59 protein-coding genes (1 of these 59 running past the window's edge) are annotated in these 57671 nt (G+C 41.1%); 40 read left to right on the top strand and 19 right to left on the bottom strand.

Features of this window, described 5'->3' with window-relative positions:
- Window positions 1–930: the 3' portion of a DUF2779 domain-containing protein gene (locus RIG61_01090; protein ID MEQ9617754.1), read on the top strand. 552 nt of this gene lie to the left of the window's left edge; 930 of the gene's 1482 nt are visible here — the last part of the coding sequence; its start codon lies off the left edge, out of view; its stop codon occupies window positions 928–930.
- 1 nt (window position 931) lies between these two features.
- Window positions 932–1816 carry a TM0106 family RecB-like putative nuclease gene (locus RIG61_01085; protein MEQ9617753.1) on the top strand — a complete coding sequence of 295 codons (885 nt, stop codon included), beginning with the start codon at window positions 932–934 and terminating at the stop codon, window positions 1814–1816.
- A 309-nt stretch (window positions 1817–2125) separates the two neighbouring features.
- Here the strand turns inward: RIG61_01085 and RIG61_01080 are convergent, their stop codons facing one another.
- The gene (locus RIG61_01080; GenBank protein ID MEQ9617752.1) at window positions 2126–2287 is read right to left on the bottom strand and encodes a DUF3892 domain-containing protein; all 162 of its coding nucleotides are present in this window, start codon (window positions 2285–2287) and stop codon (window positions 2126–2128) included.
- Between the two features lie 342 nt (window positions 2288–2629).
- Here RIG61_01080 and RIG61_01075 point away from each other — a divergent pair, with 342 nt between their 5' ends.
- From RIG61_01075 to RIG61_01040, 8 genes are all read left to right on the top strand, one after another.
- The gene (locus RIG61_01075; GenBank protein ID MEQ9617751.1) at window positions 2630–3241 is read left to right on the top strand and encodes a hypothetical protein; all 612 of its coding nucleotides are present in this window, start codon (window positions 2630–2632) and stop codon (window positions 3239–3241) included.
- A gap of 16 nt (window positions 3242–3257) precedes the next feature.
- Window positions 3258–3707, top strand: coding sequence for a hypothetical protein (locus RIG61_01070; GenBank protein MEQ9617750.1), 450 nt, complete (start codon window positions 3258–3260; stop codon window positions 3705–3707).
- A complete protein-coding gene (locus RIG61_01065; GenBank protein MEQ9617749.1) occupies window positions 3694–4518 on the top strand; it encodes an ImmA/IrrE family metallo-endopeptidase in 825 nt (274 codons plus the stop codon). Before RIG61_01070 ends, RIG61_01065 begins: the two co-directional genes overlap by 14 nt.
- Before the next feature lie 9 nt (window positions 4519–4527).
- Window positions 4528–4971 (top strand): hypothetical protein, encoded by a 444-nt coding sequence (locus tag RIG61_01060; GenBank protein ID MEQ9617748.1) that lies wholly within the window; start codon window positions 4528–4530, stop codon window positions 4969–4971.
- A gap of 42 nt (window positions 4972–5013) precedes the next feature.
- Window positions 5014–5166 (top strand): hypothetical protein, encoded by a 153-nt coding sequence (locus RIG61_01055; protein MEQ9617747.1) that lies wholly within the window; start codon window positions 5014–5016, stop codon window positions 5164–5166.
- Between the two features lie 136 nt (window positions 5167–5302).
- A complete protein-coding gene (locus RIG61_01050; protein ID MEQ9617746.1) occupies window positions 5303–5974 on the top strand; it encodes an SOS response-associated peptidase in 672 nt (223 codons plus the stop codon).
- Between the two features lie 13 nt (window positions 5975–5987).
- Complete coding sequence (umuD, locus tag RIG61_01045) at window positions 5988–6425, top strand: translesion error-prone DNA polymerase V autoproteolytic subunit (GenBank protein MEQ9617745.1); 438 nt, start codon at window positions 5988–5990, stop codon at window positions 6423–6425.
- Window positions 6426–6432: 7 nt separating this feature from the next.
- Entirely contained in the window at window positions 6433–7713 is a 1281-nt protein-coding gene (locus RIG61_01040; protein ID MEQ9617744.1) for a Y-family DNA polymerase, read from the top strand.
- A 150-nt stretch (window positions 7714–7863) separates the two neighbouring features.
- On the opposite strand, the gene RIG61_01035 is transcribed toward RIG61_01040, so the two are convergent.
- Both RIG61_01035 and RIG61_01030 read right to left on the bottom strand, forming a co-directional pair.
- A complete protein-coding gene (locus tag RIG61_01035; protein MEQ9617743.1) occupies window positions 7864–8055 on the bottom strand; it encodes a hypothetical protein in 192 nt (63 codons plus the stop codon).
- 3 nt (window positions 8056–8058) lie between these two features.
- The gene (locus RIG61_01030) at window positions 8059–8232 is read right to left on the bottom strand and encodes a hypothetical protein (GenBank protein MEQ9617742.1); all 174 of its coding nucleotides are present in this window, start codon (window positions 8230–8232) and stop codon (window positions 8059–8061) included.
- 187 nt (window positions 8233–8419) lie between these two features.
- Between RIG61_01030 and RIG61_01025 the strand changes: the two genes are divergently transcribed.
- The 3 genes from RIG61_01025 to RIG61_01015 all read left to right on the top strand — a co-directional run bounded on the left by RIG61_01025 (window position 8420) and on the right by RIG61_01015 (window position 12713).
- Window positions 8420–11404: a type ISP restriction/modification enzyme gene (locus tag RIG61_01025; protein MEQ9617741.1), complete on the top strand. Its 2985-nt coding sequence runs from the start codon at window positions 8420–8422 to the stop codon at window positions 11402–11404.
- A 42-nt stretch (window positions 11405–11446) separates the two neighbouring features.
- Window positions 11447–11716 (top strand): DUF1883 domain-containing protein, encoded by a 270-nt coding sequence (locus RIG61_01020; GenBank protein MEQ9617740.1) that lies wholly within the window; start codon window positions 11447–11449, stop codon window positions 11714–11716.
- 109 nt (window positions 11717–11825) lie between these two features.
- The gene (locus RIG61_01015; GenBank protein MEQ9617739.1) at window positions 11826–12713 is read left to right on the top strand and encodes an endonuclease/exonuclease/phosphatase family protein; all 888 of its coding nucleotides are present in this window, start codon (window positions 11826–11828) and stop codon (window positions 12711–12713) included.
- 26 nt (window positions 12714–12739) lie between these two features.
- On the opposite strand, the gene RIG61_01010 is transcribed toward RIG61_01015, so the two are convergent.
- Window positions 12740–13924, bottom strand: a complete 1185-nt coding sequence (locus tag RIG61_01010; GenBank protein MEQ9617738.1) for a type IV secretion system DNA-binding domain-containing protein — start codon at window positions 13922–13924, stop codon at window positions 12740–12742.
- Between the two features lie 116 nt (window positions 13925–14040).
- Between RIG61_01010 and RIG61_01005 the strand changes: the two genes are divergently transcribed.
- From RIG61_01005 to RIG61_00980, 6 genes are all read left to right on the top strand, one after another.
- Complete coding sequence (locus RIG61_01005) at window positions 14041–14205, top strand: hypothetical protein (GenBank protein MEQ9617737.1); 165 nt, start codon at window positions 14041–14043, stop codon at window positions 14203–14205.
- A 53-nt stretch (window positions 14206–14258) separates the two neighbouring features.
- Window positions 14259–15377: a hypothetical protein gene (locus tag RIG61_01000; protein MEQ9617736.1), complete on the top strand. Its 1119-nt coding sequence runs from the start codon at window positions 14259–14261 to the stop codon at window positions 15375–15377.
- 188 nt (window positions 15378–15565) lie between these two features.
- The gene (locus RIG61_00995; GenBank protein ID MEQ9617735.1) at window positions 15566–15964 is read left to right on the top strand and encodes a hypothetical protein; all 399 of its coding nucleotides are present in this window, start codon (window positions 15566–15568) and stop codon (window positions 15962–15964) included.
- A gap of 18 nt (window positions 15965–15982) precedes the next feature.
- Complete coding sequence (locus RIG61_00990) at window positions 15983–16423, top strand: hypothetical protein (protein MEQ9617734.1); 441 nt, start codon at window positions 15983–15985, stop codon at window positions 16421–16423.
- A gap of 710 nt (window positions 16424–17133) precedes the next feature.
- On the top strand, window positions 17134–18246 hold the full coding sequence (locus tag RIG61_00985) for a DNA repair exonuclease (GenBank protein MEQ9617733.1): 1113 nt from the start codon (window positions 17134–17136) through the stop codon (window positions 18244–18246).
- Window positions 18236–20677 carry an AAA family ATPase gene (locus RIG61_00980; protein MEQ9617732.1) on the top strand — a complete coding sequence of 814 codons (2442 nt, stop codon included), beginning with the start codon at window positions 18236–18238 and terminating at the stop codon, window positions 20675–20677. The genes RIG61_00985 and RIG61_00980 overlap by 11 nt, the downstream gene beginning before the upstream one ends.
- 154 nt (window positions 20678–20831) lie before the next feature.
- On the opposite strand, the gene RIG61_00975 is transcribed toward RIG61_00980, so the two are convergent.
- Complete coding sequence (locus RIG61_00975; protein MEQ9617731.1) at window positions 20832–22697, bottom strand: J domain-containing protein; 1866 nt, start codon at window positions 22695–22697, stop codon at window positions 20832–20834.
- 1009 nt (window positions 22698–23706) lie between these two features.
- On the opposite strand from RIG61_00975, the gene RIG61_00970 reads away from it, so the two are divergent.
- The 3 genes from RIG61_00970 to RIG61_00960 all read left to right on the top strand — a co-directional run bounded on the left by RIG61_00970 (window position 23707) and on the right by RIG61_00960 (window position 27769).
- Window positions 23707–24843: an HD domain-containing protein gene (locus tag RIG61_00970; GenBank protein MEQ9617730.1), complete on the top strand. Its 1137-nt coding sequence runs from the start codon at window positions 23707–23709 to the stop codon at window positions 24841–24843.
- A 548-nt stretch (window positions 24844–25391) separates the two neighbouring features.
- On the top strand, window positions 25392–27203 hold the full coding sequence (locus tag RIG61_00965) for an AAA family ATPase (protein ID MEQ9617729.1): 1812 nt from the start codon (window positions 25392–25394) through the stop codon (window positions 27201–27203).
- 320 nt (window positions 27204–27523) lie between these two features.
- On the top strand, window positions 27524–27769 hold the full coding sequence (locus RIG61_00960) for a hypothetical protein (protein MEQ9617728.1): 246 nt from the start codon (window positions 27524–27526) through the stop codon (window positions 27767–27769).
- A 280-nt stretch (window positions 27770–28049) separates the two neighbouring features.
- Here the strand turns inward: RIG61_00960 and RIG61_00955 are convergent, their stop codons facing one another.
- Window positions 28050–29846 carry a recombinase family protein gene (locus RIG61_00955; protein ID MEQ9617727.1) on the bottom strand — a complete coding sequence of 599 codons (1797 nt, stop codon included), beginning with the start codon at window positions 29844–29846 and terminating at the stop codon, window positions 28050–28052.
- A 662-nt stretch (window positions 29847–30508) separates the two neighbouring features.
- On the opposite strand from RIG61_00955, the gene RIG61_00950 reads away from it, so the two are divergent.
- Genes RIG61_00950 through RIG61_00935 form a run of 4 tightly spaced genes read left to right on the top strand, consistent with a single transcriptional unit; the run spans window position 30509 to window position 33985 of the window.
- The gene (locus tag RIG61_00950) at window positions 30509–30802 is read left to right on the top strand and encodes a helix-turn-helix transcriptional regulator (GenBank protein ID MEQ9617726.1); all 294 of its coding nucleotides are present in this window, start codon (window positions 30509–30511) and stop codon (window positions 30800–30802) included.
- Window positions 30803–30804: 2 nt separating this feature from the next.
- The gene (locus RIG61_00945; protein MEQ9617725.1) at window positions 30805–31356 is read left to right on the top strand and encodes a hypothetical protein; all 552 of its coding nucleotides are present in this window, start codon (window positions 30805–30807) and stop codon (window positions 31354–31356) included.
- Window positions 31353–31664, top strand: coding sequence for a CHC2 zinc finger domain-containing protein (locus RIG61_00940; protein MEQ9617724.1), 312 nt, complete (start codon window positions 31353–31355; stop codon window positions 31662–31664). Before RIG61_00945 ends, RIG61_00940 begins: the two co-directional genes overlap by 4 nt.
- Entirely contained in the window at window positions 31661–33985 is a 2325-nt protein-coding gene (locus RIG61_00935) for a hypothetical protein (protein ID MEQ9617723.1), read from the top strand. The genes RIG61_00940 and RIG61_00935 overlap by 4 nt, the downstream gene beginning before the upstream one ends.
- 371 nt (window positions 33986–34356) lie before the next feature.
- Here the strand turns inward: RIG61_00935 and RIG61_00930 are convergent, their stop codons facing one another.
- Window positions 34357–34722, bottom strand: coding sequence for a helix-turn-helix domain-containing protein (locus RIG61_00930; GenBank protein ID MEQ9617722.1), 366 nt, complete (start codon window positions 34720–34722; stop codon window positions 34357–34359).
- Between the two features lie 102 nt (window positions 34723–34824).
- On the opposite strand from RIG61_00930, the gene RIG61_00925 reads away from it, so the two are divergent.
- Both RIG61_00925 and RIG61_00920 read left to right on the top strand, forming a co-directional pair.
- Window positions 34825–35043 carry a helix-turn-helix transcriptional regulator gene (locus tag RIG61_00925; GenBank protein MEQ9617721.1) on the top strand — a complete coding sequence of 73 codons (219 nt, stop codon included), beginning with the start codon at window positions 34825–34827 and terminating at the stop codon, window positions 35041–35043.
- A gap of 76 nt (window positions 35044–35119) precedes the next feature.
- Complete coding sequence (locus tag RIG61_00920; GenBank protein MEQ9617720.1) at window positions 35120–36358, top strand: tetratricopeptide repeat protein; 1239 nt, start codon at window positions 35120–35122, stop codon at window positions 36356–36358.
- Between the two features lie 531 nt (window positions 36359–36889).
- Here the strand turns inward: RIG61_00920 and RIG61_00915 are convergent.
- Window positions 36890–37090, bottom strand: coding sequence for a hypothetical protein (locus RIG61_00915; GenBank protein ID MEQ9617719.1), 201 nt, complete (start codon window positions 37088–37090; stop codon window positions 36890–36892).
- Window positions 37091–37305: 215 nt separating this feature from the next.
- Between RIG61_00915 and RIG61_00910 the strand changes: the two genes are divergently transcribed.
- The 5 genes from RIG61_00910 to RIG61_00890 all read left to right on the top strand — a co-directional run bounded on the left by RIG61_00910 (window position 37306) and on the right by RIG61_00890 (window position 44156).
- A complete protein-coding gene (locus tag RIG61_00910) occupies window positions 37306–39843 on the top strand; it encodes a type IV secretion system DNA-binding domain-containing protein (protein ID MEQ9617718.1) in 2538 nt (845 codons plus the stop codon).
- 4 nt (window positions 39844–39847) lie between these two features.
- The gene (locus RIG61_00905; GenBank protein MEQ9617717.1) at window positions 39848–40711 is read left to right on the top strand and encodes a replication-relaxation family protein; all 864 of its coding nucleotides are present in this window, start codon (window positions 39848–39850) and stop codon (window positions 40709–40711) included.
- Between the two features lie 264 nt (window positions 40712–40975).
- Entirely contained in the window at window positions 40976–42043 is a 1068-nt protein-coding gene (locus tag RIG61_00900; protein MEQ9617716.1) for a hypothetical protein, read from the top strand.
- Window positions 42044–42540: 497 nt separating this feature from the next.
- Complete coding sequence (locus tag RIG61_00895; GenBank protein ID MEQ9617715.1) at window positions 42541–42750, top strand: helix-turn-helix domain-containing protein; 210 nt, start codon at window positions 42541–42543, stop codon at window positions 42748–42750.
- A gap of 344 nt (window positions 42751–43094) precedes the next feature.
- Window positions 43095–44156 carry an IS481 family transposase gene (locus RIG61_00890; GenBank protein MEQ9617714.1) on the top strand — a complete coding sequence of 354 codons (1062 nt, stop codon included), beginning with the start codon at window positions 43095–43097 and terminating at the stop codon, window positions 44154–44156.
- A 354-nt stretch (window positions 44157–44510) separates the two neighbouring features.
- On the opposite strand, the gene RIG61_00885 is transcribed toward RIG61_00890, so the two are convergent.
- Window positions 44511–44813 (bottom strand): DUF1330 domain-containing protein, encoded by a 303-nt coding sequence (locus RIG61_00885; protein ID MEQ9617713.1) that lies wholly within the window; start codon window positions 44811–44813, stop codon window positions 44511–44513.
- 258 nt (window positions 44814–45071) lie between these two features.
- On the opposite strand from RIG61_00885, the gene RIG61_00880 reads away from it, so the two are divergent.
- The 7 genes from RIG61_00880 (at window position 45072) to RIG61_00850 (ending at window position 50083) form a co-directional block, all read left to right on the top strand.
- Window positions 45072–45626, top strand: a complete 555-nt coding sequence (locus tag RIG61_00880; protein MEQ9617712.1) for a TetR/AcrR family transcriptional regulator — start codon at window positions 45072–45074, stop codon at window positions 45624–45626.
- 71 nt (window positions 45627–45697) lie between these two features.
- Window positions 45698–46732 carry a zinc-binding dehydrogenase gene (locus tag RIG61_00875; protein MEQ9617711.1) on the top strand — a complete coding sequence of 345 codons (1035 nt, stop codon included), beginning with the start codon at window positions 45698–45700 and terminating at the stop codon, window positions 46730–46732.
- A gap of 275 nt (window positions 46733–47007) precedes the next feature.
- Complete coding sequence (locus RIG61_00870) at window positions 47008–47343, top strand: rhodanese-like domain-containing protein (protein MEQ9617710.1); 336 nt, start codon at window positions 47008–47010, stop codon at window positions 47341–47343.
- A 77-nt stretch (window positions 47344–47420) separates the two neighbouring features.
- Window positions 47421–48359, top strand: coding sequence for an alpha/beta hydrolase (locus RIG61_00865; protein ID MEQ9617709.1), 939 nt, complete (start codon window positions 47421–47423; stop codon window positions 48357–48359).
- A 17-nt stretch (window positions 48360–48376) separates the two neighbouring features.
- Window positions 48377–48688, top strand: a complete 312-nt coding sequence (locus RIG61_00860) for a hypothetical protein (GenBank protein MEQ9617708.1) — start codon at window positions 48377–48379, stop codon at window positions 48686–48688.
- 85 nt (window positions 48689–48773) lie between these two features.
- Entirely contained in the window at window positions 48774–49541 is a 768-nt protein-coding gene (locus tag RIG61_00855; GenBank protein MEQ9617707.1) for an SDR family oxidoreductase, read from the top strand.
- Window positions 49542–49651: 110 nt separating this feature from the next.
- Window positions 49652–50083: a nuclear transport factor 2 family protein gene (locus RIG61_00850; protein ID MEQ9617706.1), complete on the top strand. Its 432-nt coding sequence runs from the start codon at window positions 49652–49654 to the stop codon at window positions 50081–50083.
- Between the two features lie 36 nt (window positions 50084–50119).
- Here the strand turns inward: RIG61_00850 and RIG61_00845 are convergent, their stop codons facing one another.
- From RIG61_00845 to RIG61_00800, 10 genes are all read right to left on the bottom strand, one after another.
- The gene (locus RIG61_00845) at window positions 50120–50473 is read right to left on the bottom strand and encodes a pentapeptide repeat-containing protein (GenBank protein ID MEQ9617705.1); all 354 of its coding nucleotides are present in this window, start codon (window positions 50471–50473) and stop codon (window positions 50120–50122) included.
- 144 nt (window positions 50474–50617) lie between these two features.
- Window positions 50618–51346 carry an MBL fold metallo-hydrolase gene (locus tag RIG61_00840; protein ID MEQ9617704.1) on the bottom strand — a complete coding sequence of 243 codons (729 nt, stop codon included), beginning with the start codon at window positions 51344–51346 and terminating at the stop codon, window positions 50618–50620.
- Window positions 51347–51658: 312 nt separating this feature from the next.
- The gene (locus tag RIG61_00835) at window positions 51659–52063 is read right to left on the bottom strand and encodes a nuclear transport factor 2 family protein (GenBank protein ID MEQ9617703.1); all 405 of its coding nucleotides are present in this window, start codon (window positions 52061–52063) and stop codon (window positions 51659–51661) included.
- 69 nt (window positions 52064–52132) lie between these two features.
- Window positions 52133–52699, bottom strand: a complete 567-nt coding sequence (locus RIG61_00830; GenBank protein MEQ9617702.1) for a cytochrome P460 family protein — start codon at window positions 52697–52699, stop codon at window positions 52133–52135.
- A 19-nt stretch (window positions 52700–52718) separates the two neighbouring features.
- A complete protein-coding gene (locus RIG61_00825) occupies window positions 52719–53318 on the bottom strand; it encodes a cytochrome P460 family protein (protein MEQ9617701.1) in 600 nt (199 codons plus the stop codon).
- Window positions 53319–53467: 149 nt separating this feature from the next.
- Window positions 53468–53866 (bottom strand): hypothetical protein, encoded by a 399-nt coding sequence (locus RIG61_00820; protein MEQ9617700.1) that lies wholly within the window; start codon window positions 53864–53866, stop codon window positions 53468–53470.
- Window positions 53867–53908: 42 nt separating this feature from the next.
- A complete protein-coding gene (locus RIG61_00815) occupies window positions 53909–54634 on the bottom strand; it encodes a sigma-70 family RNA polymerase sigma factor (protein ID MEQ9617699.1) in 726 nt (241 codons plus the stop codon).
- Complete coding sequence (locus tag RIG61_00810; GenBank protein ID MEQ9617698.1) at window positions 54631–54921, bottom strand: STAS domain-containing protein; 291 nt, start codon at window positions 54919–54921, stop codon at window positions 54631–54633. Before RIG61_00810 ends, RIG61_00815 begins: the two co-directional genes overlap by 4 nt.
- A gap of 210 nt (window positions 54922–55131) precedes the next feature.
- Window positions 55132–57036: a sigma 54-interacting transcriptional regulator gene (locus RIG61_00805; GenBank protein MEQ9617697.1), complete on the bottom strand. Its 1905-nt coding sequence runs from the start codon at window positions 57034–57036 to the stop codon at window positions 55132–55134.
- A 277-nt stretch (window positions 57037–57313) separates the two neighbouring features.
- Window positions 57314–57671 (bottom strand): YHS domain-containing (seleno)protein (locus RIG61_00800; protein ID MEQ9617696.1); only part of this gene is annotated, 358 nt, incomplete at its 5' end.

The raw sequence follows: 57671 nt of genomic DNA, 5'->3' as shown, positions 1-57671 counted from the left end.
GATATAACCAAATTAGAAACCGATGAGGCTTTGGAGCTTCTAGAGTACAATGACATTGACCTGAGTTCATGTCCCTGCATTTATATGACGAGGGGGAATCATTGTTCTTCTTTCAGCGTTTTTAACCCGAATGTTCCGGATTATTCTGTACATGACGTTTCAAGAATTCGTTCTAACAAAATTCAATCCCTGATCGACTCTGGTGTAGTAGCTATCACCGACATTCCGGATAGTTTTCAGCTCACTGATAAGCAAAGATTGCAAGTGAATTTGGAAACATCACAAAAACCCCTCATTGATAGAGAAAGTGTATATCAAGCCTTAAGCCAGTTAGAATACCCGCTCTACTTTTTAGATTATGAAACATTTATGGTGGCTATTCCAATTCTAGATGGGTACAGACCTCATCAGCACATGCCGTTCCAGGTTTCTATTCATAAAATAGATATTGACGGGAAGCTATTACACTTTGAGTATTTAGCGGATAACATTGAGTATGCAACTATCAGACTCATTGAGTTTTTAAAAGAAATTATTTTGCCTGAAGGAACTGTAATTTCATGGCATGCATCATTTGAAAATGCCATCAATAAGGGACTGGCAGAGTTGCATCCTGAACATAGTGATTTTCTGCTCGACCTAAATAACAGAACTTTTGACTTGGAACAACTCTTTAAAAATGATTATTTACATCCTGAATTTAAGGGAAGAACATCTATAAAGAATGTATTACCTGTCCTATTGCCACGGTTCTCTTATGAAGATCTTGTTATTCAGGATGGGACAGCTGCAATGGAGGGTTGGCGAAAAATGATTTTCGACGATATCCCAGACAGCGAAAAAGAAATTATAAAGAAGGCGCTTTTAGAATATTGTAAAATGGACACATTAGCAATGGTTGAAATTTACAACCACCTGAAGTCTATTTAGTATGTTCAAACTACCGGCCTATAGCAGTGCATGTAAACTTTGCCATTGGCATACCGAATGCACCAGACGGCTCATCAAAGAGGGTGACCTCACTCTGATACCAGAGCTGGGGCGAGCGATGCGCGACGTCATGATGGATCGTATCAGAACGATTCACGATCTTGCCAGAAACCATCCTGATAGTTTTGTTTTCGGCAAAAAGACCATATTTCCCGGCATCGGTCCTGACACGCTCAGAAAGTTTTATGAACGGGCCAGAGTACAGACATCTGATGGAGCTGGCCCCTTGCTGTTAGCTCCCACTGAGCTGCCTGACTATGAGCTGGAGCTGTTTTTTGATATCGAAGTCGATCCCATGCGGGATATATGTTATCTGCACGGTTTCGTCGAGCGGCGCGGTTTCGACAGCGCGACGGAAAAATTTATCTATTTCTTTGCGGATCAACCGACACCACAGTATGAAAAAAGCGCTTTTGCGGATGCACTGGATTATATGCGGACAATACGTCCCTGCGCAATTTATTATTATTCCAAAAATGAACGCACGATTTACCGCACGCTCCAGGAAAAATATCCCGATATTTGCAGCGCCGAGGAAATAGAGGAACTGTTCGACCCTGCGCACGCAATCAATCTTTACAACGACGTTGTAATAAAAGTAATGGAATGGCCCACCAGGGATTACTCTATAAAAACTCTTGCAAAATATCTCGGTTTCAATTGGAGTGATACGCACCCGTCAGGCGCGGCCTCGATTGAATGGTTCAACCGGTGGGTTAAAATCGCCGATCTCGACGTGCGCCAGCGCATCCTTGATTACAACGAGGATGATTGTATCGCAACCCGCGTATTGCTGGATGGTATCAGACAATTAGTTCAACCGTGAAGCATACTTATATTTGACATGTTTGTTTATAAAACTGTTCAGCCCCATCCCAGCCATAGCCAAGTCTTTCATTTGTTCAATGTTGCCACTCCCCGCACTTTGATAGGTATATAAATAAATTGACCCGTCATGAAACTGGACCTTTATAAAATCGGTTCCGATTTCATAGGCTGCGACTCCGGAATCCCCTCCCAAGTTCTTATAATGTGTCATATATAGCTCCTTTTCGGGTTATTCATTCCCCGAAATTAATTGATTTATTTTTCTTCTACGCTTCGGTGAATAAATCAAAAACAGACTACGAATCGCTCATAGCGGACATTGATCTAATGAAAGCAAATTGTTATTCCATTCTCCGTCAGCATATGTACGAAGATACGGTGCTCTTCCAGCCGGACGCACGATTCCCACATCGGAGCGCTTCTTTGTTTTGGGATCGATCACATAAAACGTATTTGTTCTCGCCTCGATGCTGGCTATTACTTGCTCTCGGGTCCATATCCACCCGGCGAGCCGGATTGCCCAAATGAGTTATGTGTTTGTGTGGGCTCTGTGGGCTTGGTTTGGTGATGCAAGTGACTGTAACATCTGCCATTTTTTCTCCTCGGACCAGGTGCATCTTCGGATACCGGCCCTTCATTCTTTAGTTTTTGGGACATTTTCAAATCGCCCCATAGTATATAAATGCTTATTTTTGGCGTACCATTGACACGGTGTTGGAAAAAAATTTTTAGACCGGTCTGTCAATGACCGTCCCGAAACGAGCATTTTAGTTAGTGGGCCTGCAGATGGTAAAATTTTGAGGACATTCGAATGACGGCAAAACCTCCACGCCGCGTACCGGTAGAAGCGGCGGCAACACCTGGGGAAATAGCGGAGGCGATTGAGGCGCTCACTAAAGTTGACTGGGCTAGATTGAAGCGTTCTGCGAAAGACTTTATATCCAAGCTGGGGCCGAAGGCAGATTACAGAACAGTTGAGGACCTCATGCAGACAGCTCTAAGAGACCTATTGGCTGATACCCGGCGATGGAACAAAAGTAACGTCGATTTTGTAAAGTTTCTGACTGAAGCCATGAGAAGCATATCGAGTAACTGGGCAAGGTCGTATAAAAAAGATGAGACCCTAATATTGGAATCCGATCTCCGGCGAGAAAACGAGGAGGGCGACGTTTTTAACCCGTTGGAGAAAGTACAGGGACACACTCCGAATCCTGACAAACAGCTCAGTGACAGGCAAATTTTGGAGCAGATCGGGGATTTATTCAGAGATGATCAAAGGGCTCAGATGGTATTGGAAGCTTGGCAAGAGGGATATGACCCAACCGGTGTGCGTGATCTTTGGGAGCTATCTCAGAACGAGTACAATACCATTGTACGCAGAATTCGCCGGCGATTAATTGCTGCTGGTATCACTCCCGATTGAAATAAAGGGGGACCTAATGCCTGATAAAAAAACCGACGAAGAAAAATTTTATATCATAATCGACTCGCTCGGTACATCCGTCCTTGATGAGAGCGATGACGAAATCATGGATGAACTTCGCAGGAGCGGGGTTGATATGGACGCAGAAGCCGTACGCCTGAAAACCATGATGCTGGATACAGTCAAAGTATTCCGTCAGCGCTCCTTGAAGGCCGCCCGCACGGCTTATGATCGTGAAATCGAGCAGATGGAGAAAGAGCCATACCCGATCCCAGAGACAGCAGAGGAACGGCGAGAACTGTTCTTATTACTTACACAGCAGAAGCAATACGCGCAATATGTAACAGCCCAGTACCGGAACCTGGAAGAACTTACCGACAACGACATCAAAACCTATCTGGAGGATCTTGCCGAGCTGGGCATACTGCAAGAGCTTGATCGTGACGAACCCGATGGAAAAAAATAATCATTTTTTGACTCCCGACCAGATTTTGGACGAGCTTGGCATTACAACCCCGGATGAAATCGATATTGAGGCAATCGCTTTCCACTGCGGTGCAATTATCCGGTACCGTCCCCTGACCGGTTGTGCCGCCCGCATTGTCGGGAATGGGGACAACGCCATCATTACGGTAGATTCAGGTTCCTCTAACCGCGAAAGACAACGTTTTTCCGCCGCTCACGAGCTCGGACACTGGATGTATGACAGGGGAAAAATCTCCTATAGCTGCCAGGAAGCACAATTCGTAGAAAAGTGGTTCAAGCACGACCCTGAATCGCGGGCAAACAGCTACGCCAGCAATCTCCTGCTCTCTGTCTCGCTTTTTAAGCCAATGGTGTCCACATTCAGGGCAATTGATTTCAACACAGTCAAAAGTTTGGCTAGAGCATTCACCACGAGCTTGACTTCCACAGCGATCCGCCTTGTTGAACACGGACCGCTTCCGGCAATGCTTGTCTGTTACAGCGATGCGGGACGGCAGTGGTTTGTACGCGGTTCATACGTTCCCGATCAACTCTGGCCACCTGAGAAGCTCGAACCGGGCGCGTACGCTTATGATTTGCTTAAAGGTGGAGCGGAGCGTGAGTTTAAGGGGCAAGTTTCAGCAGAAGCATGGTTCGATCACCCGATAGCCGAGCGTTATAACATTCAGGAGCATTCTCTGCGAACAAGCTATGGCGTCGTATTATCTCTTCTTTGGTGGAAGAACGAGCAGATGCTAATTGATATCGACGATTACGAGGAAAGAAAAGCTTACCGCAAGTGGGATGAATAAGCCAAACATATGTGTAATAAAACTATAAATATGCGGAAGGGAGAACCAGCGGAAGGGATAGAGTTTTACAAGCTGCTATATGCAGATGATGAATTCTGCAAAGAGCTTGGCAGGGCTGTACTGGCAACGGGCAGGCTCGAAACGGAACTGATAAAATACATGGACAACAAAAATGTGGGAGAAAAGACAAAAAAGGCTACCCTTGGTATACTGATTGAATACGCCAGGAAACATGAGTTGTTAACGAAAATGGTACCGGTACTGGAAATATTGAGAGATCAGAGAAACTATCTGGCTCACAATATCTATGCACTATTTTCAGGTTTCATCGAGGAAACCATTTTACCGGGGTCTGGCTTGCTCAATTCAGATGTCGATCTCTTTACCGACCGTGTTTGTCAGCTAACAGAGGATCTTAATTGGCTTGCAGATGTTGTTGTAAAAGAGCAATGAATATATGGAGCTTTCAGATACATTAATATAGGAGGAAGTATCATGGCGAAGAAGCAAAGCCACACGGGTTACCGGAGTTCAACAACGGGTAAGTTCGTTAAAAAGAGTTATGCTGAAAAGCATCCGGCAACGACGCAGAAGGAATCAATCCCCAATCCCGGACGCGGTGACACTGGACGCGGCAAAAAGAAGTAGCAAGAACATTTTATGTAATACAGATTTCTTGACCTCGACATATATTATTGGCCGAGATAGTAGTTCCCTGCCCTAATTTATAGCAAAATTCATACCTAGTTGACCTCCCGATCCTGACATATCCTATGAAATATCTATGTGCGGACGGTTTGTCAGATCGACGGACAAGGACGATCTTCAAAGCAGGTTCGGCTTTACCGATCCGCAAGGGGTCCTTCTGGAGCCGCGCTATAACATCGCCCCCTCGCAGATGCACCCGGTCGTCATCGTCGAGGATGACCAGCGTGTGCTGAAACTGACGAGATGGAGCCTGGTGCCGTTCTGGGCGAAGAACACTAACATCGGATACAAAATGATTAACGCCAAAGCAGAAGGAATTGAAAATAAGAACAGCTTTAAAAATCCGCTCAGAAAACGGCGCTGTCTCGTATTGGCAGACGGATTCTATGAATGGAAAAAGACCGATAAAAAATCGAAGATACCCTATTTCATCAGGCTCTCTTCAGGGGAGCCGTTTGCTTTCGCCGGATTGTGGGACATATGGACCAAGGGAGAAGAGCCGCTTACTACATTCACCATCATTACCACAGACAACAATGAACTTCTAAAACCGATCCACAATCAGATGCCGGTCATACTACACCAGAAAGATGAAGGCACATGGCTCGATCCTGAACTCAAAGACCCCGAGAAATTAAAGCCACTCTTAAAACCCTATCCATCAAAAGAAATGGAAATGTATGAGGTCTCAACAATAGTCAATTCACCCAAAAACGATATACCGGAATGTGTAAAATGTGTGACATAAAAAGGAGATAACCATGATATTAAGAGAGCTTGGAATACTTGATACAGCGCACAGCCCGAGACTTCCGCTGGCAACATTACGTATTCCCTGCGGAACTGGTTTCCCATCACCTGCGGATGACTATCTGGAAGAGAAACTAGATTTGAACAAGTATCTCATCAAACACCCCGCGGCCACATACTATGCCCGAGCTGAAGGAGATAGCATGGTAGGCGCAGGTATTTTCCCGAACGATATATTAGTAATAGACAAGGCGATTGAAGAGGTGAAAGATAGGATTATCATCGCATGGCTCAACGGAGAGTTTACGGTTAAGAGATACCATGTGGATAACCGGCTTGGAAAGGTTTACCTCGTGCCGGAGAACCCGAAGTTCTTCCCACATGAGATAACGCCGGAGATGGACTTTATGATCTGGGGAGTGGTTACCTACAGCATACATAAGCTCTGATATTCCCATGACCATATTCGCCCTAGTAGATTGCAATAACTTCTATGTTTCCTGTGAAAGAGTCTTTAATCCCGGACTCAACGGCAGGCCAGTAATTGTCCTTTCTAACAATGATGGGTGTGCAGTGGCGTTATCTGAAGAAGCCAAGCAATTCGTTTCTATGGGAGCTCCTATATTCAAATTCATGGGCATTGTAAAGAAACACAACATCCATCTCTACTCAAGCAATTATACGCTCTATGCAGACATGTCGCATAGAGTACATGAGGTGTTATCTCAATTCTCTCCCCATATTGAAAACTATTCTATCGATGAATCGTTTCTCTCACTTGACGGCTTTGGAAAAACAAATCTCACCGCTTATGGACGAGAGATAAGGGCCGAGGTTCTTCGATGGACGGGCATACCTGTCTCGGTGGGAATCGGGCCTACAAAGACGCTTGCAAAAATAGCCAATAAATTAGCCAAGAAAAACAAGATGTGTCAGGGGGTGCTGGATATTACGGATCACCCCAGGCTCGATGATTTTCTCGCAAGCGTGGAGGTTGAAGATGTATGGGGGGTTGGCTGGCAATATACGAAGCTCTTAAGCAGACACGGTATAAAGACAGCACATGATCTTAAGAATGCTTATGACGGTTTTATTAGAAAGAACATGACCGTACAGGGACTTAGAACTGTGTGGGAGTTGCGCGGCCAGTCATGCATCGATCTTGAAGAAGCAATCCCGGACAAAAAAGAGATTGTAAGCTCGAGGTCCTTCGGAAAGGATGTAGAAGATTACACGGAGGTTTCCGAGGCCATAGCCACATATGCAACCCGAGCCGCTGAAAAGCTCCGTGCACAAAAATCTATTTGTGATCACATATCGGTCTGGATTGAGACAAACCGATTTAAACCTGAGAACCCACAATATAGCAATATCATGTCATGCAGATTACCAGAGCCAACGGCATACACTCCAATGCTTATTAAATATGCACTCCATCTTCTAAGCAAAATTTACAGAAAAGGTTATGCGTACAAAAAAGCAGGCGTTGCCCTCATGAATTTAGCTCCGGCTTGTGAAGTCCAACAAAACCTCTTTACTAAGTTTGATCATTCAGGGCACAAGAGATTGACAGATGCGATGGACAAAATCAACACTCAGTGGGGAAGAGAGACAGTAAGGTCCGGAGCCTCCGGGTATGAAAGACCCTGGGGTATGAGACGAGCTAGAATTTCAAATAGATATACTACGAGGTGGGATGAATTAGTAACTGTTAGAGCAGGAATCGAAAAGCTATAATTCTAGTTTCTCTGTTACAGCGGATTCTACATTTACTTCATTAACCATTTCTAATTTTATCCTAGAAAGCCCCATTATTACACGGACATCTTGAATAAATAATACATCTGAGTCGCTGGTACAAAATACTGAGACTGTAGTTTCGTGATATCAGTCGCGATATATAGATATAGACCGTGCACCAAGTACGGGGTGCTCGGGATTTAAGTACGGCTTGCAGGAGCCTGTCTTAGCAATATAACCTTCAGCTCCTCTGGTTGAATTTATTTCGCCCGCTATGTTTTCAAGCACTGGTTCTATCACTTCTTTCAAGAGTGTGTGCGGATTTACCTTTTCGCTCATTTTTTATTGCTTCTCCTCTCCCTCGCTGAGCGCAGTAACCTCTACCCATTCATCGTCATCTGTTTTTTGATAAAACTTTCCATCTTTACTGTAGAACGTAAGGTTCTCAACCTCTTCCTCATTTTTGTTGTGGAAATTGAGATCGGGTGAGAACTTGTCTTCTTTTTTATCTGACATATGAAATAATTATAAACTAATCTCAAATTTTTTATTAACACTTCTGAATTAACAGTTATGATTATATTCAATTCTTAACTCTTCTTTCATGATGAACGAGATAGTATCATTTTTGATACATACATGTATTTAGTTTATCTTGTTCTTTAATCATATTTCTAAAAACTCTCTGTGAATCAGGTTTATAATGCCATTCCAGAAATATATCGATGACATCAGCAAACGTTACGCCATGGGAACTGCACGGGAGCACACATACCGCCCAGCCCTACAGAACCTATTGGAAGATGTAATACCAGGCATTATAGCCAGTAATGACCCCGCACGTATCGAATGCGGAGCACCGGATTTTATCCTTTCACGGCGTAAGATTGATGTAGGTTATATCGAAGCAAAAGATATAGGTGATGAACTAGATAAAACTGAAAAGACCGAACAGCTCAAACGTTATCGTGAGTCCCTCGACAACCTGATTTTGACAGACTATCTGGAATTTCGCTTTTTCCTTCATGGTGAAAAGGTAGAAGTAATCCATATTGGTGATGTTCAAGGGAAAAGTGTAAGACCGCTTGCCGAAAACTTTTCTCGTCTGAAAACCCTTCTGATAGACTTTGCGGCATTTCAGGGACAAACAATTAAGTCCGCCAAAAAACTAGCGGAGATGATGGCCCATAAAGCCCGCCTTATGAGAGATGTGTTTTTCAAAGTTGTTCAGGATAAAATCGGAAATAGCGCATTACATGACCAGCTTAAAGCTTTCAAAAAAGTACTTGTGCACGACATGGACGAGGTGCAGTTTGCAGATGTATACGCGCAGACAATAGCTTACGGCCTGTTCACAGCACGTCTTCACGACACAAGTCTCGATGACTTTACTCGTGCTGAAGCCCTGACATTGATTCCGAAGAGCAACCCCTTTTTGAGACAACTTTTTCACTATGTCGCTGGTCCAGACCTTGATGACCGCGTAGTCTGGATTGTTGATGCTTTGTGTGAAGTTTATCGATCCACAGACCTTCGGGCCATCATGCATGACTTTGGTATGGCTACTGGCCAGAACGACCCGATCCTGCATTTCTATGAAACATTCCTTGCCGAGTATGATCCGAAACTGCGTAAAAGCCGGGGAATCTGGTACACGCCGGAACCTGTTGTGAATTTTATTGTCCGTGCCATTGATGATGTATTGAAGGAGCATTTTGGCCTGAGAGCCGGGCTTGCGGATACATCCAAAGTCAAGATTCAGGTTGAAGTGCAGGACACGGACAAGCGGACAACAAGACGCAAAATGGTTGATAAAGAAGTGCATAAAGTACAACTCCTTGATGTGGCAACCGGAACCGGTACTTTCCTTGCCGAAGTTATTAAACTGATCTATGCACGCTTCAAAGGACAGGAAGGTTTGTGGAGCAGTTACGTTGAAAATGACCTACTTCCCCGTCTGCATGGCTTTGAATTGCTGATGGCGAGCTATGCCATGTGTCACATGAAGCTGGACTTGCTATTACAGGAAACCGGATACCACCCTTTAAATCCCAATAACCCACCTCGTGTGAGTGTTTATCTCACAAACAGCCTTGAAGAATATCATCCAAAAGTGGAAACTTTGTTCGCAAGCTGGCTGTCAAGAGAAGCCAATGAAGCCAACAGGATAAAAAAGGATATGCCCATAATGGTTGCTTTAGGCAATCCACCGTATAGTGGGGAAAGCTCCAATAAAGGGGACTGGATTATGGATATTGTGGATGCCTATAAACAAGAACCTAGAGGTGGCAAACTGAAAGAAAGAAATTCTAAATGGCTAAATGATGATTACGTCAAGTTTATGAGGATGGGTGAGTATTATATTGAAAAAAACGGTGAAGGGGTTTTAGCGTATATTACTAACCACTCTTATTTGGATAATCCAACCTTTCGCGGGATGCGGTGGCATTTATTAAACACCTTTGATGATATTTACATTATTGATTTACACGGTAATGCACAACAAAAAGAAACAACCCCTGAAGGAAAGCCAGACAAAAATGTATTTGATATAAAGCAGGGCGTTGCGATTGTTGTAGCCGTAAAAAATCGCCGTATGGTTGGTAAGAAGCCGTTGGCGACCGTCCATCACGCAGACCTGTGGGGCGACAGGCAGAAAAAATATGACTTTCTACTAAAAAGCATGCTGATCGGTGTAAAGTGGAAGAAGCTGAAACCCATTGAAAGTGATTATTTCTTTATTCCGAAAGACTATGGTCTACTGGAAGAATACGAAAAAGGAATTCTAGTTTCTGAATTATTTGTGGAAGGCTCTATGGGCGTGACCACCGGGGGCGATAAAGAACGGGTAATGTTTGAAAAATATCAAAATGATAATGTTCGGTCATATTCTTACAGACCATTTGATACAAGATTTATTGAGTATAAAACTGAAATGCTAGCAAGAGCGCGAGAGTTTATCATGCGCAACTTTTTCAAAGAAAATATTGCGTTAATTACATGTAAAAGAAATAGAGACGATAGCTCGACTTATTTTCTATCAAAGGAAATTACGGACAAAAGCTATGTCTCATCATTAGATAACAGCTTCTGCTTCCCTTTGTATATTTATCATCCTGATCTCGGCACAGTTGAAACAATGACCCCAAATCTTAACCCGAATATCTATGCACAAATCAAGAATATTGTGCCAAATGTAACACCAGAAAGCCTGTTCGATTACATCTATGCTGTGTTACATAGTCCCGAATTTCGCAAGCGTTATGCTGAATTCTTAAAGTCAGACTTTCCGCGAATTCCCTATCCAAAAGATTCCAAAAACTTCCATGCGTTGGCTAAGCAGGGCACTGGACTGCGTAAACTACATCTGATGGAAAGTGAGAAGTTGAATGAACTGCTTACTACGTATCCTGTTGATGGTGATCACGAAGTTAAAAAGCCGCGCTTTGATAAAGGCAAGGTTTGGATCAATGAAACACAGTATTTTGGTAACGTGTCGGAAGTGGCATGGAACTTCCATATCGGCGGATACCAGCCCGCTCAGAAATGGCTGAAAGACCGTAAGGGCAGGAAGTTAACGATTGAGGATATTAAGCACTGGCAGCGGATTATAGTGGCTCTTGTAGAAACCGATCGTATTATGAAGGAAATTGATAATATAGATTTTTTACCGAACACCTTAGAATAAGTAATTTGCCCCGAGTAGACTATATAGGGATATGAAAGAAGTATGAAATTTATACACCAAGACCTGGGACAACGAAAAATAGGGGAAATTGTAGAAATAATTCTATCCTGCAATACTGTAAGTGTTCGCCTTATGGATAGTTCAAAGCACAATAGACTGATGAAGGCGATGGATAGAATTAACGGTCAATGGGGCAGAGTGACAGTAAGGTCCGGAGCTTCTGGATATGAAAGACAGTGGGGGATGAAAAGAGCAAGGATTTCGAATAGATTTACAACTAAATGGGAGGAGTTGATGACTGTTAAGGATTAAATTCGGCAGATCAGAGGACTTTTCAAACCTATATTGAGCACATTTGAAATAGACATTTCCGGAAGAATGGGCAGAAGCAAGCGTTTAAGATAATATTTTTCACTGAGCCATGAAACATAAACACTTTGTAGTTCTAATTTCAGTCCTCATAATAACCAGCCTTACTTCTTTTTCTTCAGCAAACAAGACTATTAAGATTGCGACATGGAATATTCGGGACCTTTCGACTTCGAGCAGAAGTGATTTCGAGCTCTTACAGATAGCGTACATTCTTAAGAATTTTGACTTAATTGCGATCCAGGAAGTGAACGATGAGGATTCTCTCGATATGATAATTGCATGGCTTGAGACCATTGGACATTCATACGCCAAGCTTTTTAGCCCTGTCTCAGGAACCGGCAGTGAAGCAGAGCACTACGCGTTTCTCTTTAGGGAAGATGTTATTGAGCCTTTAGATTCCGGCCATCTTGCCAAAGGAACCTTCGCAAGACCGCCTTACATTGCATCCTTCAGAGCAGGCGACTTTGATTTTACTATTATCTCTGTCCATATCTGCTCGGGATGCGGGAGTCTTGGAGAAGCTGGAAGGGAACTGGAAATCGCACGCCTGGGCATTATTTACAACAATCTCATGAGTCAATCCGAAAAAGACATTCTGGTAGTTGGTGACTTCAACCTCAATCCAAATAACAATTCCTTTATCAACTTGAAATCAGTTGAAAATACCTTACCAGTTTACCCTTGTTCAACTTTATCAGAATGCAAACAGAACGCTACCACAACCAGGGATTCAAATCTCATTGATAATATATGGTATAGCGAAACTCAAGTTCAGGAATACACTGGTGAGCATGACATATTTAAATTCGATGAAGTGCTGTATGAAGATCCAAAAGGCGACTCCGATGATTATCGTGAAAGATATTCAAGATTAGCCGTGTCTGATCATAGGCCTGTATGGGCTGACTTCAGAATTGATATGTCAGATGATGATTAACTCTTAGAAAAAATCTAGAATATTCTTCAAATTTGATCTGGAAGAGATGTTGCACTAAACGCCTTCGAACTAGCCCCATCAATCATAAGCCTGATATAGATATGAAAGCCTGGAAGATGAACCAAATCTCCCACTTTAAAGTTGGGATAAAATTCCTTTTCCAAATACTCCGCATCCCTGGCACTTACTCTAAATGAAATAATCGTTCCTACATTCCCAAGAATCGCGGAGACGGTTTTTTTATCAATCTGGTCAATGTATTGGTGAACCAAATTAAGGCAAAGCCTATACTTACGCGCCTCTGGTAGCATGTCTGCATAGCTACCCGCGGCAAAGCTCTGGAGCTCGTCTAAATAGAGATAGAAGTCCTGCCTTTTCTCCTCGGGTATGTCTGTTCTGCTCAATGCAGTAAGATAAATCTTTATCACAAATAGCGACCCCAAAAGCATTGACGTATCCTCGCCAATCCTTCCCTTCGCAAGGTTTACCAATAGCACTTTTCCGGTATCCATCAACTCTCTCATGTTAAAGGAGCTTTTCTTCTTCCCGATTATATCTCGTATAAACGGACTGCTTAAAAATGCCCCGGCTTTGTTCTGGATAGGAGCTATCGCTTCAGCCCTGAACCGGAGTGGCCACTTATCAAACTCCTTCCCCCAGAACTCCTTCACTTTCTCGTCTTTTACATAAAGGAGTACTGTTTTTCTAAAACGCGCGTCTACAAGAAGTTTATTCAAATCAAGAAGTGTCGCCCCTGGATACTCAGCTAAAGTCAAAATCAAGTTTCTCAAAATGTGCTCTGTTCTCTGGCCCCACGAGTCGGCCCAGAGCTTTTTAAATATACTGACAAGACCTGAAGCGATTAAATATCTTCCTTCTGTGGAGTTGACACCCTCCAATACATTAAAACCTATCGAGTTTCTTCTATCCGAAGGGTTTATATAGATCACGTCTTCAGTTCGTTCTTCCGGAACCAAGCTCACAATGGTTTCAACAAGGTCACCGTGAGGGTCTTGGAGCGCAAGCCCGTCTCCTTTTTGTAAATCCTGAATAATCAGATTCTTTATGAGCGTAGACTTCCCGGTCCCGGTCTTTCCAATCACATACAGGTGTGATCGCCTGTCTTTTCTTTTAATCCCGAACCTCTTCCTTTCGTTCCTGTAATTAGTCTCCCCGATATAGAAAACCTCATTTTCTTTGTCTCCACGCATTCTTTCTACTCTATAGTTCAAAGAAGTGACCAGATAGGAGGGGAAATTTGGGTTGTCTCTTCAGGCAAATTATCCCTCCTATTGCAATCTACACAGTTCATTAAGATGGGGAGCATATGAGCATTTTAAGCTTCATAGTTTCAGTGGCAATTCTCCTCATCATGCTGGGGATCGGAGTCAACCAAGGCTTCAGCGTCGAGGTCTTCCTAGGTCTGATAGTCGCCGGAGGGAACTTCGTCGTTGAGCTTGTGAAAGCGTTATTTCACGGCCCGTCCTTGTAAGAAAGAGGATTGCCGTAAGTTCTTTAAAAAATCCATATTAAGGAGGTGTATATATGCGTTTAACCTCAATCGAAGAGGTCAGGGATTTGAACGGCTCGATTGACGAGTCATATGTTCATGCGCGGCTCTCGGATATTGTTCCAACATCCGAAATAGGGAAGATAGCCTTGGACTTCAGGGAATACATACTTTCCGAAAGAGCCGCAAGCCAGTTATGCCGGGTACTCAGAGTGCCCTACTACTTTGCGTGCTCAATGTCTTCACAGATGCCTGATCTGTGGAAGGAGCTTTCGGGCAGGATAACCACGGGGTCTCAGAAGGAGATCACATTCAAGGTGGATGACGAATCACTCACCGTGATCGGTCTTTTCCCGAGACGGAGCAGTTTCATATCTCTGAGGAGATTCCTTGAGATAACTGACGATATATACAGGAAAGTACATGAGGAGGCTGGTGTAGAAAATATGGTTGTCGATATTGACGATGTTTCGTCATCAGCATTTTTCTACACCCCGGTTACTTTCTGTCCAATCGAAGCTAAGAGCGAAGACCTGTTCAGATACGGAATAGGATTCTCGGCATCAAGCCTAGAGATGTACGCGCCCTCAATATCGGAATCCCTCTTACGGCTAATCTGTACAAACATGACTTACGCTCCCACTTATGGAGGGATGCATTTTAAGAGCAGGAATGTTGAGAGGATTTTAAACGCTGTCGATCTGATTTTGGATGAACCCGAAAGAATATCGCGCTATCCCGAAGCTCTATCAGCGCTGACCGAAAAGAGGCTCTCATACAGAGAGCTCGAGAATTCCTACTCGTATATAGCAAGGCTCAAAGATGAAGACGGGGAAATACTTGTACCTGATCTTGAAAGAAGGATTCCTATCACGCGAGTTGCAATAGCATACGGCTACGAGAATCCCGAGGCGATACCGGCATCCCTGTCCTGGAAATCCTCTGCACGAACTCCTATAAACGCCTATGAGGTGTTTAATCATTTGACCGAGATAGGGTCTCACTATACCCATATCCCTGAAAAGGACAGGCTCAATCTCCTGATCCATGCAGGGGGACTCATGTTCAAGAAAAACTGGGACCTGGACAATCTCGCTCCCCAGGTTGATTTTTCAAACTGGGAGAACCCTCAAGTCCAGTACGCAGTTCACTGATACCTGCCTGTTTTCTCCTGCCAGAGTCTGGTTCTAACGGACCAACTGCACTCAAGCCGGAATGAGTCCAGTCCTTAAGGATATATGGCAGGGGTGTATCCGGTAAACGGTAAAGGGGGTGATGTGTACTATCCAGGCGGTAGGCTCACCCCTCCCGTCTATATATTCCAAAGACAAGGAGGTCATTTATGAAAACAAAGACAGTAAAAGGAATCGTAGAGTCAGTAAACGATAAAGGGATAAAGATAGGGAACAACTGGTTTAACTTCTCCCACTATGACCCTGTAGATAATCCGCAAGAGGGAGACGCGGTTGAAATCAGGGTAGACGGTAAAAACAAAAAGTGGATAAAGGAGCTGAAGTTTATAAATGCGGAGGAAGCAATGAAAGCGAGCATAACGGCAAAAGATGTCCGTATCACGAGGCTTTCTCTAATACGCTCGGCTGTTGAGATGCTGAAGACCAACGGGAATTCTGTCACTACTGAAGAGGTGGAATCTGCCGCACGGCAATTGGAGGAGTATGTCTATGAACCGATCAAGAAAGATGATGAAGTGCATGACGATCAGCAAGACATTCCATTTTAACGGAGGGTAATGATGAACATGGATCAAATCATATCTGAAACAATATATCTAAAGAATGAGCTTAAGGAGCTCATAGCTTCATTCCAGAGAAAGAAGTTGGATTTTGTAACGCTATTTGATGAAAAGCATTCGCTTACAGAACAGATGAAGGAATTTGAAACCGCAGTTGCTTATGAGGTAGCAACCGAGTCAGATGATAACGGCAAGAAGATGTTCTCAAACGATACTCTGAGAAATGCCGAAATTCAGAAAAGGCTTAAGAATAATTCCGAGTACGAAACACTCAAGATGCAGTACGACCATCTCGAAAAGCAAGAAAGGTTCATGAAGGCTGAGGTTGAAATTCTTGAAAGGAGATTAAGAGTCCTGGAGCAAATCGTGACGCTCGTGAGGATCGAAAGCTATCTCCTGAATTCACTTGATAGCGGGGAGGTGACTCACCATGAAGGCAGAATTTGAGTTCATCCACAAAGCGGATGAAGCACGGGTAGGAAGGGCGTTGAAAGCTGTTGTAGATGGAAGCTATAAGATAAACATACTCAAGCAAGCAAGAAGCGAATGAGACAAGAGCGTATGTTCAAGATGAAACGAAGGAATATGCTGTAGGGATCAATGGATCGGGGAAGTACTTTTGTTCGTGCCCTGACAGATTCGTGCATGAGAATATCTGCAAGCATATTCTAATGGTAGTTTTGACTGGAGTATTGAAAACAGCAGAGAGGAACACTCCTTAGTATCAGTACATTTACAACTTAATATCAGCATAATAACACGCTATAAAGGACGGTAGTAATTACCGTCCTATTTTTATTCTTTTGTTAACTCTAATACAGATCGAAAGTAAAATTTATCTTAAAAAGTTGGTCAGCAACTTTGAGCAACATTAAAAAGTGTTATGAAAATACTTATTCAGGCCTATTGAAGAAAAAAATGTACGTGTTAATAATACTCAATAGGCGTGGTTGAAATTTAGATTGTGTTGTGGTTACAATTCGGGAGTAGGAAGAGCTATTTTGAATCACTTCTAAAATATAAAAAAGCTCAACGAACTCCGTACCCATAATCAAGATGGGCGAATTTCTTGTTCCGACAGTCACGGTAATGATCCGAACCCGCCAATGGATAAAAACTGATATAACATGTTGGTTAAAAGTTGCAATTAAATCGAAATGATTAATATTCTCCACACTGCTGATTTTCACCTCGGTCGCCACTTTCGTGACCATCCTGAAGCTCAGGATAAGTTGATCCAGGCAAGATATGATACTCTCGAATCTGTTGTAAGACTGGCAAATGAAAAAAAGTCTGACATTCTGAGTATTGCCGGTGACCTGTTTGATCGCACTTCTATGAATACTAGTGATGTACAAAGGGCTGTGAGGGCTATCAATGGATTTTCGGGAAAGGTAGTCTTAGTGCTACCAGGGAATCATGACTATATAACAGAAGACAGCGAACTGTGGAGCCGGTTTGCTAAGGAGGCAGATGAGCATGTTATTGTGCTAAGTAACCCTAAACCAATGGATCTGCAAGAATATGACTTGAAAGCTATGGTCTATCCCGGTCCCTGCAATGCCAAGCATTCGAATGAAAACGCTATCGGCTGGATCAGGGAAGTTGAAAAGAACCAGGAAATGATTCAAATTGGCATAGCTCATGGAAGTATCGAAGGAGTATCACCGGATTTTGAACAGCGATATTATCCCATGATACTAAAAGAACTCAAGAATACCGGAGTGAATATCTGGCTGTTGGGTCATACGCATGTTACCTGGCCTGAAAAACCGGGGAACAGGGATTTAATTTTTAATCCGGGTACCCCCGAGCCTGACGGTTTCGACTGCCGGCATGAAGGACACGCTTTCTTTATCACAATAAATGAAAATAAAGAAATTGAGGCCGAAATACTTAGCACCGGAACCTACCTGTTTGTACAGCGTCTCGAGACGTTGGAAAAGGAGCAGGATCTGAAGAAGCTGGTGGATTCTATTACCAAGGATGATTATTCCCATGTAGTCCTTCAACTTACCTTGGAAGGGCATCTGGATCCTGAGTTGTATGATGAGTGGAGGTCAACCCTCCCGACGCTTAGAAAAAACGTGCTGGAATTGAAATTGCATGATAGCGATTTAGTACAACGGGTGACTAGAGAGCAGATCAGGCAGGAATTCCCCGAAGGGTCTTTTCCCTATCGGCTGCTTTCTGAATTCTTTGAAGATGAGGATGAACAGGCATTGCAAATGGCCTACGAAATAATCCAAGAGGTAAAAGATGAGAATTAGATCCATCCGGCTACACCCATATGCGGCGATCCAAGACAAAACCTTTTCATTTGAAAATGGACTGAATATATTGCTTGGGCCTAATGAGGCGGGCAAGTCTACACTGTTTCAGGCGGTGGTACACGGACTTCTAACATCCACCAGCAAGACGGCTAGGCAACTGGAAGATGAAATGGGCAACTTTTTCCCGGTTGGTGGAGGTGACATTATCCGCCTGAAGATATTACTCGAACTGGAAGAAGGTTCGCAGGTGCACATTCAGAAAACCTGGAAAAAAGGGAATCGTGAGGGGAGTGCTAGTATCCGCCTTCCGGATGGAACGGAAATCACTAACGAAGAGGACGTTCAAAAACAGATTTTTGAGTTGTTACCTGTATCACCGGCCACAATGCGAACGATTTTGTTGTCGAATCAGTCTGGCCTTCAGGAGACACTGAAACAGATGAAGCAGGAAGAACAGGTGCGGAATGAGCTGGGAGCGGTGTTGCGGAAAAGCGTGATGGAGACGGGTGGGATTTCTGTGGATCGTTTCCGGAAGATCGTGGATGACAAGTTTGAAAACTATTTTAAAAAATGGAACCGAGGACAGCAGTATCCTGAAAACAACCGGGGTATTCAAAATCCGTATAAAGTTGGACTCGGTAAGGTGGTGGAAGCATTTTATCGAAAGGAAAAGTCCAAGATCGATTATGAATCTGCGCTGGAATTTGAGCAAAGACTTGATGGTTTGAATAAGGAAATAGGATGGCTGACAGAGCAGCTTCAGGAGAAAAAGCAAGATCATGAGAAGCTCAGTCCTCTGAAGAGTGGAATCCAACGGCGACAGAATAAAGAGTATAAACTGAAGGAAATTGGACAAGAACTGGAATCTATTCGGGAGATCAATAAGCAGTGGCCGTTGTTGGATCAGCGGCTTGAGAGTATTGCGACTCAAATTAAAGAATTAGAGCAGCACATTAATCAGTATCAGCAGGAATTACAACAAGTGCAGAAGCAGCAGGAATTGAGAATGCTTAAAGAACGGATCCAAAATCTGGAGGATTTAAAGAAAAAAGCCGGTGAGATGAAACGAGAGGTGGAGGAAGCCACACAGGTAACCGAAGAGCAAATTACTGATCTGCGGAATTTTAATGTGCATATGGATCGTCTGGAAGCTCGGGTGGAAGCGGCGAAGCTAAGAATATCGGTGGAAGGTAAAGTCGATACGGAATTTGATTGGCAGGAGGTTAGTAAGGAAAATTCTGAGACTATTTCTCTTAATAAGGGAGATGAGAAAAAGAGGACAGCTACTGGTGGATTTACGCTGGAAACCAATGAGCTGAAGATCAGCGTTTTTTCTGGTGACGGGGATATCGAGCAGACTGTACAGGAGCTTGAGGAAAAAGGAGAATCATTTAGTAGGAAGCTTAAGGAGGCAGGGGCGCAGGATCTTCAAGAGGCGGAGTCGATGGAGCGACTGTACCGGGATAAGCTGTTTCATCTGGAACAGGCCGAAAACCAATTCCGGGAAGGGTTGGGAGATGATGATCTAGAGATGTTGAAGCAGAAGCTAGAAGAATACAAGCCTGATAAAGAGGTACGGGACTCTATAAAGATTTCTGAAGATTTGGCAGAGGCTACATCCAGAAGAGATGGACTCGAAAAAGAGAAGCTGGAGAAGGAAGGCCAGTTGGCTGAATGGAAGAATAAATATGATAATCATGATAAAGTCGCCGAGGCACTGGGTGATCTTCTAGTTCAATATCGGGATTTGAATAAAGAGGTCGAGGTACTTCCTGACTTACCGAAGGAATTTGAATCTGCTGAATCTTTTTTAAATTATATGGATCAATTGGATCAGGAAATTAGCGAACTTAAGGAAAAGATTTCAGAAAATAAGGAGGGGCGGGCCCGTTTGGAAGGTCAGGCATCAGATACTTCTTCTGAAGAGCTTAATGCACAAAAGCAAGAAGCCGAGGCGGAATTTGAGCGAATTAACAGAGAAGCAGAGATTCTGGCCCGTGTTCAAGAAAAGACGGAAGAGCTGTTGAATTCTCTTGATGTGGATACTTTTAAAGGTGTAAAGGATTCATTTCTGAAGTGGCTTTCAATTGTTTCTGGCAAGCGGTTCAAGACGGTGAGGATGGAGCAGGATATGCCGGAGGCGTTTGTGACGAATAATAAGCAGGAATTGACTTTTCAACTGCTTTCCCATGGTACAAAAGGGTCAGTGGCCTTGGCTTGGCGGTTTGCCTTGTGTGATCATCTCATGGATAAGCGGTTGGGTGTGGTTGTACTGGATGATCCTCTGGTCGATATGGATCCTGATCGCCGAAACCAGGCTGTTGATGGTATCTATGAGTTTTCAAAGAAACATCAAGTGCTGGTGATGACCTGCCATCCGGAGCATGCCAAGGAGATGGAACAAGGGTATGAGGTGAAATTTGGGTGAAGTCTGCTGATAGTAGAACAATAATCATCTTGGGAAGTGGAAAAAGGGATAATATCAAAAAGTTTTCTCAAAGTATATTATTCAAAATACGTTTCTGTATATGAGTCAGTAGCTATTTATTTTAAAATAACTCATAAGCCTTAGTTTACCTTGACTAATGTTTGGTTGAATCAAATAGACTCAGACCACTTATGGTTGTGCGATGTTGTCGAGTCTCAATCACAATGCCGTACTCTGAATTGTATAATGCTCGAATTGGGTGACGTGTAATGACCTCTCCCGACTGGTCACCAGATGGTGTAAACCACTTGAAACACTTACTATCCAGAAGGCCGAAGCCTGTAGTTGTCACAAGCAATCTTCCCTTGCGGAACACATCTACGAAAGCTATGAGATTATTTTTTTGTTCTAAGACATATAAACGAGTTGAAGTGAGTATGTAGATATAGTTACCTACCTCTACAATTTCGTCTGGAACTACACCAATATCGTAGACCCGTAAAGGTAGACCTTTACTATCCACCTCAACCACTTTACCCGAGTATGTTAGGAGAAATGCTCCAGTGCTGTGTGCTAAAAATGAAGCACAGTAAATCCAGTCTTGCGCTGGTCCGCTTAGACCCCAAAATTCCAGTCGAATTGATCCAGATTCAATCACGTGGTCCGGCGTCTCACGGCGAAAATATGTTGTTTCTGAATCTTCAACCACGATATCGATTTTAGCCGGGTCTATGCCGGTAAGTATTTGGAAAGCTTCATTTATTTCTTGCATGCGTTTGTCTGCTTCAGTGTCTCCAGGGTTTCGATCAGGGTGATGTCTTAGTGCCAACTTCTTATATTTTTGTTTGATTTCCTGTGGAGTTATCGGAAGAGTCAGTCCAAGTGTTTTTAGCGCTTCCTCGACTTCAATTCCTAGATCAGGTTGCGCACTCTGACCAACTGCACGCACCCACCCTTCATTTAGTGGCATCCGAACACCCCAGACCGTCTCACCATCCAATGAACAACACCAAGCCTCGTCGGCAAGCGTAAACAAGTAATATCTCCCGTCAGTGCTCGCGTCAACGGCTCGGACCTGACTTCGAAACTCGCCCCAATAGTTCGTATCTGTGGTTCTAAAATGTTCTTTAACTCGTCTATCTTCTTGTAAGTCGCTTTTAGCTATCAATTTAAGAAAGTTATCATATATATAAATGCACCCATTACTATCCATGATAATGCAGTACTTACTTGTTGCTTTGAAACCAACTCTATATATGTCATGATTTATAGCACGCTCAGCAACAACTTTCCCTGATCGATCAAGTTTCCGCAGTGCAGAAGGACCGCCAGAAGCCAACTCGCTCTTTCCATTTCGGTCAGCATATAAAACCCCATCAAAAGTGACACCCAAGATCTGAAATGTTTTATCCGGTCTTTCATCCTTCGGGAGCGTTTTGACTTCAAGAATATTCCATTTATCCCCCTTGGATAATGTGAATAGTGGTTCACTACTTGGCGGAGGAACATCTACTGGTAGAAATTTATGTTTAATCTTTGCCTTGTCTAATTTAAGGATGATTTTGTTCAAACGTCTTTTGTCGGTATCAGTACAATGTGTGGGGACAGTATCGAGCATTTCCTTTGCCCATCGTGCAGCAGACTTAATTTGATTGGCCCTGAGACGCTTCAGGACAGTATTACGATAAGCTTTGGCAACTATCTGACCTAGTTGGCCAGAGAGACGATCTATACTTAACTTCTTGGATAGATTTATTACCTTTGTATATTTTCCTTGCCACCCATATTGAAATATTTCCTTTAATAGAGGATCTTCATATTCCCGTTGAAAACCGTCACGCCCATCAAGTTCCCATGTACAAGGTGACTGAGGTAAAGGAATATATTCGATAGAATCTAAATTAATGTTGTTAGGCACCTCCCCTTGACCATGGTGCTTTCCTCTTTCACTACCACGAGCTACTGTGTTTTCTCCTGTATGTTTGCCTAGTTTTCCAATTAGTCGTGATAAGAATCCCACTTGCTGAACTTCCCACACAATTATCTGTTATGTTATTTAATTATTACCAATAGTCCGGTAAAACATAAAATTACTTTCTATATCCATTCACAAAGCAGCAATATTTTATTGTCAAGTCTCCGGAAACCGGTCTACCTTTAGAGTTAGATATTTTTATATAATTCTCTCGTTAGTTGAAAGAAATTTGCTTTCAAGATCCGTCTTTTATTCCATGATAAGGTAACCTGTGGAGCAGGTGGTCTATATCCAAGTGTATGATATCATAATAGTTGAATCTTAGAAATCACATACATTGGATTATTATTTGTAAGAAGTCTAATAATACAGTTAGGAAGCTTAAGCGTTCAAGCGACTACAAGAAGTGAGATAATGGCTTGTGGAAAATGTAAAAATACAGCTCCAGAATTGATTGTCCAAAGTTTACTATTTTAACTTGGGTTTTAGATATCAATTACACGATAATAGGCTATATAGTAAAACGGATATTGTTCTTCAATGGCACAAAAAAATCACTTTAGTGGATGGATTTTTTGGCATGCTCACGATGCTTTTAAGAGAGCAAAACTCCCAAAAACAAATTTAAATTTTCGGGAAAATATAACTCAAAGAAATAAGCCTAGGGATGAAAAACATAAACCTGTTACAGAGAAAAGGCTTGTCAATCATTGAAATATTGGAATGCGAAATCAACGATGAACCAAATCTTAAAATTACGTTGATAAAATTTATAAGTTAATAAGTTCTAGTTTCAAATCACATTATAATCATTTTCTATAGAAAGACTCAAATATATTAAGATTAATTAAGGAGAATGCTTAATTGTGGTTAGTATACTTATGCCTAATCTAAATTTAGTTTTTATTTTCACATCACTAGATTTTTATCACCCAGTTTTATTGGTAATCCATAGTAAAATTACATCTGCTTTACACCAAACGTCTATGGAACTCGTAACCTATAAAAATAAAGAGTAACAGAGTTCCAAATAACCAATGCGGAGGTTTCAGGCATGATACGAATTTCACTATTATTAAGGATTTTTGATTCTGCGTACATGCAAAGATGGAATGATAAACCACGACCTATAGAATTCATAGAACTAGATAAACAAGCTCATAAGATGGTGATTGCCTATGTTCTAGGCAAATTAGAGGAGGAGAATGGAGGTATTAGTTGGATCGAGATAATTGAGGGGGGAATTTTTGAACTTCTTCAACGGATTGTTGTAACTGACTTAAAACCACCAATTTTCTATAAGATAAAAAGTGATCCAGAAAAGTATGAAACTTTAAGAAAAAATGTAGTTAAAGAATGGGAGCAATTAATATCAAACATGGATGATGAGTTTTTTCAAAGATTTAATGATTATTTTTCAAATTATGAGGAAACAAAAAATAAAAAAATTCTGGAGTATGCTCATCTTAAAGCCTCATATTGGGAATTCAAGTTTATTAAGAATATCAATCCTGGTGGATTCGAAATTGAGGATGTTGAAAAAAACTTGATAGATCAAATAGAGCGTTATTCAGAATTAGAATGTGTGAAATCATTGAGCGCCAAACCTAGTATTCTAAAATTCATAGATCTTTGTGCGCAACTCAGGTTTCAGGCTAGATGGTCTAATCTTCATAGGATACCTAAAACTTCTGTTCTTGGACATTCACTGTTTGTTGCTATAATGTCCTATCTTTTTTCTCTGACGAACGGTGCTTCTCACGAAAGGACTTTCAATAATTATTTCACTGGTCTTTTTCACGATTTACCTGAAGTTCTCACTCGAGATATCATATCGCCTGTAAAGAGATCTATTCCGGGTCTTGATGAATTGATCAAAAAATACGAAAAAGAAGAGATGGATATTATATACAAACTAGTACCAGAAGAATGGCATAAAGAGTTAGGACTTTTCTGTGAAAATGAATTTGAGGATATTACTGATCCATCTAACGGAGAACTTATAAGAGATGGTGATATTATTAAAGCATGCGATCATCTCGCTGCATTTATAGAAGCCCGTGAAGCAATAAAAAATGGATGTTCTAGCATAAATTTTCAAGAGACTTTAATAACATTAAGGAACGAATATGACAGAAGAAATATTAAAGATATTAATTTTGGAGAATTATATGCAGATTTGATGTTATGATTAGTGTTACCTCTTTAAGGACTGATCCCCTTTTGTGAGTTTCGGTTTAAGCTTAAATTTAAGTTAAGATGAATTTACGCTACCAAAGCATTCCAATGAACAATATATAGAGTTATTTGTCATAAATCTAACTTAACTTATTCGCCTACTATAGGGAGCAGTTCAGCAGATTGTCGAAATCAATGTATGACGTTATCATTCTTCGAGAACTCAGCAATGTGAAGGATAATATAAGGATTATTACGATACTAATGACATTAATCTGCTTACTCAAGACTGACATTGATCATGTCGGCAATTAATCAAAAAAATGATTATTCTTTACAACATCATTCGTGGGATGTACCATAGCGAAAATATAGGGACTTCAAGGAACAAAGAAAAATGAAATACTGTGGAGGTGATATCATTTCATAGCCACTTTATCCGACTTGAAAAATTGCATCAATTTGATGTTTAATTAATGTTACTGCTTATATTTCATTCTAAAAAAATGAAATATTGATTCGGAGTCTGAGAATCATAAAAATGCTTATAACCTTGAATCCATGAAGCTCATAAAATTTGAAATCAAAAACTTCAAGAACTTAAGTTCAATCAGTCTCGAATGGGATGAAATTCTTTTTCTTATTGGAGAAAATAATGCTGGTAAATCTACAGTGTTACAAGCACTGGAGCTTTTCTTGAGCGGTAAGCAGATCAAAGACAGGGGACTTTATCGAAATGAAATCTGCGATGAGGTGTCTGCAATTGAATTTATTGGCCATTTCACGGAATTGACTGAGGAAGAAAGGCTTAAGCCCGCAGTTCAGGGCCGCATGAATGGTGATAAGTGGATACTACGGAAGAAATTCTGGCTTGAAGTCGATGGTGATAAGGAGGTATGGGAAGAACAATACTTTTCATATCAACGTATTGAATTAATAACTGGGTGGCCGGAGCAAGGAACGACCTGGACAAATGGCTGGCCCGATGAATTTAATGAATTGATAGCAGAAGTTAGAACAGAAGCCGGACATAATCGATGTAACGAAGCAACCAAAGAGTTGCTTAGACAAAAAATAAGAGAAACACGCCCGGAATTAATAACATATACTAACGACTGGGCCAACAATCCTGGGGGCGGGGGAAGTTGGAAATCAAATGCAAACAGCATTTTGCCTCAATTCGTTTATGTTCCAGCCGTTCAAGATGTAAGTGAAGAAACGAAGGCAAAAGACATAACTACTTACGGGAAAATTATTAACCTAATTCTTGAAAGAAAGCTAGCTGTGAAGCCCGAAGTAATTGCTCTAAATGAACAATTGAAGCGTGTTCAGGCTCTGTTCAAACCAGACGCTGCACATCCGGAGTGGACTCAGGCTGGAGAGATTTCGCAACTTGAAACCGATATCACTGACAAACTTTCGTCAGTGATACAAGCGCAAGCCTTCATCGAACCTAAAGACATTGATCTAAATGCTCATATTTTACCAGGCACGGTTTTGAAAATAGACGATGGATTCAAAACAGATGTGCCACTACAAGGACATGGTTTACAACGTTGTCTTGTCATTACATTGTTGCAAATCCTTAATGATTATTCACGAGCGGTTGATGGCGTGAATACGGAAGGCTGGGACAAACGATCGGTAATTTTTGGAATTGAAGAGCCTGAGATCTATATGCACCCGCATATGTTACGGCGTATGAAAGATGTACTTATGTCACTCACGGCTCAAGATAAATATCAGGTCATTTGTACCACGCACTCTCCTACGCTTATAGATATTTCCGATAGTCATAAGAATATTGTCCGCTTTCAGAAGGATGCGAATCGTAATGTGAGTACATTGCAAGTTATGACTGATATATTTTCAGGTACGAGTGCACGAGAGGAGAGAGATCGTTTTCGTATGATTCTGGAGTTTGATCCGGCGGTGAACGAACTGTTTTTTGCAAAAAGAGTCGTACTTGTAGAGGGTGATACAGAAATGGCAGTTTTCCAAAAGGCACCCGATCTGCTTAGTTTCTTTTCAGCCGATCCAGGCCAGAAGCGCGATACGACGTTTATCAATTGTCATTCAAAGGACCTTATCCCTTTGTTTTGTAGGGTCCTAAATCATTTTCAAATTGATTATCTTGTTGTTCATGATATTGACAATTCCACCGATCCAGACAATGCTCTTATAGCAAGCACTGTTCGTGCTGGAACGCCAGTAATAACCTACAACCCTACTATAGAGGATGAACTTGGTTTTTCTTATCAAGGCCGTAATAAGCCACTAGCGGTTTTGAATCATTTTGTTTCATTGGTAGATAGTGGCAGTCTGCCGACTCCATTCACAGCAAAACTTCGCCAGATTTACGGGATTCCATGATGATTAGGCTGACAAGCTTAATATCTCAAAGGACACTAACTGTAAAATCTAATAGTCGGTAATTTCCTGTTTTTTGAAAGACAGCTGTTCCTGCGGTGAGAGTTGTCTTAATGGGCAAATTCCCCGCACTTCTTATTCAACCTGAAAACAATATAATGGAATTATAATTCAATTTGAGTTAGCACCGGAACTTGAAACCACCCTTGGTTTTCATGAATCCATGTTCTAACGTCCCCCAAGGTCCCCAGCAAAAGTTGCCTGGAAAGGCGAATTTACCCTCCTTTGACTTGGCGAGTATAAATAATCTATTATAGACATATATGAACGAAAATGATTCCAAAGAATTAATTGAATATTTGGATGGGAAGTTTGAGAAGATAGGGATGACGTTAGAGAATAAAGCGGATAAGGCTGATGTAAATAACTTAACTAATGCGGTAGACGCGTACATAAAGAAAGCAGATACCTATTTTCAAGAAATGGCAGCGATGAAAAATAGAATGGACCGTCATGACCGATGGTTTCAGGAAATTGCCCAAAAAATCGGCATCAAACTTGAGCATTAATTTTTTGTATATTATTAATGTTTGTCTCAATAATCTACAGCGCTTTTTTTAGGGGCCATTACTGGAAGTTTCTGGGGAGTCGTTTTTGGCGCAAAAATAATAACCGGCCTAAAAATAGGAGCACTTATTGGTGTTTTAGTCGGCTTTTTGGTTACTCTATTTGGGAAAGCCGCGATGACTGGAGAAAATATAAAACGAGGCGAGTCATCGTTCGTCAGCAATTCAATGATAACCATGATTGGAGTCCTCGGAATTGTTAGCGGTGTCTTGGTGTGGTTAATTAGGATAATTTTCTAAGTATTTTTACTAATACCGGAACATCAAACCATCCTTGGTTTTCATAAATCCAGGTTCTAACGTCCTCCAAGGTCCCCAGCCAGATTGGAATGGAAGCAGCAAAAGCTGCTTCTTTTCTTTTATTGAAGCCATTATTGTTAGGTTCGAACCTGCTAATTTCATCGTGTATAGTTGAAAGCGCATTCTCAATCAGAATATACGGTTCAAGGGCTTCAATTCTAAGTTTTCCGTCCTTTAGCGTCAGGTTCGAACCTATGGCAGAGAATATCTCCTTTTTGGTTTGAAAATCCCCATTCGTGAAATGGTAAGAGGCGTAAACGCAGAAATTAAATGTGCGTTCAGAAAGCTCATATGTTCTATCAAGATTATGTTTTATATTCTTCAGCTCTTGTTCAATCCCATTTCTTTCCTTCAAAAGCTCGCCTTTCAATGATTTAAATTCATCAGGAGAGTAAAGAGCGTAATTCTCATTCTGGGGCGAGGTATATTCCTTATTAAGATTGTTGATACGGATTTGACAGTTATCGTATGCTTTCTGCAATGACTGGCGAATGGCTTTCTCTTCTTCTGCCGTCGTCATTTGAGTCTCTCGAAGGTAATCAAGAGCGAGCTTAAAATAATCCTTGTCAATCTTGAGACGTAGGAGCTGCTCATTGTACTGCCTCTCAAGCTCTTTCACCCGTATCGATTTTTGTGTGCATGCAGTATTTTTCTTTTTTGTGCAGTGATAATAGACGTAATGCAAAAATTTAGGTCCTCTCATCTCGGATATTTGGATGTCACACTTAGGGCAAGAAGTTTTATTTTCATACGAAAACTTATGTTTGCATCCATCACAAATAAGTTGATTCTTTTCTTCAGCAGTAATACTAGAAGTGCACTCACCACACCTCATTAGCCCACTATATGGAAATGTGCGTTTCTTGGGCCGGGGGTTAGTATTTTTACCGAGCAGTATTTGTATCCTTGCGAATTCTTGCTCTGTGATCATTGGTTGATGCATTCCTTGATACAATCTCTGCTCTCCAGTATCCGGGTCTTTCCATAAATACCATCCGTAATAGAATGTATCGCTGAAAATCTTGTAGATATGACTCATACTCAGCGGCTTGCCTCCCATTTTTCTTGTGGCTCTTGTTCTTAATCCCCACTCATGGGTTGCGATATCTCTAATGCGCAAAACCGAATAGTTTCCCGTAAGCATCAGGTCCCACATTTTACGTATAAGCTCAAAACGCTCGGGGTCGGGGACTATTATTTTAGCGCCGGTCTCACCCATGTTCATATACCCGACAGGGGCGGGCCCAGGTCGCCATCCCTCATTGAGTTTTCTTCCGAAGGCACGCTTTACGTTTTTTGAAAGCCTAATTACATAATCTGTTGCTCGGCCACCTTCAACTCCCATTAAAAGTCCGGCATCGTCAGGATAAAACATCCGATATGGTGTACGGATTTCTTTTATAATCCCATTTTGGAGCATCCATCGTAGCCTCCCCTCATCTATAGGGTTTCTATAGAGCCTGTCAATATCCCAACACAGAATCCCATTTGCCTCCTCTTTTTCTATCCTGTCGAGCATTTCATTAAACACTTGTCTCCCCGGTTTCTTCGCGCTTTTTTCTTCAGTAAAAGGGTCTCCTATAAGATTGAGGTTTTCACGCTCAACGAGTGTTAAAATAACGCTTTTTTGGTCGTTGATAGAGGCTACCTGCCGCTTGGAATCTTCCGTAGATTTTCTGCAGTAAGCGAAATATTTAATTTTTACTTGTGACGAGTACACGAATCAAAGGATGGCATTGCTTCTAATAATGGAGCACAATCTGCATTGTATCTCCCGGCCGATAAATATACAAGGTTACGGTATCCACCTACCGTGAATGACTGTTTCTCTGCTTCTCATCGTTGTCAGAAATTGGAATTGGTTTATAGACTGCTTTTGCGAGCATAAGAAGCTTCTCAAAGTGTCTCAATGCTTCTTGATCACTGATTTCTTGTCCAGTTTTGTCTTTATACATTTCTTTATATCTTTCTACGTACCCTTGTTTAATGCCTTGTTTCGATTCATTGCGGTTCATAATGTATCAAGCTTGAAATACAAACGGAAGAAGCAAAAGGGAGGGAAACTTGCCCAATAAACCAAACTAGAATGTGGTAACATACTATTACTATTGACAAATCTGTCAATATGTGCTACTATGTTCCCAATTCTTTAGCCATAAAATAGACCAAAACCCCTATTTAACAAACCCAAAGTAAACATATAATCGTCTAAAAGAGGAAGAAATTCCTCTTTATTTTTAACTTCATCTCAAATGTAGACTGCGTTTAAGCAGTTTTTTTATATCCCTCAGAGTTGCCTGTTTAGGCAAATTTACCAGACTCCCTGAATCTAGTGAGGCTGATATTCTGCACCCATATGTTTCTTTGGAGAGTATTTACGTCATGGAGATTAGTTCAATCAACCACATCTGGAAATATAGAAAAAGAAAAAGGCTAGGCCAGAAACGGATAGCCTATCTTCTGGGACACACGTGCCCTACGCAATTCTCGAAGTGGGAAAGTGGAAAGATACTCCCAAATCTCGAGAACGCGCTCAAGCTTGCATACATACTCGATGCCCCAGTTGAGTCACTTTTTGGAGATTTATTCAGCGATCTCAGAAAGGACGTAGATAAAAAAGAATTAGCACTCTTCGGAGATACAAAAAGGTCGAAGGAAAGCAATAAGCAGTTTTAAGAATGTCTTCCATCCACAGACCAACTCGCATACTCGCGCTCGATCCCGGCACAAGGGAGATAGGATTTGCTTTGTTTGATGGCGCTACACTGATTCGGTATGGAGTAAGGAATCTTAAGAAGAGATTGGAGAAACAAAGCAAGGGAAAAATTCCGGGAACAGAACTCATCGAAAGTTTCAAGCCCAATGTTTTGATCATAGGAAAACTTACTCACCCGCAAAGAAAGAAAAATCCGATTCTTAAAAATTACACAAGTCAGGTAAAACTGCTCGCTTCCCACAATGGAATTTACGTTCATGAAATTGAACCCTCGGCAGCTAGAAAATTTCTCAACAAAGATAGACAGCCCACAAAAATGAACGTTGCGGCGCTCATAGTATCTACATACCCAGAGCTTTCTCTTTACCTCCCTCGGAAAACAAGAATTCTGTGGACTCATAAGGATAAGTACTGGATGAATATGTTTGACGCCTTTACGCTTGGACTCTACTACATCCGAAAAAGCGGAAAAGATGTTGCTGAAGACAAGAATTCAAAACGCAAAAGTATATGAATAGATTTTCTAAAGAATACAAACCAAATAACCTGATGCCAGCACTCATAGCAATCATAAAATCGAATTTATCAATTGAAGAAGTAGTGAGAGAATATGCACTTCTCTTCGATTCAGGGAATGAACTCATAGGACAGTGCCCCTTCATTGGGTGTGGTGGCTCCATAGCTGTGGATAAAATCAATTCAACTTACCACTGCGATAACTGTGAAAGGAACGGAGATGTTCTGACATTCATTATGGAGATTGAAAACCTGACACTCAAAGAAACGATACAGGTTATTCTTAGCCGATATGCAGGGCTATGAACGATCTTTATCCGCAGGACCAACTCAGAAACATTACGGATAGATTTGAAAGACTTTTCTCAGGAAGAACCGATGCCTGGGGTGCGCTGCATGGGGAGTGCATAAAACAGCCTGTCAAGCAGAGGAATTATTTCCTTCACCTTATAGGCAAGGAGTCATTAGGAATTTATTCGCTTCTTGACGATGGATCATGCCGATTCGGAGCGATAGATATAGACAGAGACGATATGGAGCTCGTGCTACAGATACGTGATGAATTATGGAATCTGGGATTAAAGCCTACATTTATCGAACGCTCTAAATCGAAGGGGTATCATATCTGGGTTTTCTTCTCCGCACCCGTAAAGGCAAAGGAGATACGACACATTTTAAACACAGTCCTTTCAAAATTGAATCATAGCTTGGAGGTATTTCCAAAACAGGATTTTCTCAGAAAAGTGGAGATCGGGAATTACATCAACCTGCCTTATTACGGCGGTCTCAAGCACACCCCTGAGCGAAGGGTTATTCTTGGCAATAACAATCTTACACCACTGCCGCTTGTCGGGTTTCTGAACAATGCTGAGAGTTCTTTAATCACTCCTGACGTTATTGAAGCCATACTTGATGAGCTTCCCAAAATGCCAGTTGAGTTATCCGCTCCATATAAAGAAGAACAAAGGGAGATGCCAGATATCGATATTAACCGCCTTGAGATAAGCGATAAGGTGAAGAAGCTGATCACAGGAGATTTCTCTCAGGATCAGAATAACGTTGGGGACTCCAAAACAGGAGAGACAGCTACCTACCCTTCCCGCTCAGAGGCGGACGAAGCTATAATTGCTTCACTTCTAAGCAAAGGCTACGGTGAAGAGGTAATAATCAGAGTTTTTGAGAAGTATCCAACGACAGGAAAATACAAAGAAAAGGGGAACCGACAGAGACAGTACCTTATGAAATCCATGGAGAATGCAAAGAGATTTATAGGAGCAAGAAAAAAACAATCAGTACCATTAGTGACTCGTAAGTATACAAGAAAAGGAAAAGACAATGCAGTGTATGTTCCCTCAGCAAATCTCGCTGACGGGAGGATTGCTGAGATGGTTTACGATCCGCACAAGAAAGAAACTCAATTCGCAGTCTTTAATGGTGAGGAAATCAGCTATCAAAATAATGTGCAAATTGGAAGTAAAGTGCATCTCACCCCTTATTCTCCCAAAAATAATCTCATCAAAAACGAGGTGGTTCTTTTTCCTTCTCATGCTGAGGAGTACGTATCAGAAGAAAAGCTTATCCAGGAAATTAGTGAGTTCATTCACGACTATGTTGACCTTTCTCCTCTTTTTGAAAATATATCTTCATATTACGTTCTATTTAGCTGGATTTATGATGATTTCAAGGAGCTTCCATATTTAAGGGTCATAGGGGACGCGGGAAGCGGAAAAACGAGATTTCTTCTCACGCTCGGCTCCCTATGTTACAAACCTATATTTGCTAGCGGAGCCTCTACTGTTTCTCCAATCTTTAGGATACTTCACATATTCAAAGGGACACTAATTATAGATGAAGGTGATTTCAGGATGAGTGATGAGAAAGCAGAGGTAGTGAAGATACTCAATAACGGAAACGCTAAGGGCTTCCCGGTCTTGAGGAGTGAATCTAAAAACGGAAAGGAATTCAGTCCAAAGGCATACCAGGTGTTCGGTCCCAAGATAGTGGCAACAAGAGGTTTATTTCAAGATAGAGCTTTGGAGTCACGGTGCATTACAGAAGAGATGGGTCAAAGGAGATTGAGAGCGGATATTCCCATTAACCTCACAGATGAACACAAGGAAAGAGCAGAGCGTTTGAGAAACAAGCTTCTTATGTTCAGGCTCAGAAATCTTGGGAAAAGGAAGGTGAACCCCGATCTTGTGGATAGGTCAATCGAACCGAGACTTAATCAGGTCTTCGTTCCACTCCTTAGTGTAATCGAAGATGAGAAGACAAAACTCGATTTAAAGAATATTGCGAGAGACTATCACAAACAGATTATTACAGAGCGGGGTATGGAGATGGAGGCTCAGGTTCTTGAATGTATCCGTAGCTTAGGAGAATCAGAGGAGGAGCCTTCCATAAAAGACATAACGAATGAGTTTGTCTATAAGTACGCAGAAGATTACTCAAGGCAGATTACTCCCAAATGGATAGGCAGCATAATCAGAAAGAAGCTTCAGCTCAAGCCGGAGAAGAGAATGGGTGGTTTTGTCATACCGGAACGGGAAAATGCAAAAGTTGAGCGGTTATACGAGAAGTATGGAATCCTGGATAAAGGTAGCTCTGATGAATTGATCGTGTCTTAAAACTACCGGAACCTCCCTGTCTAACTCAATACAATGTTCATAACGTTCATATGTTCATATAGGGCTTCAAATAAGGCTTTTTAGAGGGTTATGGTTTTTTGACGAATCCTGAAATTACGGCCTCATATAAGGGTTTCTGAACGTATGAACATTATGAACTTATCTATAAGACTGACGGTGCTCTGGCAAGCTTCTGGAAACCTCCCTCCCCATAAACGCTGATAAAGCGTCAATCAGGAACGGCATAAATAATAAAAGGGATTGGGCCAATCTCTTATAAACCTGGGTAATTACTAATTTTGAATTTGCTCTTTGAGAACTAAAGCCGTTTCTTTTTGTGGGGAGGGAGGTTTTTGGAATTTCTTGTAAGTTCAGAGACTCTTCAAGAACTCAGTTAAGCGCTTAACAATTTCCTTCTTGTCTTTAAACTTTTCTATGAGGAGTACAACGAATGCATGTAACTCTTTTTTATTTCTAAGAGTTTTTAATATTTGAATCTCTTTATTGGTAAGATAGGTGGCCTCTTTTATATACTTTTCTCCTTTACCAGACTTGAGCCAATCTAAACTGACCCCGTATTTAAACGCTATAGCGAGTAAAATCGTTAAAGAAGGCGTCTTTTTCCCCGATTCAATCTCAGACACATAACTGTCAGCAATACCTATGCCTTCTCCAAATACTTTCTGGGATATTCCAAACTCTTGCCGAACGGCTTTAATTCTTTCTCCGATATGCAACAAGCTCACCTAGTGAAAATAATATCTTGACATATCTCGCTGAGTGAGATATAATAAACTCTAAATTCCAAATTAAATTTGGAAAGTAAAGGGATACTACTTTTGATTGATCGGGTAGTCAAGAGCAAGCTTGCGTTGCGTGGAATGACGATCAAAGACCTGGCTGAAGCTATAGATGAGCACTACAACTCGGTTTATGACGTAATGCATGGCAAGTGGGGGAATGAAAGGGGTATAGTAGCAACCCGGATTCTCAAAAAAATATCCCGCTTCCTCGATATCCCTGAGCTTACAAAGGAACAAAATCGTGAAAACATATAGAGCAGTTTTTGTACTGCTTTTTTTATGTGTAAGCTGCGGAGGGAGAGATACTCCATATCAGTTAGAAGGAGTATGGATGGGCTATACGGAATTTACCTATGGACGAGATATACTTGAATTTTTCGATGATCATAGCTGTTACCTCCAGGAGTACGACATACGAAGGGCGTGCAGATGGACTGTACTGAACGATGGCCGCATAAAAATTGAAATGAACAAATGTGGTACTGAACTCGTCATGATAGGATCCCAAAACAATGCGCTCTTACAGATAGACATGAACGGTGAGTATATGACATTTGTCTCTGCGTACTCAATGGAAGCGGGACGTATAGAGAAGGAAGTGAAGGCGGCGAATATGGTTCTTGAGGCCGAACGGTTGTTTTCACGCGAAGGGAAATACGACGAGGCTATTGTGCTTTTGAAAGAAGCATCTTCTATGGGGAATGCGAAAGCGCAAGACTTGTTAGGGAGATGGTACTTATATGGTTTTCACCTTCCACGAGATACACAAACCGCGATTACGTTGTTACAAAAAGCCGCAGATCAGGGTCTTGTGGGTGCGCAATATCAGCTGGCATGGATTTATGCTACTTCTCGAAATCCTAAGGACAGCAAAAAGGCGATCACATATGCATTGAATGCAGTATCCCAAAAAGAGGGTAATTGGCAATATGTAGGAGTACTTGCTGTCGCATATGCACGAGACGGCCAGTATACGAAAGCAGTAGTGACGCAAGAGAAAGCCCTTCACCTGTTGAGTAAAGACGAGACAATTCCCGAGGAGAGCAAATTGGAACTTTACGCGCGCGAGTATGAGGCGCTTAAATTATACAGAAACAAACAAGCGTATGATGTGTGGAGGTTGTTTACTATAAGTGGCGAAGGTGTAAAAGGTTCTGGGCTTGAATATATTCCATCATTAAATGCGGATATAACCCAGTTACGGTTTTTTGAGAGTAATTCTTCTACCCAAGAAAAGGTGTATACGAATCGCTTCCCTCAATCAAAAGCGAAATATCTCTCTTGGGAGCTTCTCCTAAAGCACCCAGCGCCGCCCCAGAAGATTGACTTCAAAATACATGCAATTTATTACAAACCTGACGGAAGTATTTTGACAGAACAAATTGTAGATGCTTTTCTTCCCCCACATCAGACATATTCTTCCTGGAATGAGGGCTTCGGAGAGAAGTACGGCGGGAAATGGCACGAGGGGGATTATACGGTAGAACTTTTTGTAGATGAAATAGAGATAACAAGCGGTGCGTTTAGCATTTACTCGGATGTGAGCGAAGTGAATGTTAAGAAAAAATAGTCTTTAAATCAAGTATGCCTATGGCTATTAGGATGTGAGATAAAAAAACTATTGACTTTTTATTCCAAGAATAGTAAAAACTTTAAATAAGAAATACATAAGGGGGAGTGGTTTAAGGGGTGTTTATGATAACTACATGGGCATGAGGACGCCGAACAGAATTTTCTACTAACGACAGAAAGTTAGCTTCATTACTTCTTTTCCAAAGACCTTTTCTTTCTCCAATTATTTCCTTATTTCACCATTCGCTATGGAAAAAACAAGTACCCTCCTAATCACCCCCCTAGGAGGTTGGGGTGCAAAAACCCGTACAGATAAAGAGTCCATTATTCGCTCTTTTTTTATCTGCATTACTTCCCGGTCTTGGACAACTCTATAACGGACATACAGGGGTTGGTATTCTCTATATAATAATTGCGCTGTTATCTATTCCTCTCGCTTTCATATTCATAGGATTTGTTACCTACGCTGCCGTCTGTTTTATAGCTGTTATTACCGCATACACCGGAGCTCAAAGGATAAACAGTCTCTTTATGGCTCAAATGCATAATCAGAAGCCAGAGAAGCTGGATTAGATGTAGAAAGGCTTTTTTGGAGGGAGAAAAGGGTGGGTATACGAGGCAAAAAAAGGCTTATTACCTGGGGATACGTTATTGGGTCAACTATAATTTTGGTAATCATTGCCCCTGCCTCTGGAAGCGGAGGTGCCTCGGCATTCTTTGGTTTTCTCATTATTATCAACCTCATAGCTTCCTACTGGATCACACGCGCCCTCCATAAATCCTTTATAGCTGTAGCCCAATGTTCTCACTGCGGGACCATGTTGGACCTCTACGGCAAATGGAAATGCGGTTGTGGGTATGTAGCCTCACGCCATGCATTCGATAAGTGCAACAACTGTAAAGGCTCTTTTGGATATATCCCATGTCCAAAGTGTGAGGTGGCAATTGACATCTGAGAAAGAGATAGACGTAGCGGGGAGAAAACTTGTAAAAACAGAACACCTCCCTCTTAGAAAAGTAGAGGAATCATATTCTCCGCAACAAAGATTTGAGATAAAAAAGGTATCACAGGCTAAGGAATTAAAGCTCGAAGCAGAGATGGCACGGGGAATGGGAGGACATATTGTCTTTAACGACTTCGTATCATTAGAGCCGCCATTCTCAAAATATAATTACGGAGAGCTTGCCCCCGCAGATCTCTATCTCATGGGTATAGAAAAACCCTTTGAGTCAAGTCCATTCCATAGATGGCTCAATCGAAATAGAGAATACATAAATCCGTTTACTCCTGACTATTACATCCCCGAGGGTGAGGAGAAATATATACGAATTCTTCGCTCAAAAGATGAAGAAGTAAACCCTGCTATATCTATTCAATTCCTTCTTTCCTTAAGAGAAGTATTTCATCCGGCAAGCTTTGAAATTGTAGGGTCCCACGAGAAAATCTCAACGCAATTCTGTTGCCGGTCTCCGCACTTCAAGCACCTAATGGGTCAGCTCCTCACACACTTCCCATATACCGAGTTCGTAGAATCAAGCGACCTTCTATCTGATATTATTCCTCAATCTAATAAGGATACGGAAGAGAATACAAACGGATACATCATACGGGAATACGTTCTTTCAAATACCCATTTCTGTGCTTTAAAGATCTTCTCAAATTTCAATACAGACCCTCTCGGTGTAGTTATGGGAGCTTTCGAAGACCTTGGGGAGGATGAATTCGGAGTTCTTCAGGTTACCTTGGTCCCTGTAAAGCACAACTGGGCGCTAAACATACTTACCGCTGCACGAGATGAATTTAACCCGTCACTCCCCTCTATAACCGAGCCGAATATACTTGAGATGGCAAAGCAGAAGACTAAATCTCCCCTCTTTGCTATCTGCTTAAACGTGATTGCCTCTCATGAACATATAGCCCAAAGACTCGAAGGATTTCTCAATCAGTTCTCTACCACGTTCCAGAGATTTACAATGTTTCCGGGGGATGGATTGTATGCACCAGGCGAACTCCTTAGTTGTGTTCTCAACCGTGCAAGCTTCAGATTCGGCATGCTCCTTAATGCAGAAGAGCTTGCCTCCATGGTGCATCTGCCGTCACCATCCATTCATTCCGAGAAACTCGAAGAGGTAACAACCCGAACAAAGGCATGTCCTGTTATTGCACTAGGCCATAAGCTCATTCTTGGGGAGAACATTCACCGGGGCGAGAAAAAGATAGTAACCTTAAACCCTGAATACAGAACTAAACACATGTATGTAATTGGCGCATCCGGGACAGGAAAAACCAACCTTATTCTCAATATGATTGTGCAAGACATTCACAACGGAGAGGGACTAGCTGTGCTCGACCCGCACGGAGATTTGATTGACCAGCAGATTCTTCCAAGAATACCGGAAGATAGATTTCAAGACGTGATACTCTTTGACCCCTCAGATGAGGAGTACCCCGTAGGCTTTAATATCCTGTATGCACATAGTGAGCATGAAAAGACCCTCCTGGCATCAGACCTCGCATCGATATTTCGGAGGTTTTCTACAAGCTGGGGAGATCAGATGAACTCTGTTCTTTCAAATGCAATTCTCGCATTCCTTGAGAGTCCAAAAGGTGGAACGTTACGAGACCTGAGAAGATTTCTAGTGGATGAGGATTATAGAGAAGAGTATCTTGATACCGTAACGGATGAAGAGATAGTGTTTTACTGGAGAAGAGAATTTCCTCTTCTTCCCGGAAGACCGGAGGGAGCTGTTCTTACACGGCTCGATACATTCCTGAGACCTAAGATCATACGAAACATAGTTTCTCAACGGGAAAACAGGCTTGATTTCAGAAAGATTATGGATGAGGGGAAAATTCTTTTCTGCAAGCTCTCTCACGGAGGGATAGGAGAAGAGAACGCATATACGCTTGGAGCTCTTATCGTCTCAAAGCTCCAGCAGACGGTAATGTCACGACAAGAGATAGAAGAAACCGAGAGGAAGAACTTCTATCTCTACATTGATGAGTTTCAAAACTTCATCACGAAGTCCATGGAGTCCATTCTTTCAGGAGCACGGAAATACAGGCTTGGACTCATATTAGCTCACCAAGACCTTATGCAAATCTGGGGGAAGGACAGAGAGGTAGCTTCATCTGTTATATCAAACCCTATCACACGTGTGTGCTTCAGGCTCGGGGATTTTGATGCAAGAAAACTGTATGAGGGGTTTTCCTCTTTTGACGCAAACGATCTTCAGAACTTAAGTATTGGGGAAGCTGTCGCAAGGATTGATAGGGCGGAGTTTGATTTTAACTTATCTACCTATCCTCCCCCAGAGATGCCTTCGGAAGACATAGCAAAGAAGAGAAAGGAAACAATCCGCAGTATGTCAAGGAATACATATGCAACAACGCGCGAGAGTATAGAAAGAGAGCTTAAAGCAGAGCGGCAAAAGGAAGAACCTATCCCAAAAGACATAGAAGATTTCTACGAAAAGGAATAGGGATATGCAGAAAAGAAGAAGGGCATGGACAGAGAGAATTCCTCACGAAAGGCTTGAGTTAAGCCTAAGGGATATAGAAATATTAAAATCGATCTATACATATCGCTTTTTAACTTCATCGCAGATGACCAAAATGTTTTTTAATTCAAAGAGCTTTGCGGACAGGCGTCTTAGGAAGCTCTACGATCACGGGTTTCTTGACCGGATTCAAAGACCAGTGACCGAGGGTAAAAGCGAGCTTCTCTATGCTCTCTGGACTGAAGGAGCGAGAGTGCTTTCAAGAAAGCTTAAAGTATCCAGAGAAGAGCTTGGATGGTCAAAGAGCAAAAACAGGGTAGGGGGAGAGTTCCTTGAACATGAGCTAGAGTTAATACGGTTCAGATTAGCGCTAGAAGAAGCGTGCAGGAATAATGACGGCTATTCACTTAAGGAGTGGAGTAATAGGGAGGAACTAAAGCTTAAGAAAGGCAACATCTCTTATGGAGAAAAGATACGAGAAAGAGGGAGGAGCATAATTCTAATTCCCGATGCCTATTTTGTTTTACATACGCCTAAGGGGACTGCGCACTTTTTCCTGGAGGTTGACAGGTATACAGAGACAGCTTCTAAAGTGTTTAAGAGGAAGATGAAAGGATATAAGATGTACTTTGAAAGAGGGCTGTTTCGAGACAGGTTTGGCGGAAAAAATTTCAGGGTTCTCACAGTAACTACTAATAATACGAGACTTCAATCTATCATGAAAGTCACAAGAAAGTTGGGGTTTGGGATCATGTATTGGTTTACTACCTCAGATGTGATTACTCCTGAGGAAATCCTGAGAGAAATATGGGTAAGGGCTGACTCTCGCGTTGAATTAATGGCAATTTAGGTGGCGATGCATTGAGAACAAGACAGAAGACAATGAACAAATTTAAATATACCTAAGACATTCGGATATTTGACATCGTTTCCAAATGGGATGTTTCTGAAGAGAGGCCCATATGGATCATGATTTTTATGTTGACGAACTAAATTATAAGAAATTATCAAGACAATAATTATTTAGTGGAGTAGTAAAAATGGTATTTCTGAACGCCATAATATTAATCAATAAAATAATTTGATCATAAGAATAAATGGAGGATCGATAGAAATGAAAATAGAAATTGAACTTGGAAAAATTAATTTTAAAGAATGGTTTTATTCGAAGTATAAAATGTTTTTACTGCTTTTATTTTTATTTTTGTTTTCTTTTGCTAGTTATTACTATGCAAAGTATTCATACGAAGGCGCTGAAGATTTGGCTGACAAAATAGTAAGTAATATTAATAATTCCCAGAATGATAAGGAAAAGAGAAAAATACTAATGAATGAAATTGGAAATGCACAAGCGAGAACTCATAAGCAAGAAATTGCACGTCATTTAGCATTAGCATTTATTATAGCTGCAATTGTAATAATATTTGTTGAACTGCCTTCTGAGTGGAGAAACTATAAAATAATAATTGAGTATGCAAACTTAATATCCAACTCGGTGTGGAAAGCAATCTCTAATAGGTCAATTACATCTCCTATTACAGAAGAACTAGATGCAATTATTAAAATGGACGTCATCAGACGAGAGTTTAAACATAAAATAACTTTTATAATAGAAGGCTATTCAGATCTGCCGGATAATCATATGATAGTAAGATCTGAAGTGGAATATCTCATATATAATTTAACTGGCAAAAAGGACCATCCATATGTAATAAGATCCGATGCGTCTAATCTTATGTATCCTCAATTAATTAAAGTACTTAAAGATGGAAAAACTTATTTTCTTCCGGGGCATATTGGATTAGCTATAGATAACATAGAAAAAAATCTGAACGAAATTTTTAAAAGTAAAGACCCGGATAGAAGGAATCTGGAACATGTTATGAAACTTCCGGAAGAAAAAGATAAGCCCCGTAAGATTCAAATAATTAAGGAAGATATATTAAAATATCCAAATGACTTTGACCTCTGGGTACTCTATGAATTAACGGAAGACCTGACAATAAATCTAGAAAATCAAGTATCTGGCTTAGTTTCATCAGATCATGTTACTATGAAATTGAACCACAGAAGGGGAAAGGAATTTACTAAAACATTGTTTAAAAACGAATGGACATTTAAAGGAGGTTTATTACCAGGACAAAGTTACTATGCTAGTTGGAATAAACCTAATCTTCCATAAGCGATTTCAATTTCACCGTATACCAACCCTGTGAAGGACGTGAAGCGTGAATAGTATTCCAAAGTAAAAAGGAGGACGCTAGTGTCCTCCATGGCCTCCTCTATTATACCCACGTAGAGTAATATTCAAGATTGTCATAGCTCTCAACAAGTAGAAACTAATATTAATTTGAGCGACTTCGACCCCTCATCGTTCAATTCCAATACTGTAAGGTGCTTATTTTAAAGTATATTGTAATAAATATTTTGTCAATATTACACTTGTGTGATCCTCTACAATATTTAAGGTATGATTAATAAATGCTATGAAACATAGGCATTATAGAACTAACTCAGATAATAAGACAATCTTATAAACAATCCGACTTATAGTCTAATTAATTTGAATTTTCGCATAGGTCACGTATATTAAAACAGTTCATTAAATCCATATATAGGAGGTGTTTTAAAAAAAACAGGAGTACGCAATAAGTTTGCGGGGAGGTGATATAGGACTTTATGCAAGAGCCGTTTATTGATATTGTTGACCTTGCAAAGTTTTTAAAATTGAAAAAGCAAACCGCATATCACATTGTAGCCACCCTGAACATCCCTCACTATAGGGTCGGCAGGTTAATTCGATTCAAGCTGAGTGAGGTTGAAGAATGGATGAAATCGAAGAAGTCGGAGCAAGTAAACGTGCCGTACGGTAAAATAGAATGCATGTAACCGCATTATTAAAAGATTTATTTGACGAACAAACACACAAGTAAAAAGCAATCAAAATAACAACAAGGGGCTACCTAGTAGCCCCTCTTTTTTATTAAAGAATAGCAAAAGATTCATTCAAAATTATGCCTTACATACAAAATTCATTGACCAAATAGAATAGGTATAAACCCTCTTTTAAAGCAAGCTATATCACACTCAATGGGCTTGTTAAGTTATGCACATCGTTTTATGTGACCTAGTACAGAAAAGTGTTTACAAGATGTGACTTAAAGAAGTAAGAGTCATGGTCTTCCGATTAAGATAGATTTAGCGAAAAAATCTTAACATTAGGAGGAATAACCATGACTCAACAACAGTATATCATATCAAGAAAGCTCAATATCCTTGAACTCGGGCAAGTGCTCGGGAACATCTCAGAAGCGTGTCGGAGGCTCGGAGTAAGCCGACAGCACTACTACGACATAAAGCAGGCAATCGAAGAGGACGGTCTTGAGGGTCTTTTGGAGAAATCACGGAGGGTCCCCCGTATAGGGAACAGAGTAGCCCCTGAGATAGAGCAGAAGCTTTTGGAATACTCTTTGGAGTTTCCTACTCATGGGCAGGTCAGGGCCGCCAATGAGCTCAAACGGCAGGGGATTCAGATAAGTGCCGGGGGAGTAAGAAGCGTGTGGCTCCGTCACAATCTTCAGACAAAATCCCTTCGTTTAAAACGGCTTGAGGTGTGGGCAGCCGAGAACACAGGGGTTCTGAGCGAGTCTCAGATTCAGGCACTCGAAGCTGCCAAAGAAGAGGAAGAAGCCCATGGGGAAATAGAGAGTCACCATCCGGGATACCTCGTTGCCCAGGACACCTGTTATATGGGCTACATAAAAGGTATAGGTCGTCTTTACCAGCAGACCTTGATAGATACTTATTCCAACGTCGGATTTGCAAAGGTATATCTGGAGAAGACCTCTCTTACTGCCGCCGATTTTATGAACGACAAGGTGCTGCCGTTCTTCGACAAAGAGGGGGTAAGTGTGCTCAGGGTATTAACAGACAGGGGCACTGAGTACTGCGGCAGAGCTGAGACACACCCCTATGAGCTTTACCTGCACCTCAACGACATTGAGCATACGAAGACGAAGCCCAGGAGTCCCAAGACCAACGGAGCCGTGGAGAGACTCAATCAAACGATAAAGACCGAGTTCTACGAGGTGTCGTTCCGCAAGAAGCTTTATAGGAGCCTTGAGGAGATTCAGGCTGATCTGGATGGGTTTATGGATTATTACAACCACGAGCGCACGAATCAAGGTAAGTACTGTCAGGGAAGGACTCCCTATGAAACCTTTACGGATGGTCTAGAATTATATCAGCAGTACGTCTTTGAAAATCCCATTGAGACAGAGGAGGTGATACAGTAAAATAGGAAATTAAGAATGCTTACCGGAAGACCCGCTGTAAGCGCTTTTACCGTTCAGGACATTTTATGGGAATACGTATTTAATGATCGGGGTTTCTCTTCCCACCAGACGCAATGTGTATCGACATGCTCTTTACTTAGCAATAATAAAGTTAATATAAAATAGATCATTTTCCTTTCTAAACATTTTCTAAGAACCATCCATAATTCCTGACACAACACAGAATCAACATACTATACAGAATAGATGGAAATCTTTTATTTTTAGCAAATTATAAGGATTTCAACAATGTCGCGAAGTTACGAAAATCCCTCTATTTGGACTGCTTTCTGTCTTTTGAGTGAGGGTCATTTATCAGTTTCCGATTTTATATTCGGCGATAAACACTGTATCTGAAACTGAATTGTCAAAATACTTTTCTCTTATCTTCTTATATTCATGATTGCTGAAGAAAGTATTTTTTGCCTCAGTGCTTGGGAAGTAAATTGTAAATACCCTATTTATGTCATGAGACACTTGGCTTTTAAGAGTTTTTGCAACTACGAAGTCATATCTAAAGCCCCCACCGATCTTTTCTAGAAGCGGATACATTGCTTTTCTGTAGTCTTGGTAGCCTTGTTCGTTTTTTACATTCAATCCAACTAAAATTTCAATCATGGAACAGCCTCCTGTCTATTTACGAAAGAATTTCATCATATAAAAGTTTGATAATGAAATCTGTAAAAAGATGCGTGGCATGAAAGGAATGGGGGGGGGAATTTTTATAACTATCTGAGAGCATTAGATATTTCCTTGTTGTGCTTAAATATCCCGTTCAAAATCTAATTAAACGCGGTGGATATTTTTTTTGACAACTAAAAAAAATACTTGACAATCTGTCTACTAGTAGATAGATTATGTATCATGAGCAATGAAATGTCTGAAAAAATATTAGACGTCGCACAGGATTTTATAATGGAAAGAGGTTATAAGGCTTTCAGCTATAAAGACCTATCCAAGGAAATAGGAATTAAGACTTCGAGCATCCATTATTATTTTCCAAGCAAAGGTGATCTTGGTAAAACCTTAACAGAGAGATTTATCCAAAATGTTAGAGAATCGTTAGAACTGATCGATTCAACTACCGAGAACCCAAAAGAGAAGATCAAAAAATACATACAAGTTTTTCATGAAAACTTAAAAGCAGGAGATAGAGTTTGTTTTTGTGCCATGTTAGCTTCTGACTACGCAAATCTACCTGAAGAAGTGCAAAAAGAGGTTATAAACCTTATTCAATTACACGAGAGATGGCTGACTAAAGTCCTGGAATCAGGAATAAGAAATAAGGTTTTTAAATTTAAGGGAAAACCCGAGGACAAAGCTAAGTCGATTTTTTCAGCCCTTGAAGGTTCAACAATTTCCTCTAGAGCTTTTGCAGATTCAGAAAGAATAAAATTAGCGGAAGATATGATACTGAATAGTATTACATAAAAAATTTTAAGGATTATATCTATCTAGTAATAGGTAGATATAAAACAGATACATTTACAGGAGGCATTAAAATGAAGGCAACAGTAATTAGGGAATTTGGTGATGCAAATGTACTAAAGTATGAGGACATTGATACACCAAACCCCAGAGAAGGACATGTATTGGTAAAGGTTTTAGCAAGCGGTGTTAATAGATTGGATCACTATATTCGCGAAGGGTCAATAACGCCGGAGCTGAAGTTCCCGCATATTTTGGGTGCCGACGCGTCTGGAGAGGTTGCGGATATAGGTCTGGGAGTGTCCGGCTTTAGTATCGGTGAAAGGGTGATACTGGTTCCGGGATACCCCACTAATGTAAACGAACTAGAAATAAGGCCAACAATTGCTGCTCCAAGCTTTGCACTTCCGGGTTTACATATTTCGGGAACATATGCTCAATACATTGAAGTTCCAGCATATGCATTAATTAAAGATGATACTGATCTTGAGCCTGAAGAAGTGGCAACGCTCCCCGTTGTTTTGGGTACAGCTGTGCATGCTGTCAAGAAAATAGGCGAGGTAAAGAAAGGAGACAATGTTTTGGTTCAATCGGGAGCATCGGGTTCTGGAAGCATGCAGATTCAAGTTGCAAAAGCTTTAGGAGCTAAAGTTGCTAGTACAATCAGAAAGGAAAATAAATATGACTTTGTTAAAAAAGCAGGTGCAGATTTAATAATAAACGTCAACGAAGATGATTTTGTTGAGAAAGTAAAAGAGTGGACAGACGGAAACGGAGCTGATGTTGTTATTGATAACCTAGGTGGTGACATATTGGCTAGAAGTATTGAAGCTGTAAAACCAGCTGGAGTAATAGTTGCATATGGTTTTGCTGCGGGGCCCGAGGTTAAGTTCGATATAAGAAGCCTATTCTTTTTCGAAAAGAAACTGCGCGGCACGATGGCCAGTGATAAGGAAGATTTAGTCTATGGACTGGAGCTTATTAGAGAAAGAAAGATTAAACCGTTGCTGGATCAAGCTATACCTTTAAAAAATGCATCAAAAGCACACAGATTAATTTCAGAAAATAGGATCAGTGGTAATATTGTGTTACTACCTTGGGCAGCGTGATCTTGCGCGTGTTAGCGAGTATGATCTGAGTAGTTGATAGAGCAGGCCAATAATAAATTCCATTCCCAGTGAAAACAACAATTTATGAGGATTCGTAACATTGGTCTTCACTCAACCGTAGCTTAAGAAGGCCAACATTTAGATGGTTAAAAATGCCATTCGGTGATTTTTCAATTATGAAAAAAGTTTGACGCATCCTTTTTGGAATTGTAACCATCTAACGTATTAAGTAGTTGCAATTGCAACTACTTAATACAAGCATGGAGGTAGCAAATATGAAACGTATTACAAGAGAGGAGTTAAAGGATCAGTTGGATAACGGAAGAAGTATGACGCTCGTAGAGGCTCTGCCTGAGAAGTACTGGAGGAAAGCTCATCTGCCGGGCGCGTTACAGATCGATTATACCGAGATTGAAGAAAAGGCGGATAGGTTCCTGCCGGATAAGGAATCGAAGATTGTTGTTTACTGTGCGAATACAGAGTGTCAGAACTCAACGAAAGCGGCACAAATTTTGGAGTCGCTAGGATACAATGAAGTTTACGAGTACGTCGAAGGTAAGCAGGATTGGGCAGATGCGGGGTTTCCGCTTGTATCCAGAAATGGGAATTGATCTTGGGGGGCTATTCTCGAAGGAGTAGCCCCCCTTATTGAAATAGTAGAAATATCAACATGCGTGGAGGCATTAATATGAATAATTTCTCAAGAAACGATAGTGATAAAGCCAGTACATGGGTCAACGCGGAAGAGGGTAAAACAAGCAATTATCCCACTCTTTATAAAACCGTCAAGATAGATGATCTCGATATATTCTATCGAGAGGCCGGGCCTAGAGATGCTCCGACTATTATACTCCTTCACGGTTTCCCCACATCATCACATATGTTTAGGAATCTAATTCCTGAACTTTCCCATAAATACCATCTTATAGCCCCTGATTATCCGGGATATGGTTACAGCTCCATGCCGACAGTTAATGAATTTGACTATACCTTCGACAATCTGGCCGCAATAGTTGAAAAATTCATCAGTAAAATCGGTATAGAAAAACATAGCCTTTATTTTCAGGATTATGGTGCCCCAGTGGGATTTCGTATTGCTGTGAAGAACCCCGATAAAGTTGAGGCACTGATTATTCAAAATGGCAATGCATACGATGAAGGTCTCCGTGATTTCTGGATTCCCCTCAAGACTTATTGGAAAGAAAGGACTCCGGCTAATGCAGAGCCGCTCAAGGGGTTTTTAACCCTGGATGCGACGAAGTGGCAATTCACGCATGGAGTTCGAAACGTTGAAACAATCAGTCCCGAGAATTGGGGTCACGTCCAACCGCTGCTAGACCGTCCGGGCAATCAGGAAATACAACTGCAGCTATTCTATAGTTATGGTTCTAATCCACCGTTGTATCCCTCGTGGCAAGCCTACTTGAGAGAGCATCAGCCCCCGACTCTGATAGTATGGGGCAAAAACGATCAGATTTTCCCGGCTGAAGGAGCGCACCCCTATAAACGTGACTTAAAAAATATCGATTTCCATTTGATTGATACGGGTCACTTCGCCCTGGAAGAGGATTTAAATGTGATAGTGCGTCATATTAAAAGCTTTATGATAAAAAACAAGTTCAAATAAATAAGGAGGTAACACAAATGAAGAAGCTATTTACATTAGCGGCTTTAGGACTTGCGTTTTACATGTCCTCTGCTTCTTTCGCCCAAGATGATCTTAACGTCTTTGGTGTTCAGCTTCCCATTGAGAAAAAAGAGGTTAAGAACCAAATAAATGGTGATTACATATCCTCGAATTCAAAGGGAACATACAATGTTTTTGGCGTTCAGCTTCCGTTAGTTAAGAGAAATGCAGCTGACACTGAAACTTTGTATATGGCTGGCAAAGAATCAGATGATGACAAAGACTACATCTTGGTCTTTGGCGTTAAAGTTCCTGTAATGAGGAGCTAAGGAATTTACCTACGCTTATGGGTGTGCATTAATTACATACCCATAAGCGTAAATTTCAAAATGGATACAAATAGAGGTTTTTATTATGAATAAGTTGCATGAGCATTTAGCTCTCATCGTTGGGGGTTCCACAGGTATTGGGAAACAAACGGCCAAGCGACTCATCGGGCGAGGCGTGGAAACTATACTGCTATCTCATAATGATGATCGGCTTAAATTAGCAAAGGAAGAATTAAATGTGAACGGTAAAGTTCAAACTGTATGTGTTGATCTGTACAATGAAGATCAAGTTGAAATATTTATTAATCGGATAAAACAAGAACAGAAGCATATTAAATATCTGATTAACTCTGCGGGTACTTTTAAGCCAACACCCTTTTTAGAACACACGAAATCCGATTACGACAAGTATCTCGACCTGAACAAGAGTATTTTCTTCATAACACAAGCAGTAGCAGAAAACATGAAAAAGAATGGCGGTGGTGCCATTATAAACATAGGGTCGATGTGGGCAAAACAGTCTATAAAGGCAACTCCGTCATCGGCATACTCAATGGCAAAAGCCGGTCTGCACTCATTTACTCAGCATTTGGCTATGGAGCTTTCAGAATATAACATCCGAGCAAACGCAGTTTCTCCTGCAGTTGTAGCCACACCAATTTATGAAGGGTTCATCGAGCCCGATAAAATTGAGGAGACACTAGTGGGTTTCAATGACTTTCACCCTATTGGAAGGGTAGGAGACGTTGACGACGTAGCCGCTGTCATCGATTTTCTGCTTTCCGATGAAGCAAGTTGGGTGACAGGGGCAGTCTGGGATGTTGACGGTGGAGTAATGGCCGGTCGAAACTAATACTTTTATTAACTCGAAACGGGTTTATGGGATAAGTTATGTTAAGATTAACAACAATTCAGATGAATAAATTAATGCTTACTATAAATTAAATATAAAAGGGAAATGCTATGGAATCAAAACCACCGTTACCGCCATTTACGATTGAGACTGCAAAAGCGAAAGTACAAGCAGCTGAGGATTTATGGAACACACGTAATCCGGAGAGAGTCGCTCTAGCGTATACCGAAGATTCGCATTGGCGCAATAGAGCGGAGTTTCTTAACGGTCGTGATCAAATAAGAGCCTTTCTTAAGAGAAAATGGGAGAAAGAGCTGGACTACGTACTGAGAAAGGAGCTATGGAGTTTTACTGAAAACCGAATTTCTGTCCGCTTTGAATATGAGTGGCATGACGATTCGGGTTTTTGGTACCGTTCACACGGCATCGAACTATGGGAATTCGCAGATAATGGATTAATGAGAATTCGCCAGGCTAGCATAAACGACATTCCTATAAAGGAGTCCGAACGTCGTTACCGACATAATAAACACGATCGTTGAGATCACGTATATAAATTTAATTCCCCAGGAACTTGCTTAGTACTTACATTCCCCGATTGATCCGGGCTTACACTGCATTCCATTAACCCAGTAGCTATTATCAAAAACAGCGCCGTCCAGCTTCGCTCCCCCTATCAACGATTTTGTCAGAAAGGCGGAAATAACTGTAGCGCCTTCAAAATTAGTTCCCTGCAGATTTACACCTAAAAGCGAAGCTCCGGTAAGATTAGCCTCGGAAAGATTAGCACCTTCAAGATTAGCTTGTCTTAAATTAGCGCCTGAGAGGTTAGCCTTGCTTAAATCCTCACCTTTCAGGTAAGCGCCTACCTTATTACAGCCGTGCCAGTCCACACCGGGGCTTGGAGGGTCGTCACATTCTGCATATGCCATTTGTGAAATTAACAGAATAAATAAAACAAATAGAAATGCTCTATATAAGTTACGCAGTATAGATCTGTTCATTGAATCACCCTGATTATATATATTTATCAAAAAGTACTTGAAGTCAACACAATAATAAGAGCGAACATTGCTCTAGTGAATTTTATTATCAGGCCCCATTACAGACCTGACGCTACCCTCCAGGATTTCAGTCATTTCATAATCGGGGTACAATTCTTTCATTCTTTTTACGGCTTCGTCAAAACTGTTTGAGTCTTTAAGGGTATTCCTGAAATTCAATATATATCTTTCAGCTTCGTCTAGGATATCAACTGTCCCAACCGGCCCGTGCCCGGGATAAATATAAGAAATTGGACCGATAGAACGAATAATCCTGAGTTGCTCAAGCCACTTATCAAGGTTGTTCTCACCCAACCACATGTGCACGCCGTTACTAGCCAGATCACCTACGAATAGCATTTCTAGTGATGGGATATATAAGACCGTATTCTCAATGCTCTCGCCGTTTGTGAAAGTTTTAAATACAACATCACGATCTTCAAACTTAAAGCTATTCCCTTCCAAAACGGTTAATCTCCCAAAAATCGGAGGCTCCTCTTTGTCACCCTGCCAATACTTCATTGTATTCTTAACATAATCAATTGTACGAAGACCTCCTGTGATTTCGGTATCCCCATACTTAACACCCAAAACTTCAAGACCATAGTAATGGTCAGGATGTGGATGAGTAATTATTATCTTTGATAATTTTTTTCCTGTGGTATTGATTAGGTCTACGAGTTTTTCAGCCTCTTTGGAGGAAAATTGTGCATCAATCAGAATAGCCTCATTCTTTCCCATTATTAAATGGGAATTGCTCATAAAGCCCTCAGGAGATGCTTTATAAGTAATGACGGATAGGGAAGACTTTGAATCAGTTGGAGCTGACAAAGCTATATTTAAAAAGAAAAAAGTGAAAAAAATAAAACAAATGTATAAGTAGATCGTCATGACAATTTATAAAATTAGCTGAAACATCTATACTAAATTTGAAACACCTATACAGCCGTTAGAATCTAAAGGCGAAGTAATGCGCGGATAAAGAATAAATTGGGTACAGCTATACTGCAAAGCTAAATTTAGTTACGCAGTTAAACTGCGCGACTATGAACTTGCCGGTAATTGGCTAATCCATCAGTGAGGGACGTTGTGGCCGAGCGCATCTGACAGTACGACGGTGTCCGTGTATTGCTGGAGCCTCGTTAACATGCCGTCATCAACTGTCCACACATGCGCGAAGGACGGCATGACGTCTGAGTTTGCGCCTTTGGCCCTTGTCTTATAGTGTCCAAGTACGATTATTTTATCCCCGGCGTCTATATACTCATCAGGGTGATCGTTCCAGAATTCAAAATGTTGCATCACTTTTCCGAAGAAGTCCTCCATTGCCGAGCCAAGCCCGTTATACTCTCCGCCGTAGGGAAAACCACCTATGATCTCCCATTTAATCTCGGAGTGCAGCACACTGGGAAGTGCGCTCGGGTCTGAATTTATAAGGCTGTAAAACTCTTTTACCGTTTCCATCGCTGTTCTGCTCATGTATATCTCCTTAACATATATTTATGTCTATAGTAAAATTTAAAAAAACTTAATGTGTCTAGTATAAATTTATTCCTTTAAAACCGGATAACCTTGCACGTACACCCAATCGGTCTGCTTAGCAGGAACATGGCAGCCGAGGCAGTCTATTTTATAGTCAGTAGCAACATTTTTGGAAGGATCATTCGCATAGTATAGAGCCCAGCCCCAACCGTCACCCCATAAAGGATTATCCGGGTATCTCCCCTTTGCATCTTTTATCATAACAAACCAGAGAACTTCGTCTTTGGCATGAATTACGTTTGGTCCTGTAGTCATTGCTTCAGATTTAGTTGATCTTACTTCTTTTACGAGAACTGCTCCATCAGGAAATTTCCCACCACTCTTTTTGTACTCTTCCACAACACCCGGCTGAGTATATACAATGTGCATACCATCATCTTTTTTATCCGGCAGAGTCCATGAGCCGAGAAAAGTCCAATTTTCTTTAAAATCAGTAAGACGAGTAATTTTCCCATCTTTGTCCACGTAGGGGGAAAACGACTCGTCCTCTTCCGTTTCGACAAAATGAACGGCAACAATTAACGATGCAAATATGGCTGCCACTGTAACAATAGTTAATTTGAGTTTCATCATAGTTACCGCTTATCTCCTTCTATTTGGGTTTTGCTGCTCTGAGCACGGGATAAAATTGTGTAAAAACCCAATCTTCCGCTGCATTAGCTTCATGACACGCATTGCAAGCTGCAGTCGGCTGCAGTTTTGCACTTGATGGATAGGGCGGCGCCTCGTGACTAAATGTAAAATAGGCCCAATTCCCCGGCTCATCCGGATAGCGTTTAGAATCCTTATATGCGGCTTCCAACCCTATGAAGTCTCCCTGGAAAAACCCGTTACCGCTGGCAGCTTTGGTTGCCCCAACGCTCACTAGCTCCTTAATCAATAACGTGCCATCAGGGAATTTACCTGTTTTTGTGTAACTCTCGTAGCTGGCCGGATCGATGTATACATTATGAAATTCTGGAAATGGCGCTTCAGGTGGATTGAGCGAATTTGGAGTAAGCGGAGTTCCCACATACATCCATTTTCTCCAAACAAAGTTCTCCGGTTGAATCAAATTCCCTTCTTTATCGAATTTCGCATGTTCTTTCGATTCGGCTTGGGGAATCGAAAATCCCATCATAACAATGAAAAGAATCATAACCATATAAGTAAACGATCTCCATGACCCGTAGTGCGAAATAAATTTAATCATGTAACACCTCCTTAAATTTATTGTAATTACTGTTAGTTATGTGACAGCCATATTCTTTAATAAATTTATCTTCCTATGTTAAATCTATGATTGATTGACCCGTTAGCAGCAACCCAAAATATTTAGCATCCCTAATCATTTCGATATTATCACAGAGTTGAAGTCGTATCAATATGTATAACAGATAGATTATTCTGTCTGGTTGGGAATAGCTTCGCCAGATTTTCATGACAATGCGGACATATGAACAGGTTTATAGAAACCATGATCATGCTGCCGCCTGTGTGACCGCACGCCCAGCAGCGAAAGGCTTCAAGAGGCCTTATATCCTGCTCTGCTTGCTCACTCCGGTGATACCCGTCATACAATGACTGAAACGTCGTGTTATGGTCCAATACGCGGCTCAAGGCATACTCGTTGCGCTTTCTCTCGTAGTACTCTTCATCAATATACATATACATGAGCATCCGGGGACCCGCGTGGAGAGAGAATGGATTGAACGCCTCTCTTATTTCCTCGATAGTAGAAGTTTCATTCTTCTGTTTCATTCTGGCACCTCTATTGCAATGTAATTAACTCGATTAATTCCCTTAATTGTATAAATTATCGGAGAGCCTATCTCTTAGAAACATTCTTGCTCTACGAACCCTGGATTTAACCGCAGGTAGAGTCAGTCCCAAAATATTTCCAATTTCAGCATTGGTAAGTCCTTCTATATGACTAAGATGAAACGCGACTCTATGTAATTCAGGCAACTCGCTGATTGCTTTTTCTATCTTATCCATCTCCTCTCTTCTCATTACTACATCTTCCGGGACGCAGCTCCAATCTTGTAGTACAACCCCTTCCAGGTATCCGTTATTATCATACGTTTCAAAATCGTCCAGGCTCAATTCCCGCTGGTATTTCTTTTGTCTTTTCAAGAACATAAAACTCGCATTTACAGCAACTCTATAAAGCCAGGTAGAGAATTTTGACTGTTGACGGAAGGTTTGTAGTTTTTCCACCAGTGTTAGGAAGACATCCTGAAGAACATCGTCAGCGTTACGCATATCATGTGTGATTCTGAACGCAAGCCTGTGTAGCTTCCACCCATAGCGATCAACAATTTCATTAAAAGCAGATTCATCTTCGTTATCGATATAGAGACTGATAATTTCCTCATCAGCCATCTCTTTATAATTTATTTCAAAACCATCTGAGTATGCCTTGTCTGATGATTCGTATAGTGAGGTTTCATCGTTACTAATCGAGTCATAGTTGTAAGCTAATTCTTGGTTATGTTGTAGTGAATTTATCAAGCTATTGTTACTCATTTTATATCTCCTTTCATAACCGATATCAGATTTTCTAGAAGCTTTTCTATGAATATTGGACAATTAACAATCTGCAATTTTTCGTCATTAATGCTTTCCAACATTGTCACTCCATCGCGGTCAATAAAAGAAAGGCCAGAGAAATCCAATATCACGGTCTTATTTTTTTTGTCCTTATAGTTCAGACACTCCTTTTTTAAAGTAGATACACATGTTCCAATCAATTTCCCATCTAATCTCAATGTCACAGCTTCTGCATCCTGGAATATTAATGTAATTCTTAGCACGTCTAATAACCTCGTTCTTGATTTCAATACTTTTTACGGTTGTATATAGTGCAAGGGCTGTGCCACAAAAAACGTGCAATCAACAGCATGTTTAAGTGACTGGTATGATAGAGTTTTTTAAGACCTTATTCCAACTAGATATAAAATTCTGGATATTAATACTCACGAAATATCGAGGAATAGCGAAATTTCAAGATTACGGGGCTTTTGCTAAAGCAACTTTATTTCCTTTTTTATGCCCAGTTTGTCCATGCGGCTTCTGAGTGTACTGGGATTTATACCCAGTATTTTTGCCGCACCTTTCTCTCCATAAATTTGCCATTTTGTCTTGTTTAATACCTTAATGATATGTTCTCGCTCATTATCTTCCAGGTTCGAAAGTTCATTGTCATTGAAAGATGATTCTAATGATGAATCAAAAAGATTTTTATCTATATTGAGTGTTTCGCCCGTCGAAACGATGACTGCCCTTTCAACTATATTCTCTAATTCCCTGATGTTTCCCGGCCACGAATAGTTCTTCAGAGCTTCTATGTTTTCCTCGCTTATTGACTTTATCGCTTTGCCCAATTTATTTGCATACTTTTGTGTAAAGTACGTCGCAAGGAGGGGGATATCCTCTTTACGTTTCGCCAAGGCTGGAACTACAATAGGAAAAACATTTAAGCGGTAATATAAGTCTGCACGAAATTTTCCTTCTTTTACCGCGCTCTCCAGATCCCTATTAGTCGCAGCTATGACCCGGACGTCCACGTTCCGTGTCTCAATACTACCTACTCTCTCAAACTCCCTCTCCTGAAGCACCCTGAGCAGCTTGGCCTGTGCGTCGAGTGGCAAATCCCCCAGCTCATCCAGAAATATGGTCCCACCGTCAGCGAGTTCGAATTTCCCTATTTTCTTTGTAAGTGCTCCTGTGAACGCCCCCTTTTCATGTCCGAATAATTCGCTTTCAATTAAACCGGAGGGAATCGCGGGGCAGTTTACTTTTACTAATGGCCTATCTCTTCTGGAACTGTTATTATGAATTGCTCTTGCGATTCGCTCCTTGCCTGTTCCGGTCTCTCCTCTGATTAGCACAGTCGAGTCGGTGCCGGCAACCATTTCAACTTGACGCAGAACATCTTTTATAACCTTGCTCTCGCCAACTATCTCTTCGAAGTTATGTTCGAACTTGATTTCTTCCTGAAGATATAAATTCTCTTGCTGTAGTTTGTTTTTTAATCGCTCTACTTCTAAATAAGCCTTCCTGAGTTTTTCTTCTGCTATTTTTTCATTAGTCACATCCCTGAATACAACTACCGCTCCGACCAAATTACCGTATTCCCAAATCGGTGTGCTTACATACTCAACTGGAAAGCTGCTACCGTCCTTTCTCCAAAAGACTTCATTTTTAACCGAGTGTATCTTCCCGTCTTTAAACGCAGCATATATAGGACATTCTGTATTAGGGTAGGGAGTACCATCAGGCTTAGTATGGTGTAAAATCTGGTGTTGAGGTTTGCCGATAAGCTCTTCCAGCTCCCATCCAATCATTTGAGCGGCTGCCGGGTTTACAAAGGTGGTAATTCCGTTTGAGTCAAGCCCATATATGCCTTCCCCGGCCGAGTTTAAGATTAACTCATTTTGCTTTTTTAATTTTTCGATTCGCTCATGAGATTTTGCATTATCAACAGCAAGGGCTATTTGCTTCGAAACCAGCGATAGAAAATCTGTGTCACATTCTTTAAAATCATTAGGCATATAGAATCCCAAGTTTAGGGTTCCTATTATCTTCTCTCGGCTAATAAGTGGTGTGATTATGTAAGAAGCTATTCCTACTTCCTGTAGAAGTTTATCCGTGGTGAACTTCTGTTCTTTAGATAAGTCATTGGCAATGAGTATCCTTTTATTCTCAAAAACCCATCCAACGTGACTGCCCTTTCGTGGTAGTTCTGAACCCGGCGATAACGGAATCTTTTCCCCAAAAGAATGCAACTCTAGTACATCCTTTTCAACCTTATATAAAGATATAGATGAATAATCAAAGGGCAGCTTATCGATTATAGCCTTGGAAATTTTTAGAAGTAAATCGTTCAGTGTGAAGGTAGAAATAATTGAATTATTAATTTCAAGCAAAGTGCGATATCGTGCCTCTGACTCACGTTGAAGAGCGGCTCTTTTACTCTTATTCCGATCTGAGTTAGATTGTTTGGACACAATCCGTTACCCCATTTCTATTATTGTAGAATAATTTGTTGTATAATTGCAACAAGAAACAGGTTGTTAAAAACGGTTTTTAATAATTTGCTGCGTTGCTTTAATACATAAAAAGAGATAGCTCAAGGAGTGTTGAAGCTTCGTCGCTCCTTTCTCTCCTTGAGCTATAATACATTTGATTACAAACTGTGGATGATTAAAGTTGATCCGGGGATTTATCTTTAATCTGTTCCCAGTTCTTATCCGCCTTTGCTATATTGCCGGGAATATCTTCAAACCACATTTTCTGAATGTTTCTATCCAGATTCAGGTAAAGCTTCCCGTCAACTATCTTCCACACCTCGGGGTCTCCTACAAACTTCTTATTTACCGAGACTCCGAATGCGCACCATCCCCCGTAGGCGGGAAGATATTTTTCGGGGTTCTTCTCGAATGCGTTCTTATTCTCCTCATTCGCGAATAAATAGGTTACGCCTTCATAAACCACTAGGTTATTACCGTCTCCCCTTACCGGTTTTCCTTCCGTATGATACGACACGAGGTCATATCCCAAT

Source organism: Deltaproteobacteria bacterium, assembly GCA_040223695.1.
Lineage (GTDB): Bacteria > Desulfobacterota_D > UBA1144 > Nemesobacterales > UBA2774 > JAVKFU01.
The sequence above is the reverse complement of the archived record's forward strand: the minus strand, read 5'-3'. Positions and strand labels throughout refer to the sequence as shown.

Bases quoted from the DNA above. Each gene is read 5' to 3' on its own strand.
- RIG61_01065 (MEQ9617749.1), top strand. From the start codon at position 3,694: ATGGAAAAAAATAATCATTTTTTGACTCCCGACCAGATTTTGGACGAG.
- RIG61_00995 (MEQ9617735.1), top strand. From the start codon at position 15,566: ATGAAAACAAAGACAGTAAAAGGAATCGTAGAGTCAGTAAACGATAAA.
- RIG61_01075 (MEQ9617751.1), top strand. From the start codon at position 2,630: ATGACGGCAAAACCTCCACGCCGCGTACCGGTAGAAGCGGCGGCAACA.
- RIG61_01020 (MEQ9617740.1), top strand. From the start codon at position 11,447: ATGAAATTTATACACCAAGACCTGGGACAACGAAAAATAGGGGAAATT.
- RIG61_00970 (MEQ9617730.1), top strand. From the start codon at position 23,707: ATGATACGAATTTCACTATTATTAAGGATTTTTGATTCTGCGTACATG.
- RIG61_01055 (MEQ9617747.1), top strand. From the start codon at position 5,014: ATGGCGAAGAAGCAAAGCCACACGGGTTACCGGAGTTCAACAACGGGT.
- RIG61_00945 (MEQ9617725.1), top strand. From the start codon at position 30,805: ATGTCTTCCATCCACAGACCAACTCGCATACTCGCGCTCGATCCCGGC.
- RIG61_01035 (MEQ9617743.1), bottom strand. From the start codon at position 8,055: ATGAGCGAAAAGGTAAATCCGCACACACTCTTGAAAGAAGTGATAGAA.
- RIG61_00950 (MEQ9617726.1), top strand. From the start codon at position 30,509: ATGGAGATTAGTTCAATCAACCACATCTGGAAATATAGAAAAAGAAAA.
- RIG61_00960 (MEQ9617728.1), top strand. From the start codon at position 27,524: ATGAACGAAAATGATTCCAAAGAATTAATTGAATATTTGGATGGGAAG.
- RIG61_01060 (MEQ9617748.1), top strand. From the start codon at position 4,528: ATGTGTAATAAAACTATAAATATGCGGAAGGGAGAACCAGCGGAAGGG.
- RIG61_01010 (MEQ9617738.1), bottom strand. From the start codon at position 13,924: ATGCGTGGAGACAAAGAAAATGAGGTTTTCTATATCGGGGAGACTAAT.
- RIG61_00915 (MEQ9617719.1), bottom strand. From the start codon at position 37,090: ATGAGAAAACCAAAGAATGCCGAGGCACCTCCGCTTCCAGAGGCAGGG.
- RIG61_00890 (MEQ9617714.1), top strand. From the start codon at position 43,095: ATGACTCAACAACAGTATATCATATCAAGAAAGCTCAATATCCTTGAA.
- RIG61_01040 (MEQ9617744.1), top strand. From the start codon at position 6,433: ATGACCATATTCGCCCTAGTAGATTGCAATAACTTCTATGTTTCCTGT.
- RIG61_00895 (MEQ9617715.1), top strand. From the start codon at position 42,541: ATGCAAGAGCCGTTTATTGATATTGTTGACCTTGCAAAGTTTTTAAAA.
- RIG61_00820 (MEQ9617700.1), bottom strand. From the start codon at position 53,866: ATGAAACAGAAGAATGAAACTTCTACTATCGAGGAAATAAGAGAGGCG.
- RIG61_00885 (MEQ9617713.1), bottom strand. From the start codon at position 44,813: ATGATTGAAATTTTAGTTGGATTGAATGTAAAAAACGAACAAGGCTAC.
- RIG61_00815 (MEQ9617699.1), bottom strand. From the start codon at position 54,634: ATGAGTAACAATAGCTTGATAAATTCACTACAACATAACCAAGAATTA.
- RIG61_00855 (MEQ9617707.1), top strand. From the start codon at position 48,774: ATGAATAAGTTGCATGAGCATTTAGCTCTCATCGTTGGGGGTTCCACA.
- RIG61_01030 (MEQ9617742.1), bottom strand. From the start codon at position 8,232: ATGTCAGATAAAAAAGAAGACAAGTTCTCACCCGATCTCAATTTCCAC.
- RIG61_01015 (MEQ9617739.1), top strand. From the start codon at position 11,826: ATGAAACATAAACACTTTGTAGTTCTAATTTCAGTCCTCATAATAACC.
- RIG61_00880 (MEQ9617712.1), top strand. From the start codon at position 45,072: ATGTCTGAAAAAATATTAGACGTCGCACAGGATTTTATAATGGAAAGA.
- RIG61_01070 (MEQ9617750.1), top strand. From the start codon at position 3,258: ATGCCTGATAAAAAAACCGACGAAGAAAAATTTTATATCATAATCGAC.
- RIG61_00860 (MEQ9617708.1), top strand. From the start codon at position 48,377: ATGAAGAAGCTATTTACATTAGCGGCTTTAGGACTTGCGTTTTACATG.
- RIG61_00835 (MEQ9617703.1), bottom strand. From the start codon at position 52,063: ATGAGCAGAACAGCGATGGAAACGGTAAAAGAGTTTTACAGCCTTATA.
- RIG61_01025 (MEQ9617741.1), top strand. From the start codon at position 8,420: ATGCCATTCCAGAAATATATCGATGACATCAGCAAACGTTACGCCATG.
- RIG61_00905 (MEQ9617717.1), top strand. From the start codon at position 39,848: ATGCAGAAAAGAAGAAGGGCATGGACAGAGAGAATTCCTCACGAAAGG.
- RIG61_01005 (MEQ9617737.1), top strand. From the start codon at position 14,041: ATGAGCATTTTAAGCTTCATAGTTTCAGTGGCAATTCTCCTCATCATG.
- RIG61_01000 (MEQ9617736.1), top strand. From the start codon at position 14,259: ATGCGTTTAACCTCAATCGAAGAGGTCAGGGATTTGAACGGCTCGATT.
- RIG61_00990 (MEQ9617734.1), top strand. From the start codon at position 15,983: ATGGATCAAATCATATCTGAAACAATATATCTAAAGAATGAGCTTAAG.
- RIG61_00875 (MEQ9617711.1), top strand. From the start codon at position 45,698: ATGAAGGCAACAGTAATTAGGGAATTTGGTGATGCAAATGTACTAAAG.
- RIG61_00865 (MEQ9617709.1), top strand. From the start codon at position 47,421: ATGAATAATTTCTCAAGAAACGATAGTGATAAAGCCAGTACATGGGTC.
- RIG61_00935 (MEQ9617723.1), top strand. From the start codon at position 31,661: ATGAACGATCTTTATCCGCAGGACCAACTCAGAAACATTACGGATAGA.
- RIG61_00850 (MEQ9617706.1), top strand. From the start codon at position 49,652: ATGGAATCAAAACCACCGTTACCGCCATTTACGATTGAGACTGCAAAA.
- RIG61_01050 (MEQ9617746.1), top strand. From the start codon at position 5,303: ATGTGCGGACGGTTTGTCAGATCGACGGACAAGGACGATCTTCAAAGC.
- umuD (MEQ9617745.1), top strand. From the start codon at position 5,988: ATGATATTAAGAGAGCTTGGAATACTTGATACAGCGCACAGCCCGAGA.
- RIG61_00980 (MEQ9617732.1), top strand. From the start codon at position 18,236: ATGAGAATTAGATCCATCCGGCTACACCCATATGCGGCGATCCAAGAC.
- RIG61_00985 (MEQ9617733.1), top strand. From the start codon at position 17,134: ATGATTAATATTCTCCACACTGCTGATTTTCACCTCGGTCGCCACTTT.
- RIG61_00900 (MEQ9617716.1), top strand. From the start codon at position 40,976: ATGAAAATAGAAATTGAACTTGGAAAAATTAATTTTAAAGAATGGTTT.
- RIG61_00920 (MEQ9617720.1), top strand. From the start codon at position 35,120: ATGGGCTATACGGAATTTACCTATGGACGAGATATACTTGAATTTTTC.
- RIG61_00845 (MEQ9617705.1), bottom strand. From the start codon at position 50,473: ATGGCATATGCAGAATGTGACGACCCTCCAAGCCCCGGTGTGGACTGG.
- RIG61_00830 (MEQ9617702.1), bottom strand. From the start codon at position 52,699: ATGATGAAACTCAAATTAACTATTGTTACAGTGGCAGCCATATTTGCA.
- RIG61_01085 (MEQ9617753.1), top strand. From the start codon at position 932: ATGTTCAAACTACCGGCCTATAGCAGTGCATGTAAACTTTGCCATTGG.
- RIG61_00840 (MEQ9617704.1), bottom strand. From the start codon at position 51,346: ATGAGCAATTCCCATTTAATAATGGGAAAGAATGAGGCTATTCTGATT.
- RIG61_00825 (MEQ9617701.1), bottom strand. From the start codon at position 53,318: ATGATTAAATTTATTTCGCACTACGGGTCATGGAGATCGTTTACTTAT.
- RIG61_00940 (MEQ9617724.1), top strand. From the start codon at position 31,353: ATGAATAGATTTTCTAAAGAATACAAACCAAATAACCTGATGCCAGCA.
- RIG61_00965 (MEQ9617729.1), top strand. From the start codon at position 25,392: ATGAAGCTCATAAAATTTGAAATCAAAAACTTCAAGAACTTAAGTTCA.
- RIG61_00870 (MEQ9617710.1), top strand. From the start codon at position 47,008: ATGAAACGTATTACAAGAGAGGAGTTAAAGGATCAGTTGGATAACGGA.